A 57,050-nucleotide genomic window follows, 5' to 3' on the forward strand; every position below is an offset into this window, starting at 1 on the left:
CGTCTGTTTCACCGCCACCACCGCCTGCGGCATCAGCCAACGGGCCAAGTACCGCATCCAGAGGTGTGCCCGTGGGGCCGTCTGTTTCACCGCCACCACCGCCTGCGGCATCACCTAACATGCCCAGTGCATCAGCCAAAGGTTCAGTTACAGCCACAAGAGGCGTTCCTGCCAAAGCGTCCAAAACTGGATCCAGCACGGCATCCAGAGGCGTCCCTGTTGTACCGCCGGTGTCGCCACCGCCGTCGTCACCACCACCATCGCCATCATCGTCGTTGTCGTCCACAGTACCACCACCCGTGGAATTGGTCGGGCCCGAACCCTCATCATCACTGGAAGAGGCAAGCAAACCCAAACCAACCGCACCCGCGCCCACTGCTGCGGCGGTGCCCCCAAGTGAACCACCTGCCAGCAAGCCACCGCCAAACAAACCAAACATGCCACCTTCCGCACCAGCTTGTTCAACACCCTGCAATTCAACCATTTCGGCAAAATCGGGGTCGAGGTTTGCGATGGTCACGCCGTCGTCCGACAAGGCTTCGAAAACCAACGCGGTCTGACCATTTTTCAATGTGGTGTCCGCAATAACGCTTCCGGTTGGAGCAACCAGCAAATTGCCAATCGGCTCGCCGTAACTGTTGGACAAAATTATGGATGCACGCCCGGAATCGCTGGCCGTGATCACATCGCCAGCCATGATGGAATCGCCCGCTGCCAATGATCGGGTTTCGCCGTCACGCATAATGCTGACCGGGCCTTCCAACTCATTGACTGAACCAATTACCTGTGTGGACATGTCGCCTCCAAAATCTATAAGTGTTTGTGTTGTCGAATTTGTAAGTAATACTCTGACAACCCAAATGCGGATTCAAAACCTGTTTTATTTAAATCAGAATCAGTAAAACCCCAGCCAAAACGGCACCCCATACAGCTCCGATCAAGGGCATCATCCATTCATATCGGGAAAATACCGGGCGCAGGGCTTTCTCAAACTCCATGGCGGGCAGGCCAGACAACCGTTCCACAATCACTTCCTCAATTCTCAAGGCATCGTTGAGGTACACACGCGCTGCCATCAAATGTGCTTCCAGTTTGCTTGCGAAAATTTTTGCAGCATCGCGCTTGATGGCCACCCACTGCTCTGCGCCCAAAATGGTCACCAGCAAAGGCTTGATTCCACTGGACTCCAGGTCCATGACTCGCTGCACATGGTAATCAATCAATGATGACAAATTCTTTGCATTGGGCCCACGGCAAAGTGCCAGCACAATATTCTCGGTAGTCAACACTTCACGTGCGGCGGTTTGCGCAAACAATTCGGAAATGTGTTTTTGATCGCGGAAAAAGAAACCCGTGAACTTTCCCAAACGAATCGTGCCGTGATCTGGATGGAAAAACAGGCTTTCCAGCGCCAATTCATTGGCCAACGCCCCGAGCACCATACCCACCACGATCAGCCAATACCATTGAATGCCAAACAGTGAAATTCCTGCCAGCAATACACCCACCACAAACCCTGCAAACAGGGAAAAACGGATGAGGTAAGCCATGGGGTCTTTGCCTGCGCTCTTGAAAAGGTCAACGACCAAAAATGGTTTGCTGGTCACTACATCCAGCACGAGCGTTTTCAGGCTCAGGTAGTAAGCCGGCTTCTTTTGCAAATCCAGAATGATCTGCTTGGCCACTTCGGGCACGATGCCGCGAATTCTGAAAATAATCGAGTTCTGTAAAAAGCTCGGCAAACTCTCCCACAAGGTGGGCTTGTGCTTCAGCATCACCTCGCGGCATGCGAGGTCTGCGGTTTCTTGCATGGGCGGAGTCAGGCGATCCGACAAACCCTGCGCTGGAATGCGCTTGATCATTTCATCCAGGGGCAGTAGTTTGTGAGTCATCAAGCGCACCGCTATTTCAGCCATAACCGATTTTTGGTGTGGCACCAAACCCTGCCAGCCCAAGCCCTCAAGGCCCAACTGGTGTAAACCGAGTTTTCTGAACAAAGGAATACGCCAACCCTTGAATTCTTTTGGATTGAACATCAGCCAAAGTGCTGCGGCCTGGAAAAACCAGGCCAGAAAAAGTCCCGCTGCTGCCATGGCCAAGAAAACAGCCCAGACAGGAAGCCCCAAATGTAGGAAGGAGAAATCCAAAACGATCATCCTGAAGTAATTATTAAAATAATTGATCTAATTTCCACCCCCTAGCGGGCAGCCATAGATCGTTATACTGGCGAACGAGACAAGACAGATTAGAGAAAGCCGTCCAAAAAAATAGATCGACGACTATATATCTTTATACTTTACCAACAAAAAATAAGATTCTAAGGGGACGCCTTTCATGGATTGGGCAACTATTTACGCTGATGTTCAGCAGAACTACCTCTTTTACCTCTCAATCCCTGTAGTTGCCGCCATCCTTGGTTATGTCACCAAGATTGCCGCGGTCAAAATGATGTTCTATCCCATGAAGTTTGTGGGCATTCCTCCCTTCTTTGGCTGGCAAGGTATTGTGCCGCGCAATGCCCTTCGCATGGCTTCCATTGCAGTTGACACCATTACGACCAAGCTTGTGTCGGTCAATGAGGTGGTTTCCAAACTGGATTCAGAACGCCTGGGCAAAGAACTGGAAGGCCCTGCGATGGAGGTGATCGAGACCATCATTCGCGAAGTGATGTCTAAACATCAGCCCAGGCTTTGGGAAAGTTTGCCCAACTTTGCACAGAAGAAGCTGATTGATCGAGTGAAGAAAGATGTGCCGGGTGTAATCGCAAGCGTGATGGAAGACATCAAAGGCAACATCGATGAAATTCTGGATTTGAAGGCCTTGGTGATTCGTATCCTGATGAAGGACAAGCACCTGCTGAACCGGATTTTTCAAGAAGTGGGCCGTGAGGAATTCAAGTTCTTTGGCGTGTCAGGCCTTTACTTCGGTTTCATGATCGGTGTGGTGCAAATGGTTCTGTGGGTGCTGCTGAAAGAGCCATGGATTTTGCCTGTATTCGGTTTCCTGGTTGGCTTTATTTCAGACTGGATCGCACTGAATATTTTGTTCGAACCCAAGAAGCCCATTCCATTCGGCTCTTACACCATTCAGGGCCTGTTTCTCAAACGCCAGCAAAAAGTGGCTGCTGATTACGCAAAAATTATCGCTCGGGATATTCTGACGCCCCAAACCATTATCGGTGAAATGGTGGCAGGCCCGCTTTCTGAACGTGTTCAAAAAATGGTGGATGAGCGCGTACGCGAAATGGTGGACAGCAAAGCCAGCATTGTGAAGCCTTTCGTGGTGATGGCTGTGGGCGCAGAATCATTCCAGCGCATGAAGCAAGATACATCTGAAATGTTGATGGCCCGCCTGGCCGATGTGATCATGCATGCCGAAACTTATGTACAGACATCGCTCGATATCGAGAACGTGGTGGGCAAGAAAATGCAAGCCATGACACCGCTGGAGTTCGAGGGGCTGTTGCGCCCGGTGTTCAAGCAGGAAGAATGGATTTTGATTATGACTGGCGCCATTCTGGGCGGCTTGGTGGGCGAAGGCCAGCTGATGGTGATGATCAAGCTGGGCATTATTTAAACACAGCTTCAGCAGAAACAAAAAACCCGGCAACGCCGGGTTTTTTATTAATCTCACACTTCATTTATATCTGCACCCTGGCTTTGGCGAGGCCCGGGTTCTCTCGACCAGTTTCCGCAAACTCCACAAATTCCGACACGCAATTGGCAACCCACTCGGAATGGCTTTGCACAACCCAATGTTGGGCATCAATGTCGCGGCGCCACACATTGTGGGCATATGGATAACAAGACTCCACCAGTGCTGTGGTTACAAACTTGTCTTTGGTGGGCACCAGCAATTGCACAGGCACCTCGGTTTGGCGCAAACGCGGATTGCTGATTCGGGGCAGCATGTTGGCGCGATACAGGTTGATGCCATTCACCCCATCCTTTCGTTGTGTGGGGTTGGCGTCATGTTCCACGCCTTCCATTTTCTTCACAATGCCTGGCCAAGCTTTGTCCAAGCCTATTTTCCAGGCAGTCGGCGCTAAAAATGGCAGCTGAAAGGCATACACATACCAGGAATGCATTAATTGCCCCATCACATTGCCCAAGGCTTTTCGATTGTTGGCGGCAAAACTGTTGCGCATCCACATGCCGATGTGGTCCAGGCAGGGGCCTGAAATGCTGGTGTAGCTGGCAATGCGCGATTTGAGACGATGGTCAGTCACGCTTTCCCAAGTTTGAATCGAGCCCCAATCGTGTGCCACCAAATGAACCGGCTGAGTGGGACACACAGTCCGCATGACCGCCTGCAAGTCTTCAGAAAGTTTGCCCAAAGAGTAGTCCCACATCCAGCCGGGCTCGGTCGACTTGCCGCAGCCACGCACATCGTAAGTGACCACATGAAAGTGATGCTTCAAAATATCGACCACGGGATCCCACACGGTGCTAGAGTCAGGGTAGCCGTGCACCAGAATAATGGTGGGATTGTGGGGTTCGCCGTGGCTGCTTACTGCCAGCTCCACGTCGCCTGAATGTACAACCATCTGGCTCATCTGCCGCTGTTTTTCGTTTGTCTCTGTCATGGGTTTTGTGCCCTTATTGGATGTTGTTGTGGTGTACCTTCGACTCCACTTTATAACCCCCATTGAAGCCGTATTCTTTCCAACGGGTTAGAGTGGCAACTCCAAATAAGCAAATAACTAAAAAATAGAATGACTTACAGCGTTTTTTGATGCAGTGCGTTATTATTGGGCCGTTTGAAAAACTTACGAGAATTAAAGCCGCAACCATGTCAAACCTGATTCAAGAACAAGTCACTGAAGTCCATCACTGGAACGACACGCTCTTTAGCTTCAAAACCACGCGAAGCCCAGGGCTGCGTTTTCACAACGGCCACTTCGTGATGATTGGCCTGGAAGTTGAAGGCAAGCCGCTGCTACGCGCATACAGCATCGCCAGCGCAAATTACGAGGAGCATCTTGAGTTTTTCAGCATCAAGGTGCCCGATGGCAAACTGACATCCCGCTTGCAGCATTTGAAGGTGGGCGACTCCGTACTGGTGGGTAAAAAGCCCACAGGCACACTAATTCTTGATGACTTGAAACCCGGCAAAAACCTGTTCATGTTTGGTACCGGCACGGGACTGGCCCCTTTCATGAGCCTGATCAAAGATCCAGACGTTTATGAGCGCTTTGAAAAAGTGATTTTGGTTCACGGTGTGCGCTACGTGAACGAGTTGGCTTACAGCGAATTCATTACGGAAGAGTTGCCCAACAACGAATTTTTTGGCGACATGGTGCGAGAGAAGCTGATCTACTACCCCACCGTAACCCGTGAAGAGTTCAAGAACGTAGGGCGTATTACAACGCTGATGGAAAATGGCGAATTGTGTAAGGATGTTGGTCTGCCGCCCCTCAATCCTGAAACTGACCGTGCCATGATCTGCGGCAGCCCAAGCATGCTGGCAGACATTCGCGGTATTCTGGATGCCAAGGGGTTTGTGGTGTCACCCGGCGTGGGTGAACCCGGCGATTATGTGTTCGAGCGCGCATTCGTCGAAAAATAACTCAACCACATCCAAAAGAAAAACCGGCGTCAGGATCGATCCGAACGCCGGTTTTTTTATGCACAAAGTAAGTCAATCAACTTACTTGTCAGATGTTTTTTCAGCTTCCAGTTCTTCCAGCAAAGCCTTGGCCTGGCGCATGCTGTCCATGGCAGCCGGAAACCCGCAATACACGCTGGCATGAATAATCAACTCGCGCAGCTCATTGGGAGTTAGGCCATTGTTGATTGCTCCGCGCATGTGCAACTTCAATTCATTGGGACGATTCAGCGCAATCAACATCGACACAGTCGCAATGCTGCGAATTTTGGGCTCGAGCCCTTCACGGGGCCACACAGTGCCCCAGGCATAGGCGGTGACAATGTCTTGAAGCGGTGCCGCAAAATCATCGGGATTTGACACCGCCTTGGCTACATAATCGGCACCCAATACCTTGGTGCGCATTGCTTTGCCGGTGTCGTAATTGGCTAGTTTGTTACTTGCCATACTTCTCCCCCAGTTTTTCAATGAATCGATCGACCAGTCCGTCAAACATGGTTTTAATAAAACCAGGTGTGGCAGCTTTCAACAACATGGGTACCTTGATGTCCCGCAGCTGCCCGTTGATCTCAATTTCAATGTCGACTTGCTTGCCATTGGGCTTGAACTGAAACAAACCTGAAAGACTTGCATTGCCCACGCCTTCTTTGGCCTTGAAGCTCAAGCGTCCGTTGGCCTTGTCCACTTCATAAGTGGCTGCGTAGTGAACCGCATGCGACACGCCCATGGCGCCGATGGGCTTGAGTTTCCACTCAAAAGTATTTGGGCCAAGCTTGTTCAAACTTTCCAGTTTGGGGAAAATTGAAATCAACGGCTCAATTGCTTCGAGGTCGACCAATACGGCATCGTAATTCAAAGCCACAGTGGCTGTTTTATCCAGTGAAAGTTTGCTGTCCATGTCAAATTCTCCTCAGTTTTCAGGCCGCGCTCCTTGTGCTGGAGTACACTGCCGAAATAATAATTTGGTTAAATAATACTCATGAGTAACATACCAGCAGATCCGCTATTGCGGATAAAAAAGCTATCAGATTCACTCGAAAATAATGAATTTGAAAACACCAGCGCACTAATTTTCGCGTTCCGGCAAGAAAAAGACCTGTTACGCGATTTACCTGCGGTATTCGAAGGTGCCCTTGAAAGCATTCTAGAGCGCCTGGAAAGCACCGCCATGTTTGGCGGGGAAAGTTGCTCATTCAGTCAAAGTGACTTGCTGGCTGCACTCACCATTTGGCTGGAAAAAGCAAAGTCCTATCTCGAAAAGCAACTGGGCATTGTGTAATGCCAAGCCTTTTTCCAAGCGGTATTCAAGCTGTTTTCTGGGCAATCTCTTCAATCAATTTGTCCAGCTTCTCGAAAGAAACAGGTTTGGTCATGTGCAAATTCATACCGGCCTGTGTCGACATGGCAATGCTTTTGTCATCCGACAAGCCCGACAAGGCACAAATAAAGCTGTGTTTTGAGGCTGCGTTCTCGGATCCCCGGATCACTTTCGTGGCTTCATGCCCGTCGAGATCGGGCATGTCAATGTCCATCAACACCAAGTCAAAACACTGTTTCTCGCACAGTTCCACGGCCGGCAAACCACCTGTGGCTTGCACCACCTGATGCCCTCTTTTTCCAAGGTAGCGGTCCAGCAACTTGATGTTCATGGGATGATCATCTACCACCAGAATACTCAGCGCCCTTGAGGGCGACTCAACCGCCTTACTCGACTTGGCCTGGCCTTGGGCAGAGGCCAGCGGCAAATTCAAACTGACGGTAAACACCGAGCCCACACCTGGTTCAGAACTCACATCAATACGCCCACCCATCAGCTCGACAAGCCCCTTGCAAATCGCCAAGCCCAAGCCGGTGCCACCATATTGGCGGTTAATTTCACGGCTGGCTTGGCTAAATCGCTGAAACAGTTTTTGCAAGGCTGGCTGACTGATTCCTATACCGCTGTCAGCCACTTCAATGAAAACCTCTGTTCGCCCTTGCGTGGGTTGTGAGGTCATTAAACGCATTTTCACATAACCGGTGTCGGTGAACTTCAACGCATTGGAAACCAGGTTTTGAACCACCTGCCTCAGCCGGTTTGCATCGCCGTGCACAAAGCAAGGGCCCTCAGACTCATTCACCAAAGAAAACTCGATATTTTTCTTAAGGGCCAAATTGCGGTTGAGTGAATACACCTGGCGCACCATGGCATCCAGATCAAATGGCGAAGGATCTAGCTTCAATCCATTGGCCTGAATTCGCGAATACTCCAGCACATCACTCAAAATCAAATGCAGGCTGGTTGCAGAGCTGGAAATGTTGCGAACATCACCCCGCAACTCTGGGTCATCCAGCTGCTCCTCAAGCAACTTCGAAAAACCGATAATGGCGTTCAATGGTGTACGCAATTCATGGCTAATGGTCGCCAAAAATTCCGACTTGGCGCGATCGGCGCTCTCGGCCTGCTCTTTGGCCAGCACCAAATCGCTGACATCAAGGCAAACCGCATACATGCTGACTCCCGGCGCCTTTGCTTCGCGCTGCAGTGTCAACTGGAAATATTGTGGCTCTACCCCGCTACGCCGAGCGGTTGAAAAAACCAGCGACTCCCGATTTGGAAAAGCCTCTGGACGCGACAACACGGTACGTATCGCAGCGTGATACTTTGAATCTATGTGCTTGAGAACAAGAGTCCAATCGGCAATGAATTCAGCCCGGGTCAGCGAGAAAAAACGTTCAATCGAATTGTCGACATTCTCGACCCGCACGCGCCCTTGCTCGGTCACGCTGAACTCGACTACAAAACCGTTCAGGCAGTTCTCGACACTGAGCAGACGGCGTTTTTCTTCTTCAAAACCAGCCAGCAGCATATGCTGTTGCTGATTCAACCTGTGTACCGTGTTAACCAGAGTTTCGAAAAAATCTTTTCCCGCCAGGTAATCGGGCGCGGCGTCCTGACTGCCCAGGTTCAACAAACTTTCCTTGAGCTGAAAACTCATCCATGCGCGGGTCAGTACCCTGCCCGCGACATAGGAAACCACGACAACCACTAACAACAACAAAAGCTGCCCAAACCAGGCCAATTCACCCAACTGCGTCCAAAACACAATTGAGGCAAGAACACCCACGGCAAAGAGTAAACACAGCAAAGGATGATTGCGCCATGAATCGTCAATTGCCTTTGAGACTATCTTGCTCAGGGAAGCGGCGCTGGCAGAAGGTGCTTTCAAGAAAGTAGCCTTTAAAAATGACTCAGGCCGAGATGGTTCGGGACAAAAACTCCAGCGAGCGACCCCTGGCCAATGCTGCGGCCTTCTGCTGATACATTGGGCGCCCCCAACAATTAAAGCCATGGTCCACATTTGGATAGGTGTGAATTTCAACGTTGTGGTTGGATTCAAAGGCTGCTTTGATTTGAGACACAGCTTCCAGAGGTATAAAGCCGTCTTTCTCGGCAAAATGCATCAACATCGGAACTTTGACTTGGGGCGCACGATCAAGCGCGGTGTGAATTCCGCCACCGTAGTAGCAGATACTTGCGTCCACGGCACCCGGCGTAGAACCCACCAGATAAGACAACATACCACCCATGCAAAAACCCAGACTGGCCACTTTTCCACTCACTTCGGGACGAGCCTTCAGTGCCTCGGCAGCGGAACACAAATCTTGAACCGCTTTGGGAAAATCCATTCCCTGCATCAGCGCAAATCCTTTTTTAAAACCGGCATCATCATAAGCAATGTCAACACCCGGTTCCTGACGCCAAAACACATCGGGAGCAAGCACCACAAAACCGTCGCTGGCGTACTGGTCTGCTACCTCGCGAATATGCTGGTTCACACCAAAAATTTCCTGAATCAACACAATACCTGGACCCTTGCCTGTGGGAGGAAGGGACAAATAAGCGCCAAACTTGCCGCCGTCTTTGGCGTTGATCGAGATTCGTTGGGACTGCATAAAGTGCCTCTCTGTGTGGATAAAACAGTGTGTCTGGATTGTAACAGCCAGAGTTTGTTCGAGCGCGCCCCACAAGACTACAAAAAACCACAGAAATTAAAAAATACTGTACACAGTTACAGTGTTTATTGTACAGTTGTTTTCAGGGCGACAAAAAATGGTCAAAGGAGTAATCAAGATGAGTATCAAGCGATTCACTGTGTTTTTCGTTCTGTGGGTGTTGGGTTGCGCTTTTGTTCTCGAGCCTGCATTTATTGCACCCTTGTTTGAAACCAGCAGCACCCTTGAGCTGGCCTTTGCCGGCAACCCTGGACAACTGGGTGGCCTCGAATTAAACACAAACAGCAGCACTGCGGTAGAATCAATGGACCATTTCAGAGTACTTTGTTTGCTCTACTTCGGCTTGCCTGTTGCTGTTTATTTGGCGACACAGTGGAAGGAACTCTAATTCATCCTTGTTGAACCATGAAGTATGTCGTAGCTGGTGTGTTTAGTGTCATCGCAGGTGTTTTAATTCAGGGTTGTGCAGCGTCGAATCCATATTTCGATTCCAGCAAGCCCCACCACAGGCCAGATGGCTTTGTGAATTCCGATGGCACCATTGTTTCAAAACCAATGTCTGACCTGCTTCGTTGGTACCGCGAACGATTCGGAAAAGATTTGCCCCCTCCTCCAGGTAAATTCTTAGCCAGCTACGCTGATTTCCCCCAAAAGGCATTCGACAAAAGCCAGCTTTCCGAGTACTCGGAAACCACAGCCACCTGGCTTGGACATGCCACCGTCATGGTTCGCGCAAATGGTTTCACCATGCTGACCGATCCTCACTTTTCAGTTCGCGCCTTTCCGGTGCAATGGGCGGGTCCATCCCGCAAGGTTCAATCGCCAAGCCGTGTTGAAAACCTGCCGAAGATTGATGTGGTGGTGATAAGCCACAGCCATTACGACCACCTGGATCACAACACCGTGGTCAAACTGGCCAAGCAGCAGCCTGATGCCCTCTTTCTTGTACCGCTTGGTCTTGAGTCGCTTTTGAAAAGCTGGGGTATTGAAAAAGTCAGGGAAATGGACTGGTGGGAAACTCACACCATTGGAGAAAACCAGATTACCTTCGTGCCCGCGTATCACTGGTCTGCGCGCACGCTGACAGACAGGAATAAATCACTGTGGGGCGGCTGGACGATGAAAAACCCCAAGCTGAACTTCTATTTCTCTGGCGACACAGGCTACAGCAAAGACTTCGAAGAAATTGGAAAACGCTTGGGTCCATTTGACTTCAGCGCAATTGCGGTGGGCGCTTACGAACCTCGCTGGTTTATGAAAGCCCAGCACATTAACCCGGATGAGGCCGTGCAAATTCACAAAGATGTGCGGTCTGCCAAGTCCATGGGCATTCATTGGGGTACTTTTGAGCTGACCGATGAACCGCTTGATCAACCTATTGGCGATTTGAAACTTGCACTGGAAAAGCACAATGTGGCGCCCAGCAACTTTGAGCTGCTGGGGCATGGGGACACTATAAATTTACGCTGACAGTGGCAGATAGTTGTGAATGACTTAGATTGTCTGTCTAGGTCAAATCAATTTGTTGAACTGGGGCATGCAGTGTCGAACCAAGGTCATTGTGAGCAAATCATTCAGTTGCTCGTCAGTGGCTTTGTCCGACAAAAAGTGAAGCCCAGCAAAGGAAGCCCATGTTGCCTCGGATACTCTGAAGGGTGTGTCCTGAATAATCAGGATTTGTGTGCCTGCCGCATACATGTCAAGCAAAGTGTTTTGAATCAGAGCGCTTGACCGTTGAAAGCTGGCACGAACAACCACAACTCCCACATCTAGGTTCTCAGCAGCCAACGCAAGTTCTTTGCCAGTTTGACGGGGTAAGACCTCGTGTTGACCCCATACTTTTTGGGCGAACACACAAATTTTGTCCAACAACTGTTTGTTGGGTTCCAGTACCACCACACCGATTGAGTCTTGCGCTGTTGACATCCTGTTCGCCTTTTTGTCTAGGACAACTTTGATCATTTGATCACAAGCCGATGGGTAGAGCAATGCAAATTACTCTATATGCTCAATAAAGATAATCAATATGCAGTGCGATAACCATTAACGCACATTTAGAGCGCTCTAAGGCGCAAAGGTTCCTGCTGTTTTTGTTTCAAAACAGAGTTTCAGTTGACAATTCCGGACAAAGAAAACTGGCTTGATTCGAACTTAATTCAAATCCAAATAAGGTTTCAGCAACGCATGCAGGCGCAGTTCAGCTCGCAAGGTTTTCAGGGTAACCAGCACCCCACCGATACGGCGGTGCAAAAAAATGATCTCCTGAGGGGGTATCTTGAAATGCTTGGACATCATTTTCAAGGCTGCAGTTTGACCAACCCTGGCTGGCAAATCGGTGTCGCCAAATCGGTAAGCACCGCCAGGTGTATATAGCCGATCGGGCACCATGGGGTCAAATGGTTTGCGAAACGGCTCTACTATCAGTTCGGTCAAATCGCCAAACCCTTCCAGAAAAGACTGGGGGGTACTGGCATCCATCAATCCAATGTCCAGAACACCCCGGGCTACTTCTTGCCTGTCGGCTTGAAGAGATCCACGAACAATGCGCCCATAGCTGTCAACAAAGGACTTGTCGAACGGACGCGTTGCACCAAAATCCAGCGTTACGATCTGATCGTTCTCTGCATCGGGATCAATGCGAACCCGGTAATTTCCGAAATGAGGATCGGTCTGAACCAGATTCCATTCAAAAAACTCGGTGACAAACAGCTCGGCAAAGCTTTGAGCCAAAGCATTTCTGCGGCTTTGCGACAAGGCCTGAACTTCTTTGGAAGAAACGGAATACCCAGGCTCATAGCGTGTTGTCAGCACACGTTGGGCACAAAATTCGGGGTACACCTTGGGCACAATAAAACGTGGGTTATCAGCCAGCCTGTCGTAAAACGTCTCGGTGAATTCCCGCTCCTGGACATAATCGCATTCACGCACAAGCATATCGCGCAGTTCATTGAACACATCGGTCAAATCAAGCGCTTTTGGAGCCAGGCGAGTCGCGGAAATCAAGCGCGACAAGGTGCGTATGTCTGTGTCAATGGCGTTGGCCACACCCGGGTACTGAATCTTGACCACAACCTGCTCACCAGTGGCTTTGAGGGTAGCCAGGTGAGCCTGCCCCAAGGATGCAGCAGCAATTGGCTTTCGCTGAATGTCGAGCTTTGCAATTGTTCTTTCTCCCAGCGCGTCAATCAATTGCGGTTCAACAAACGACCAACTAACTGCGGGAGTGTTGTCTTGAAGTGTGGCCAAGACCTCCACAGCCTCTTCAGGCAAAAAATATTGCCCATACAGCGAGAGCATCTGCCCGGCCTTCATGACGCTGCCTTTCAAACGACCCAGTTCATCGGCCAGTTCTTTGGCTTGGGCGCGGTAAAAATTTCGATTGGCTTCGTCTTTGGATTCGCCACGGCGAAAGAAATTGCGCACCGTGTGGCCTGCAATTTTTGCACCGGCACCTACACCCATCCGTGTCAAGGCTACGTTGCGTTCAAAGGCGCCGGTTTTAATGCGGTCCATGGTGCTGCCATCGGCATCAGCCTTGGCATGGGCTTCTGCGTTGTCCGGTTTGTCCTGCTCAGCCATGCTGCGAAAGGTCCTTGCGAATACAAAGTAAGTTGGGCGACATTGTAGTGGTTGGTCGCCCTGTACTGATGAAAAAGCACTCTAAATTGCCAGTGCAGTTTCACACAAAGTTAGCGCATCAATTTACGCAGTGCAGCGGGCGTAAATTCGCCGGCTTTTACTGGCACGTTGAACTCTGTGGCAGGTTCTTCATTCTGGAATGCACTGAATACCGATTTGCGTGCATTCAAGTCATGTTGCACTTCCCCAGAGGTATACAAGCCGGGCGCATCGTAGGCCTGCATCAAATACAACATTTTGACGCGCCACAGTTCACCCTTGGTGTCGTACTGGTCCATCAAGGCTACATACCAGCTGTCTTCATCCACATACATGGTGCGCTTGGAGTAGATGTGTTCTGCGCCCTGCTTCAATGTGCCTTCAATCACCCACACCCTGTGCAGTTCAAACCGGGTCAACTCTGGCTTCAAAAAAGCATCGTTGATCATGTTGTCGTACTTCAGGCTTTTGTCGCTCAGTTTGTAATTGTTATAAGGAATGTACATCTCGCGCTTGCCCTGCAACTTCCACTCAAAACGCTCTGGCGAACCGTTGAATCCGTATATGTCGTCGACGGTGCGCAAAGCATCGGTGTTTCCGGCCGGGGCGGCATGCACCAGTTCAGGTGCGCGCAATACACGCCGCTGGCCTGAATTCACGATCCAGGCATTGCGGGCATCTTCTTTAAAATTGAGGGTATCGAGCACCAACAACGCTTCGCCTGATTGTGCGGAAGGCTTGGTAGATTCGCCGATCAGTGCAAACAACAGCGTGCTGCCTGCCTTGCCGATCGCTGGCGCCCACGCAATGGTTTGGCTGCTGGCAAATGTAATCGGCTTGCTGCCATTGCCTGCTACAAAGCCAGCTGTGTGAGACCTTAAAGTTTGTGCTGGGCGACGAAGCAAAGTGTTCCAGACCGCCTCAAGGCCGTTTTTTGGCTGAGGGAAAGGCACACTGGTGGATTGAATACCTTCAACGGCCAGGCCACCATGCGCCAACTTGGCTTTGCCAGCCTCCGTGCTGATGCTCGTCATCATCTCGGAGGAAAAAGCCGCAGTGCGATGCGTTTTATAAACAGGAATGCTGTAGTTCGGATAGCGTTTGATCAAGGCGATTTGCCCGGCAGGCAAAAATTTCTCATGCTGAGCCAAATTACTCTGGTTCACCACGAACAAGGGTTTTTCACCTGCAAATGGGTCAACGTAGCCCTTCTTGGGATCAAACCCTGCTGGCGCTTTGGTAAGCCCGCCAGTCCACTCAGGAATGGTACCGGCCGCATTGCCGGCTATTTCAGCGCCCAAGGCGTTCACTGAACCGGTTTGGGCGATGGCAACGGTGCCGCTCAGGGCAAACCACATTGCCGAGGCCACTACGCCTCGCAATAATTCAAATCGCATGTTGTCTCCTGCTGGTGGTTCTGCTTTTTCTTGTCAGTCTACTTTACCGCACTGGCGGGGCGTGCAAACAGGATGCGGCAAAAGTCTGCACCTTTGCCCGAACACGCGGGTATTTGCGCTGCAAAGTCGCTGGGCTTAAGCACTTGGCAAGCCATGCCCAGTTCCTCCATGGCCAATTGCAAATGACCTGCTGTTTCGAAATGCAGGTGCACTTTGCCCCGAACAAAAATACCAAGGCCTGCAACGAAAGCTTGTGCCAAAGGGTCTGAGTTTTGGGCCTGCAAATGAATGTCGGAAAGATAAGCCCCCTGCTGAAACTGCGCCAAAGTTGAAGAAATTCTGGTCCACAGGTTCAGTACGGAGTCTTTGTCAAAATAATTCAGCAGTCCTTCAGTCACCACCGCCAAGCCTTGGCTGGTATCCAACTGCATGGCCAAACCATCCAGGCTGTGTGCACCCTGTTCTGCAAAAGCATCGACAACTTTGATGTGGTGATTCGGGCAGGCCCTTAGGCGCGTGGCCAGCAATTTTTTCTTCTGAGCGACCATGCCCGGCAGGTCAGCTTCAATGTAGGTAATTTTGTCGCCGTAACGTTCAACAAAACGACTTCCGCGTGGCGACAAACCTGCTGCGATTTCAATAATTTGAGTGACTTTGCCTGACTCAATCAGTTCAGTCAGGTGGTGATCGATCAGATCGTGCCGGGCCAACAAAAAATCTTCGAGTGTTGGGCCACCGAAACTTCTGGACACAAACATGGAAGGAGCCAGCGCCAAGTGCAGCGCGCTGGCAGGCATGGATTTCAATTCAGGAATAGATCGACCTGTGGTTTGCCAAACCTGCCCCGTGTACAAGGCCGTGGGGCTTATGCGGGCCGCAGACAGCCACTGCGAGGCAAGTTTTTTAACCATGAGATCCTTTAAACAATCGAATGTTCAAGCAGGGTTTCCAGGGGAATTATTTCCAAGGCTGTTTGGTTAGTGCCTTCCAGGTAAACAGGTGGTGCAACATCGGCCTCATAGGCCTCCAGCCAACGGCTGGCACACACGCACCAGCGATCGCCAGGCTTTAAGCCCGCAAATCGATACTGGGGCATGGGGCTAATGAGATCGTTGCCCATGCGCAACTGGAACTCCAGAAACTCTTGAGTGACTTTGGCACATACCACATGGCGACCTAAATCGTTGGGCCCGGTGCTGCAACAACCATCCCGCATAAAGCCGGTGAGAGGCGCATAGGAGCAGGCGAGCAAGGGCCCACCGAGAACATTTTTATCTTGTTTCACAGTAACTTTGGACATGAATTATTTTGAACCGGGAACAGGCACAACGGCCATGGTGAGTCGGGAAATACAGCTGAGCTTTCCGCTGTCATCATGCAGCTCAATATTCCACACTTGAGAACTTTTGCCGGCATGCCACAGTTTGGCGGTACCTGTTACTTTGCCGCTTCTAACGCCGCGCAAATGGTTGGCGTTGACTTCTTGCCCTACGCAATAAAATTGACTGTTATCGACCAGCAAATTGGCGCCGATACTGCCCAGGGTTTCAGCCAACAGCACATTTGCTCCGCCGTGAACCAGACCAAAGGGCTGGAATGTGCGGGTGTCTGCGGGCATGGTGCCGCGAATGTAGTCGGGCCCTACTTCAGTAATTTCAATGCCCAAAGCCTCACAGGCCGTGTTCTTACACATGGCATTCATGTTTTCCAGATTTGGCGTGGAAAACCAGATGGAATGTTGATCATTTTGCATGGCTGCGATGTCTCTGTAAGTTTAATTTGTGTCCTATTTTAGGCATGCAATTTAAACTTTGGGACAAGCCTCGATGAGTTTGGCCACTGTATTAGACAAATTTAGGGCAGTTTCATCTTTTAGGCGTTGGCAATTGGCATACAAGTCAGCCAGGTTTGAGGAAAAACCAGCGCCCACATGGGCCAGTGCAATCACGTTGCCACTGGCGCAAGGTGCCAAAGCCGTTGCATGCCCATCGAAGGCGTCCAGCAAGCGCTGCTTGCTTTGGGTGGAATCTTTTTGGTTGCTTAAAAGATTGGCTACAAAATACGCCGACTCACTCAACAAGGCCTTGCAGTTCAGGTAAAACGCTGTGGAATTCAAGGGGCCCACTTTGGCCTTGCCATCGAAACCATCCACCATGATCAAGTCGAATTGCCGGGAATTGCGGCTTACTGCGTTGGCCATGTAGTCGGCGCCACAATTCACTTCGATCTGAAAGTTTGGGGAAAACGGCGGCAGCTTGAAATGCATTTGCGCAGCGGCAACCACGGCAGGCGATATTTCCACCACTGTAATTTTGCAAGCGGGCCTGTGCTTGTGTAAAAACTTGGGCAAAGCCCCCACTCCAAGGCCGATGAACAAGGCCGTACGTGGCCAGCTTGAATCGGGATTGAATAGCAATGGGGCCATCATTTCACGCGTGTATTCAAGCTCGAGCGCATAGGGCCTTGCAATGCGCATGGCCCCTTGCACCCAGTCACTGCCAAAATGAAGTTGGCGAACGCCCTTTTCTTCGCTGATCAATATGTCCATAGGGCGCAAGAATAACCGAATTATTCAAACAGGGCTTGCCCCATGAACAATCGGCTTCCTTCACTTAAGCCCTCGACAAGATTCCAGTGTGGTGGCACCAACAACACAATCGTAGAACCATGCTCAAACCACCCCAGTTCTTCTCCCTTGTGAATGGGTGCGTGAGTGCGAACACGTTGAGGCCCGCGGTCGGTTTGATTGAATACACGGCCAGTGCAATGCAAACGAATGCCCGCCACCAGAATTGCCGCCACCGGCACAATGGCGAATGGTTCACCTTGCGCGGTTTTACCGCTTAACACCGCACGTTCGTTTTTACAAAACAGTTTTTCTACCCGCTTCAGTGCCACCGGGTTCACGTTCCAGGTGTCGCCGTGAATGTAATCCACCTGCTCCACCACCCCATCAATTGGCGAATGCATTCGGTGGTACATGCTGGCTGTAATCCGGATGGTGAGGTATCGATGCCCATGAAACTTCATGGCCAGTACTGGGTCTACCAGCAATTCTTCGATGGCGTACGGAAAGCCTTTCACCTGAAGCAGGCTGCCGTCCTCCACCAGGCCATGGGCGCCCAGAATTCCATCGCAAGGGCTGGTGCCCAAGGCACTGGTAGCCACGGGCCGCATACCCGGCTTCAATGCACGGGTAAAACAATCGTGAATGGAATTGAATTGCTGCTTTTGCGCCTCGTGCAGGTTTAAATCGGCAAATTGGCGCCACAACCACAAGGCTGGCTGGGCAAACCACGGGTGTTTAATTTTGCTCACCTTGCCCATCAACCAGGAACTGAACAAACGAGGGATTCGATTGGTCAGCATGAAGTTGGCACTTTCCTGCAACTGAATGCGGGACGCCTGATGCGCAGAATGTGCCTGTGTGTTTTTTTGCAATTTAATCAGCCTGTCACCGAGATGGCGTACAACCTTACCTGTTGTATTTGACAGAAATGTGTATGAACCTTGACAGCTTGACTTTACTGATTGGCGCCAGCGCCAGTGCCTACCTTGTATTCAAAGCGCACCGCCGACTTCAATTGTCGCGTGCAAAACACCCCGGCTTAAGCGGCCATGTGCGAATGGCCAAGCGCGTATCGAGACTGATACCGCATTACAACCTGGAAGGTGATTCGTTTTTCAACTGTGACGGTGCCAATGATGCGCTCGTTGAGAAGCGCCGCAAAGGTTTCCAGAATTTGTCCCAAGACCTGTTGGGGCGCGCGCCACAGGGAAAACGTTTGCTGGAACAGGCGATCAGCAGCATTTCCGATGCACAGTTTACTCACAAATACCGCGTTCCCTTCCAATTCAGAAATATGGTCAACGAGAATTTGTTGCCTGCACTTTTTCTGAGCAAATCGGAGGGAGTTCATCTGTGGGACATCGATGGCAATGCGTACATCGACGTGACCGGTGCCTATGGCACCAACCTGCTTGGCTACGACACTTACAAAAATTTTATCCGCCAGGCGGCCATCGACATGGACCCATTGGGGCCAGTGCTTGGCCCCTATCACCCTGTGGTGCTGGACAACACGCGCAGAATTTTAGCCCTGGCCGGTCAGGATGAAATTTCATACCACATGAGCGGAACCGAAGCAGTGATGCAGGCCGTGCGCCTTGCGCAATACCACACCGGTCGCCAACGCATAGTACGCTTTGCGGGTGCCTACCATGGCTGGTGGGGCGATGTACAACCCGGCGTGGGCAACCCTGTAAGCGCAGATAGAACGTTGACGCTACAAGAAATGAGCCAACGCACACTGCATGTACTGGCCACCCGAAAAGACATTGCCTGCGTATTGGTAAACCCATTGCAGGCCTTACACCCCAACACAAATGCACCCGGTGATTCAGCCTTGATCAGCAGTGGCCGTAAAGCGGGATACGACAAAGAGGCTTATACCCAATGGTTAAAACAGCTTCGACAGGTGTGTACAGAGAATGGCATTGTGTTGATTCTTGATGAGGTTTTTTTGGGTTTCCGCCTGGCCAAAGGTGGCGCACAAGATTATTTTGGGGTGCGTGCCGACATGGTGACCTATGGCAAAACACTGGGCGGCGGATTGCCTGTGGGCGTTTTGTGCGGCAAAGCCCAGTTGATGAAGCGCTACCGCAACAACAAACCAGCAGACATCTGCTTTGCACGGGGTACATTCAATTCACACCCTTACGTGATGCAAACCATGAACCTGTTTCTAAGGCACATTGACGGTGTTGAAATAGAACGGATGTATCAAAACGTAGACACGACCTGGAACACACGACGTGCAGCTTTGAACAAACGGCTGACTGAGCTGGAGTTGCCGGTTGAAGTGCAAAACATGACTTCAATTTTCACCATTCTGTACAACACCCCATCGCGATTTAACTGGATGTTTCAGTTTTACCTGTTACAAGCTGGCGTGATGCTAAGCTGGGTGGGTTCGGGCCGAATGATTTTCAGCCACAACTACACGGATGCAGATTTCGATGTGTTCTGCGACCGCTTTATTCAAGCGGCCCGCTGCATGCAAGCCGATGGCTGGTGGGACACCAGCGAGGCTTGCAACAGCAACAAGAAAATTCAGCGACGTGTGCTCAGTGAAACCTGGCGTGCCTTGACATCGTCCATGGGATCAATCAACTGACCTTTGAGAAGATAGAAAGGCGATTTGTAATAAATCTTCACGTCATGGAATGGGTCGGTGATAATTTTCAAGGCCCAGACCAAACCTGTTTCAATGTCACGGATGAAGAACAGGTGAATGGTTCTGAACACCAAACCACCCAATCCTAGCCACAACCACGACTCACCTACACTGCGCACAAAGCTGGTCATGTCTGCACCAGTAGGCGGCAATCCAAACGTAGACGGGCTGAACCAGATCAACACTGGCAAGGCACCCCAAATGCTCAGCAAAATGACTTTGCGACGCAGGTTGTAACCCACCTTGATGTCTTCCTTGTGATCGTGCGTGGCATCGTTCACATAATCGTAGGTTTTGGGTTCGAAAAAGAAGTGCCCAATTTGACGGCTGGTCATGGCCACCAACCACGCCACGAGGGCTGCAGACACAGGGTCAATAAACAGCAACACATAGCCAAACAGGAATGACAGCGCGCTTATCAAATGCAGGCTTTGATTGATACGGCTGTGGTGATAGTAGCGGTGGTCGTCCCAGCGCTGTTCGTGCAAAGTCTCGAAGATTTTTTTCATTTAGGCGATACAAGGAAGTGTTGAAAAAGTACTAACTTCCCTTTATGCCAGTGTGATGTTGCGGTTTTGTGTCGGATCATTGCAATTGGCTGATTGGCTGGAGTATGTTCGCTAACGTCGGTGAGTGAGGAATCGGGCAATCCCGTCGAGTTGGCGAAATAACAGTCGTCGCCTACCGTCCCAACTCGCCACGCGCAATTACTTCCTTCATGATTTCCGACGTGCCCGCATAAATGGTTTGCACCCGCGCATCGGTGAAGAATCGTGAAATTGGATATTCCTCGGTGTAACCGTAGCCGCCAAACAGCTGCAAACACTCATGGGTTAATTTCACCTGCAACTCAGTCGACATCAATTTCAAGATGGATGCTTCTTCAGTCGTCATCGCACCCACTTTGAATCGTGCTTCACATTGCTTCAAATACGCTTTGGTCAATTCAAGTTGTGCCCGAAGCTCAGCCATTTTGAAACGCGTATTTTGAAACTGGGCAATGGTGCTGCCAAACGCCTTGCGTTGTTTCACATAATCTGCAGTAATGGCCATGGCACCTTCACAGGCACCCACAGCCTGTGAACCCAGGCCCAAGCGCTCGCGCGGCAGTTCTTGCATCAGGTAAATGAAGCCTTTGTTTTCTTCACCCAGCAAGGCATTCGCGGGCACACGCAGGTTGTCGAAGAACAACTCGGCTGTGTCGTTGGAATGCTGGCCCATTTTTTTGATGCCCTTGCCTTTCTTGAAACCTGGCAAACTGCTGTCCACCAAAAACAGGCTGATGCCTTTGGCACCTTTGGTGGTGTCGGTTTTGGCAGCCAATACAATCAGGCCACAATGCAAACCATTGGTGATGAAAGTTTTTGAACCATTGATCACCCATTCGTTCCCGTCGCGAACTGCGTTGGTGCGCATGCCCGCCAGGTCACTGCCCGCACCTGGCTCAGTCATACCGATTGAACCCACAATTTCACCGGTGACCATACGGGGCAACCACTGTGCTTTTTGCTCAGCAGTGCCCAGGTTGTTGATATAGGGCATCACGATGTTGGCGTGCACGTTCAACGCGGTGCTGAGCGAGTGCAAATTCAAACGGCAGGTTTCTTCCAGAATCATCAAGGCCACTTCGAACGGAGCTCCAGCAGCACCGAACTCTTCGGGCATGTCTGGCCCCAACATGCCGGCGGCACCCAGCATCAGCCAGGCTTCCTTGGGCATCCAGCTGTCTTTCTCCCACTGGTCATAATGCGGAATCACCTCTTTTTCTAGACAGCGCAGCAGCATGTCCCGAAACAAAGTGATGTCCTCATTCTCAGCCATTTTGAATTGGTCTACTGTGCCCATGATGATTCCTTTTTCAGATGCTTCTATTACTTCGCCTGCATGCGAATGCTGCCATCGATACGGATGGTTTCACCGTTCAGGTAATTGTTTTCGACAATGCTGACGCACAGGCGGCCGTATTCGGCAGGCGCACCAAAACGCTTGGGGTTTTGAACCATCGCAATCAAGGGCTGGCGGTATTCCTCAGAAACACCTTGCATCATCGGCGTGTCAAAAATGCCTGGGGCAATGGTCATGACCCGAATGCCATAGCGACCCAAATCGCGGGCCATGGGCAGGGTCATGCCAACCACACCACCTTTACTGGCTGAATAGGCAGCCTGACCTGTTTGACCATCAAATGCAGCAACCGAAGCTGTGTTGATGATCACGCCACGCTGACCATCTTCATCGGGAGCATTCTTTGCCATGGCTTCAGCAGCCAGGCTTGCAATGTTGAATGTACCAATCAGGTTGATATTGATGGTTTTCGCAAAAGCTTCAAGGGGAAGTGCTTTGCTGTCGCGGTCCAGCGTTTTGCCTGCAGTGCCTACACCTGCACAGTTGACTGCGATGTGAATGGCACCAAAGGCAGCCAAAGTGGCATCAATGCCCGCGCGAGCGGACGCTGCATCCGCTACGTTTACTTTCTGGAAAATCACTTTGCCGGGGTGCGCAGCTTGCGCGGCCTTGCCCGCCTCTTCGTTCATGTCGAACACCGCCACTTTGGCACCAGCAGCAACAAATTGCTCCACCGTTGCAAGGCCCAGACCAGAAGCACCACCCGTAACCACGGCTACCATATTATTCAGATTCATTCAAAAGTCTCCAAAACTGCTGTTTTTATGAAATAAATACTCGATTACGCACAAGGTTAACGCAGAAAAGACCATCAAGGTGGAGGATGAATTCGAACGAACGTTCGTTTTTAAAGCAAGGTCCAAATCCACAGCCCAATTCAGCGCCCTTTCTTCAAATTCACATTCAAATAGCGCCAAAAATCGGCGGCCACCGGTGAAGGCCTTTTGCCATTGGGCCGAACCGTGTACCAGTTGGCGTGAATGGGAAAGCTCTGCACATTCAACACTTGAAGACTACCTGCGGCCGTGCCTGCATTCAGGGCATGCTCGGAAAGCACTGCCAAACCCATGCCGCCTTGCACCGCCTGTTTAATGGCCTCATTGCTGCCCAGTTCCAGCCGCACAGTCGGCTCAAAACCCAAACTTTCAAAATGCGAATCACAAGCCAAGCGGGTCCCTGAACCCCTCTCCCGCAAAATAAATGGGTAGCGAGCCAGTTCGGTGTGCTTTATCCACTTGCGCTGGGTTAATGGATGGTCGGCGGGTGCAACCACCTGCAAGGAATTGGTCATGAAGGCCTTGGCCTCGACATCAAGATTCGCCGGAGGTTTGGACATGATGTAGAGGTCATCGAGGTTGTGCTCAAGGCGCTGAATAACACCATTGCGATTCAACACCTCCAGGGCAATTTCCACCTCTGGGTACTTTGCACAAAAGTCGCCCAGCAAGCGAGGCACGAAATACTCAGCCGTGCTCACCACAGCAACAGTCAGCCTGCCTCGCCGAAAGCCTTTGATGTCATCAATCCGCTGCTGAAATGCTTCCAGTTCAGCCAACATGGCACGCGCCGTAGTTTCAAGCTCAAGGCCAGCGGGGGTTAGGTAAACCGCCTTGCCGATGACCTCGTACAAAGGCAACCCCACTGATTCTGCCAGTTCCTTCATTTGCATTGAAACTGTGGGCTGAGTGACATGAAAATGCCTCGCAACCGCCGTAATGCTTCTGAGGCGGGCAAGCGCGGTGAACAGGTGAAGCTGCCGAAGAGTCAGGTTCATGATTTATACATCGCCAATTACATAACCTTTTAATGATGATATTTTCTTTTTTTCTGATTTTACATGATTGATCATTGTGAATAGCATGGGCGCACTTTCAATATTCCGCGCATCATGAACAACTTCACCGACCCCGCTATCCTGTTCTTCCTCTTGGGCATTTTCAGTGGACTGATCAAATCCAATCTTGAAATTCCTGCACAGGTCAGTCGATTCCTTTCACTTTACCTACTCATGGCCCTGGGCCTGAAAGGCGGCTTTGCCCTGCATGAATCGGGATTTAATACGCAAGTGCTTGGGGGTTTGGGAAGTGCTGTTGTACTGGCTGTTCTGGTGCCTTTGATCAGCTACCCGATTTTAAAACGTTGCGTATCCGCTTTTGATGCAGCCGCCATCGCGGCGACCTACGGCTCGGTCAGCGCGGTGACTTTCATTACTGCTGTGCAGTTCCTGGAAAAATCCGACATTGCCTATGGTGGGCACATGGCTGCCGCCATGGCATTGATGGAGTCCCCTGCCATTATTCTGGCGGTACTGTTTGCCAACATGGCACGCAAGCAGGGGCAAGGTTCTAATTCAAGCCCTGTGCCTGGAAAAGGCTTTGCTCACCTGCTGCAAGAATCGTTCACCGAAGGTGCACAGCTGTTGCTGCTCGGGGCCATGCTGATCGGTTACATGAGCGGGGCTGAGGGCAAACAAGCCATGCAACCCTTCACCGGCGACTTGTTCAAGGGCATGCTGGCTTTCTTCTTGCTCGACATGGGTTTGACCACCGCCAAACACCTTCCGAAACTGAAAACGGTATCGCGCTGGATGATTGCCTACGCAGTGGTCGCACCCATAGCACACGCCACCCTGGCTTGGGTTTTGGCCAAAGCCACAGGCGCCAGTGTGGGTGACACGGCCTTGCTCATGGTGCTGGCCGCCAGTGCTTCCTACATTGCCGTGCCCGCTGTGGTGCGTTATGCAATACCGGAAGCAAACCCGAGTCTGTATGTTGGGCTTTCCTTGGGCATTACATTTCCACTGAATATTTTGGTGGGTATACCTGTGTATGTTCAGCTGGCGGGTGTGTCACTGTAATCAACCCAACAACTCAATTCCATCCAGTTCCCGCGCACACACTTCCCGCATCACCGCCACAAAGTCGGCGGTGTAATGTTTGCCCGCGATGGCTTTGGGTAAAGCTGCGTACAAGGTTGACATCAAACCCTTTCTACCCAAAGGCACCTGGGCCACATAACCGCGGTCCACATAGCCTTTCACCGCCCAGGCTGGCAAGGCTGAAAGCCCGCGTTTGCTGGCCACCAATTGCAACAGCGCCACGGTCAGTTCACTGCTGCGGCGCTTTACCTGCACACCGGCGGGGCTTAGAAAGTGCTTGATCACGTCCAGCATGTCGTCGGGTACCGGGTAGGTCAGCAAGGTTTCACCAGCGAAATCAGTGGGCTTTAAATAAGCACGTTTGGCCAGCTTTGAATCCACTGGCACCAGGCCCACCATTTCGAACCGAAATAGCGGAAAGGAAACAATGCCCTCTTCCTCGCAAAGTTCGGAGACGATTGCAAGTTCCGCATCGCCCTTGTGCAGCAGGCCTACCGGGTCTGCATGAAAACCGGAAACAATGTCCAGTTCCACTTCTGGCCAGCGGTTGCGGTACACATCCATCGACGGCATTAACCAGTCAAAGCAGGTGTGGCACTCCACGGCCACACGCAGCGGGCCGCCTGCCCCCTGCTTCATTTGCAAAATATCGAGCTCAGCCTGGTCTACCTGCCCAAGCACCTGCCCGGCCAGCTGCAACAGGCGTTGCCCCACCACGCTGAAACGGCTTTGCCCACCCTGCTTGTATACCAGTTCTTCTCCTAGCCAGTCTTCCAGCGCCTTGACTTGATGCGACACCGCACTTTGGGTAATGCACAACACATCGGCCGCACGGCTAAGGCTGCCGGTTTGTTCAATGGCCTGTAGGGTACGCAGGTGGCGCAATTCCAGAATACTTTTTGACATGAATTCTATTCACTATTTTCGATAATATTATTCGTTTGAATAATACTCCGTTTATGCCGATCATGATGTTTTAATTGCCACACAAGAAGAAACACCATGATTAAAACGCACACCCTGGGTTTTCCCAGAATCGGTGAAAACCGTGAATTGAAATTTGCACTGGAAAGCCACTGGCGCGGCGAAACTTCTGAGGAAGAACTCCGCGGCACCGCGCATGAACTGCGATTAAAACACTGGCAGGCTCAAATTGATTCCGGACTTGATTTCATTACTGTGGGCGACTTTGCCTTCTATGATCAAATGGCCGACCACATTCAATTGCTGGGTTGCGAGCCTGCACGTTTCGAGTTCAAAGCAGAACAATCCAAGTTGCAACGCTACTTCACCATGGTTCGGGGAAAGTCGACCGAGAACCACGGCTGTACCCATGTTCACGAAACCTGGGCACTGGAAATGACCAAGTGGTTTGACACCAACTACCACTACATGGTGCCGGAATTCACATCAAACACAGTATTTAAAGCGCATACAGCGAGCCTTGTAGAACAAATTGAACAGGCGAAAACCTTGAACCATCCCATCAAGGTCAGTTTGATTGGTCCACTCACCTTTCTGTACCAGGGCAAAAGCAAACAAGCAAATTTCGGTCAATTCGACTTGCTCGAACAACTGCTGCCCGTGTACGGCCAAATTCTGGCCGAGCTTAAAACACATGGCATTGAATGGGTGCAACTGGATGAACCCATTCTGGGCCTGGACCTGCCTGGTAATTACCTGGCAGCTTTCGAACGCAGCTACTTGCAACTGAAAAGCAGCGGCGTAAAAATTTTGCTGGCCACTTATTTTTCAACAACGCAAGGGCATACCAGCCCTGTGTGCAAATTGCCGGTAGACGGCCTGCACATTGACTGCGTACGCGCTGAAGAAGACTTGCCTTTGGTATTGGACTGGCTGCCCAATTACAAAGTGTTGTCGCTTGGCTTGATCGATGGTCGCAACATCTGGAAAACTGACCTTCAGGCCGCGCTTCACCAAATCGCCAAAACATTTGAGGCGGGTAAAAATGAAGTGTGGCTAGCACCCAGCTGTTCGCTGTTGCATGTGCCTTACCGGTTCAGCAACGACACCACTGTGAACCCGCTTGTAAAACCTTGGCTGGCTGGTGCCATCGAGAAGCTCGAAGAACTGGAGCTACTGAAGCAAGCCGCAAAAATACAACTGCAAGGCAAAACACTGACAGGCGCATTGGCCACCTTGTGGAATGAACACCAGGCCACAGTGAAGCAACGCGCTCAAAGCCCCTTACTGAACAACCCGGAAGTGAAAGCACGCCTGGCCGCATTGGCTCCGACTGCCGACCAGCGTGCTAGCGAGTTTGCAATTCGCCAGCAATTGCAACGCAAGCGTTTTAGCCTGCCCGCCTACCCCACTACCACCATTGGCTCGTTTCCACAAACCAAAAACATTCGCAACTTGCGAGCGCGGTTCAAGAAAAACGAAATTGACGAAACCACTTACTGGCAACACATCAGTCAGGAAATTCGCCAAGCCATTGAGTTCCAGGAACGGATCGGCCTGGACGTGCTGGTACACGGCGAGGCAGAACGAAATGACATGGTTGAGTATTTTGGCGAACAACTGGAAGGCTTTACTTTCTCGGCCAATGGCTGGGTGCAAAGCTACGGCTCGCGTTGCGTAAAGCCGCCAATTCTGTTTGGTGATGTATCCCGCCCCAAAGCAATGACAGTGGATGTAGCCCGCTTTGCCCAAAGCCTGAGTGAAAAACCTGTAAAAGGCATGCTCACAGGCCCAGTCACCATTTTGCAGTGGAGCTTCGTGCGCAACGACCAGGCCCGCGCCACCACCGCTTTGCAAATTGCGTTGGCCATACGCGATGAAGTGGTCGAACTGGAAGCAGCAGGCATTGGCATGATTCAAATTGACGAACCCGCTTACCGCGAAGGTTTGCCACTGCGCAGAGCGCGTTGGGACGAATACTTGAACTGGGCCAGCAAGGCGTTCCGTATCTCCGCAAGTCCGGTGCAAGACGACACGCAAATTCACACGCACATGTGCTATTCAGAGTTCAACGACATTCTGCCGGCCATAGCGGCCATGGATGCCGATGTGATCACCATTGAAACCAGCCGTTCCGACATGGAATTGCTGCGCGGCTTTGGTGAATTCCATTACCCCAATGAAATTGGTCCAGGTGTATACGACATTCATTCGCCCCGCGTGCCCGGACAGGATGAAATTGTGCGCCTCATCCGCAAGGCAGCACAGGTTATTCCACCCGAAAACCTGTGGGTGAATCCCGATTGCGGCCTGAAAACCCGCGGCTGGGAAGAAACAGAAGCGGCATTGGCGGTTATGGTGAAGGCCACACAGTTATTGCGGGACGAACTGAAGGCTGAAAAAAGCCCTGAAAAAACTGCCGCATAATTGCTGAGCCGGGGTGTAAAACCCCTGTGGGCACGGGAAAATAGGACCAATAACACCTATTTTCCCGGAGACCCCACACCATGAACCACGACCCCATCGTGATCGTATCGGCCGCCCGTACCCCCATGGGCGGTTTTCAGGGCAGCATGTCAAGCTTCACAGCCAGTGAACTGGGCGCACACGCCATTCAGCAAGCTGTATTGCGCGCAGGCCACCCCACCCTTTCCGAGAAAGTTGATGAAGTCATCATGGGCTGTGTGTTGCCTGCAGGCCAAGGCCAGGCCCCTGCACGCCAAGCCGCGCTAACGGCCGGTTTACCCCTTAGTAGTGCCTGCACGACCATCAACAAAATGTGTGGTTCCGGAATGAAAGCCATCATGATGGCGCACGACAGCCTGTTGGCTGGCAGCGCCCAGGTAGCAGTGGCTGGCGGCATGGAAAGCATGAGCAATGCGCCTTACCTGCTGCCCAAAGCCCGCAGCGGCATGCGCATGGGCCACGGCCAGGTGATGGACCACATGTTTCTCGATGGCCTGGAGGACGCTTATGACAAAGGCCGGCTGATGGGCACTTTCGCCGAGGAATGCGCAGACCAGTACAGTTTTACCCGCCAGGCGCAAGACGAATTCGCAATCCGTTCGCTGGCCCGCGCCAAGCAGGCCACAGAGGATGGCAGCTTTCAATGGGAAATTGCACCAATCGAAGTGGCCAGCCGCAAAGGCACGGAATTCGTCAGCACCGATGAACAGCCCCTAAAAGCAGACCCAGCCAAGATACCCACGTTGAAGCCTGCCTTTCGACGTGACGGCGGAACAGTCACTGCTGCAAACAGTTCTTCCATTTCCGACGGCGCGGCCGCGGTGGTGATGATGAAACAAAGCCATGCGGAAAAGCTGGGAATCAAGCCCTTGGCGCGCATACTGGGACACAGCACCCATGCGCAAAAGCCAAGTTTGTTTACCACCGCGCCGGTTGGTGCGTTACAAGGGCTGTTTGAAAAAATCGGCCTGAACGCCGCAGAGGTTGATTTGTTTGAAATCAACGAAGCATTTGCTGTGGTGACCATGGCTGCAATGGCTGACTTGAACCTGCCTGCAGCCAAAGTGAATATTCACGGCGGCGCTTGTGCTTTGGGTCACCCCATTGGTGCCAGCGGCGCCCGAATTGTATGTACCTTGATCGGCGCATTGAAAAAAACAAATGGAAAAATCGGCGTTGCCAGTTTGTGCATTGGGGGTGGCGAAGCACGGCACTGGCGATCGAACTGATCTAAAAACATCGAGAGACAAAATGATGGAAAGTGTTGTTTACTTTTTACTGGCTGCGGCCCTGGCGGTGCCCCTGTTCAAGAAATTGGGCTTGGGCGCAATTTTGGGTTATCTGGCAGCTGGCGTAATCATTGGCCCCCAAGTGCTGGGGCTGATCGACGACCCGGAAAAGGTGCTGCACTTCTCTGAAATTGGCGTCATCTTGCTGCTGTTCGTCATTGGGCTGGAACTGGAGCCCGCCAAGCTTTGGGCCATGCGTGCGCAAGTCTTGTTGCTGGGTTCGGGCCAGTTGTTCATTACTGCGGGCATCATTTACGGGGTGCTGGCATTCCTGTTCGAGATGAACAGCAACGCGGCCTTGGTCATCGCCCTGGCTTTGGGCCTTTCCTCGACTGCGTTCGCCATTCAATTGATGGCCGACAAAGGCATCTTGGGCAATGAAGACGGCCGGCGTGGTTTTTCCATGTTGCTGTTTCAAGACCTCGCGGTTGTTCCCATTCTGTTTGCCGTGCAGGCCTTGGCCCCAATAGAGCCCGACACCGACCCCGGACAGTGGTGGCTTGCACCTGCTGCCATTCTCGGGTTGATTGTATTTGCGCGTTACCTCATCAACCCAGCCCTGCATTTTTTGTCCCGCTACGGCGGACGTGAAATCATGACTGTGGTGGCCTTGTTGATTGTATTGGGCGCTGCGGTGGTGATGGAACATGTCAACCTCTCCATGGGTTTGGGTGCTTTCATGGCCGGCATGATGTTGGCCAACTCCTCATTTCGGCATCAGCTTGAAGCCGACGTAGAGCCCTTTAAGGGCTTAAGCCTGGGTCTGTTTTTCATCTCGATTGGCATGACCTTGAATTTCGGTCTACTGGTTGATTCTCCACTCACTGTGATGTTCGGCACCTTGGGCCTAATGTCATTGAAAGCACTGGTCATCATCTGCCTGGTCATGCTGGCGGGCGTTCCTTTCCCGCGTGGCCTGATGCTGGGCTTGATGTTGTGTCAGGGCGGTGAATTCGGTTTCGTGATCATGGCGCAAGCCATGGATCTTCGTTTGCTGGGCGAAGGCACTGCAGGCATGGTCAATTTGATGATTGGTATTTCCATGGCGCTGACTGCGCCGGCGGTGTTGTGGTTTGAAAAATTCACCGACAAGCAAATTGCAAAAGCGCCCGAGAACATCGAAAAGTTTGACAGCAGCGAATCAGAAGCACTTATTCTCGGTTTCGGCCGGTTTGGGCAGGTTACTGGCCGTATTCTGGCAGCCAATCAAATTCACTTCACTGCACTGGACAAAAACGCCGAGCACATTGAGTTCGTCAAGAAATTCGGCAATCAGGTGTATTACGGCGATGCCTCGCGTGCCGAAGTTCTCGAAGCCGCGGGTATTTCAAAGGTTCGCACCGTGATTGTGGCGATTGATGATCCGAAGATGTCGCAAGCCATTGTGGAGTTCATTGTTCATCATTACCCGAAAATCACCATCATCGCCCGTGCACACAATCGAAACGATTACCTCGCATTGAAGGCAGCAGGTGCGCATTCGGTAATCCGTGAATTGTTCGCTGGTGCACTGGAAGCAGCCACCGAGGCACTTCATGCCCTGGGTTACAGCGACGGCCAGGCCATGCAGAAAGCAGAAACATTCAAGCAACACGATGAAAGCCTGTTGAACAAGCAAGCCAAAGTGCTGGGCGACAGCGAGAAAGTCATTGAAATAGGTCGACAGGGGCGCGAGGAACTGGAAGCCATATTCCAGCAAGATCAACGGGTAGCCAACAGAAGCTAAGATGGAAATTCTTCAATTTTTCAAAGACCTCGAACCCACGGTTGAACAGGTTTTCAATTTTCTCGAAGGCCGGCTTGGCAGGCTGATCCTGTCGATCGCAATTTTGACGTTGGCCGCGATGATCAACCGCTTCATGCACTGGCGGCTGCTTCGGGAAACCAATGGAGCCACACCGCAAACAGGCAATGTGCGGGCCACCTGGGTTCGGCGTAAAAACATTGTGTGGGTCACCGCCCTGTTGCTGGTACTTGCTTTGTGGTCAGGGCAAATTACTGGCTTCCTGATTTCCCTGGCGGCCATTGGTGGTGCGCTGTTGATTGTCAGCAAAGAATTCATTTTGTGCCTGTGGGGCGCTTTGGTTATTTCCCTGAACAAAAGCCTTCGTATTGGCAGCACGATTGAAGTGGGCCAATTCACGGGGCAGTTGGTGAATACAGGTTTTGTAACCTTCGAACTGGCTGAAATTGGTCCGTCGAAAAAACAGACTGGCCGCCTGCTGACATTGCCCAACAGTCTCGTGTTCACGCAAGCCATGAAAAACCTTTCAGTGTATGGCTCCTACGGCATTCACCTGATCGACTTCAACTTTGACAAGTTTGTAAAAATTCAGGTTGCGGAATCGCTTGCGCTCAAGCTGGCCAACGAGGCTGGAAAACACTGGATAGAAGAAGCCGAACGCCATTTTTCAGCAATTGAACGCGACAACTTTGTCGATTTACCCAAGGCCAGGCCTGAAGTGTTCTGGGCCAGCATCGACGAAAAATGCCTGCGCATGACACTGCGGTTTGCCTGCCCCCTGAACAAGCGGGGTCAACTTGAAAAGTCAATCGTGAAACGATTCTGGGTGGAGTATGGTGAATTGACCAACGTTCAGGCAGAGACCGATTCCAAAACAGATTGAACCAGACGTGCCCGGTTTTGATCGGGCATCAATTCCAGCGTGCTGTTCAAGTTCAGGAAACGCTCGCATTCTACTGCGGGGGATACCAGGTAACCCTGCACGTAATCAACGCCAAGTTCTTTGACTTCTCGCAGGGTATGTAAATCCTCCACCCACTCGGCCACACATTTGCAACCCAGATCGTGGGCCAAACCCACAATGGCAGTAATCACGGCATGGCTTTCCGTGCTGTGGCAAATGTTCTTCACAATCGATCCATCAATCTTGATGACATCTGCGTGCAGGTCCATTGCGTAACGGAAATTGCTGTACCCGGCACCAAAATCATCCAGCGCAATTCGCACGCCCAGACTGCGCACCTGTTCAATGAAATTCTGAACTGCCTGAAGATTGATCACAGAACCAACTTCTGTAATTTCGAGGCACAACTTTGAGGCGTGCTGCTGATGCACGCGAATCAACGCCAACGTGTCCTGAAGGAAAATTTCATCGTTCAAAGAACCGGGTGAGACATTGATACTCAACACGCTCAACTTGTTTAACTGCTGAGCGTGCTGAGCCAGAAAGTCGAGTGTGTGACTTAATACCCAATTGTCCAGAAACGCGGTGTGCCCCCCGCGCTCACAGGCCTCAATCAAAAACCCGGCCGATCCAAGCTTGCCGTTCTCATCCTTGATACGTAACAGGGCTTCCGCATACAAAGGTCCGTTGTGCTCATTCAAAGCCAGTATGGGTTGCCACGCCAGGGTTAAACCGGTGGGCAATTTTTGATCATCGAGCCTGCGAATGGTTCTGGATTGATCAAGCAAGCTGCGGGTCTGGTTCTGCTCAAAAACCACCCGTTCAACCTTGTTGTTGCGTTTGGCCTTGAACTTGGACTCACGCATGGACATTTCAACTGTTTCCATGACATCGAGCACGTTGTCAACCAGCCCCTGAAATACCAATGTAGCCAGCACAGAGGTTTGAATACTTCTGCCATCAAATTGAAACGGCACCGAATCCAGCCTGTACAAAAATGCATTGAAGGCTTCTTCTGCGCGCTCAGTGTCGTTCTGATGAATCATGATTGCGAATTGATCAATATGCAGCCGCGCAATCTCGCCATGGGCGTTCATGTGGCGATACAGCTCAGTGTGAAAGGCTCTCAGCAACTGGTCAGACACCGCAAGGCCATATGCGCTGATCAAACGCGAAAACTGTTGAATATCGACACAAAAGAAAGTGAAGCTGGCTGCACGCTTGTTCAGCTTGTTGTGAATGATGTTTTGTAGCCCACGTCGATTCAGGGCACCGGTCAATTCATCGTGTGTGGCCTGGTATTGCAAGGCCAACTCACGGTCTTTTCTGGCTGTAAAGTCTGCCACCACACCCACGAGTTCCCGGTGATCGCGACTAACCACCAGCTCATACCAACGTGTTCGCCCCTCACCCACCACTACAGGCAATTCACGCCGCGATGATTTGCCAGGTTGCTCCAGCAAATTAAACAGCGCAGCAAGGCGCTGCGGCTGAAGAAAGTCGAGCGTGGGCATGCCCTCCCGATTCAGGAACAAATCGGTGAACTGTTTGTTGAAGTGGATCAATTGACCGTGGCGCGTGCAAGTAAACATGGCTGATGGTGCAATGTCAAAAACACTCTCCAGGCGCTCGTGGGCCTGTTTTACTTCCTGTGCTGCCAACTGTTGTTGCCGTTGCGCTTTTCTTAAAAACTCGGCCAAGGCAACAGCAGTCATGAGGCTAGCCAGCACCGTGACCGAGGCACTGTTGAAATACTGCAGCAGAAAACGTTGATCAAACCAGGCTGACAACACTTCAGCCACTGCACCAGCCAAGGAAATCGACATCGCCGCGAGATAGTAAATTGCAACGCGGTCGCGTTTCTCCAGAAAATTCTGGATTACCACCCAAGCCACGGCCGAGGCCGCAACCAAGCTCATGGGCCAAAACAACTCCAGAAACGTGCGGTACGGAGAAAACAGCGCCAGGGCAGTGAGAATGACACTGGCGCATTGCAGGGCTCGCAACACACCCAGCCACGATTCTCGACGAATGTTTTCAAACAGGTGCCACACAATGAGCACTGTTGAGGTGAAGTACATGGCCAAGGCCAGCATGCGGGCCCGCATGAGCGGCTCAGATTTCAAATCAAAACCAAAAATTGAATGGTCCCAACCTTCAGACAACGCCACCAATCGAAGACTGGCAAACAGCCAGAACCCGTAACTCACAAACAGCACGCTGCGGGTCATGAACGCGGCAACTGCTACCATGCCGATCATGAGATAAAGAACACCCTCAAGAAAACTTTGGCGACGTTCGGAGACCAGAATGGTTTCATTGAAATTTGTAGCTGTTTGCAAACCAATTTCAAGACTGGCGGGCCCGATGAACTTGAACTGGCAAAGTACACCTTGCAGATTGACAGGGTTTGTCAGGTTTGCAGACACCACACGCCCCTGGTTTGTCTCCAGCTGAATTTCCTGCAAGGTGCCGTTGGGGTATGCAAGCCAGCAACTGGACTGCACCAAATGCCGTGATCTGAAAAAAATTTGTTCATACTGTTGTGCCATGGTTTGCGACACACTTGCATAGACCCAGTAAGGCGTTTCCTTCAAATGGGTGCGCAGCACAGTCTGCTCAGCCTGGTTTTTTAGTTGTTCTACTATATTGAACAAACTGCCCTGCACATCTTCTTCAGCAAGACTCGAGAATAACAGTGGCGCCTCAGGGGGGCTGTTCTCGCCAAGCACAGACAAGTTAACAAAAGACACCAGCAGAAAAAAACTCAACAACACCACCGACAGAAAGGGTACCCAAGGTGTTTTCTGAAATGAGTCTGCGACAGCAATAGGCATGGAAATCATCCGATGGAGCGCAATTGATTTTGCGTTTCCTGTTGCAAGGTACGCATCTGAATGTTTTGCAACAAATCAGGATGAGAGCTGGAGAAATAAACTGAATGCAGCGGATTTGCACCTAATAACCAGCGTGCCTCGATATGAAATACATCAAACCAGAGAACTCGGTGAGGAATCATGCCAATGTGCTTCATGGCCACAAACTCGTCAGGCTGAAGCACATCATCCAGATCAAACCGTCGGTACTGCCTGTCCACGGGGTAACGTACACAAAGAAAACATCGGTCCACCAAATTCGCCCTGCTGTACCAGTAGGCCGCCTTGATCAACATCAACCTCAATGCCAAACCATTCGAACGCGCAGGAATGGCCAGCCTGGATACCTCGGCAATACGCCCTGTTCTCAAGGCCTTGGGCAATGCATATGACTCCTCAAGGCGAAGCTGCTGCTGATTGGCAATTTGAACCCGCACAGTACCAATGCAACTTCCATCCAGCTTTGAAAAAGCCAGAAGCACTGCAAAGTCGGGGTGGTGATCATCCGCGTCAGGTACAGCCAGTTTTTCACCCAGCGAAGGCAAATGTTTTCCATAAGCGATTTGACGGGCTTTGGCAGCCAGCTCAAGCTCACGGTCGTTTTGTGCAATCGCAATCCAGAATGGCAACAATTGGGAGCTTGAATCGAACAAAAAGTTGACTGCTGAAAGACTGGCCATGGGGTTCTCCGGAGAATGGATTCAACTTAAATATTCCACATCCAATTTGCGTCCCCCCGATCGGGTTAAAGCTCCGGTCACTCCCTATCACCCTTAGGGCCTAGAAATAATCAGTATTCGGAATATCAATACAAGGTTTATTGAGTGTGAGAGAATCTGGCAAAACACAATAAATTCAGGAGATACAGCACAATGAAAAAGAAAGAATTCGACGTGATCGTGTTTGGGGCAAGCAGCTTTGTCGGTCAAATTTTGGTGCAGTACCTGTGGAAGCGCCATGGCTTGAATGGCGAGATCAAATGGGCGATTGCAGGGCGCGATGCCGACAAACTGGCAGTGTTGAAAAACCGTCTGGGTGAGCAGGCCCGAGAGCTTCCGACCATTTTGGCCAACGCCAGTAAAGAAACCGATCTACAGAATCTGTGTGCAAAAACCAAGGTTGTGGTTTCAACAGTGGGCCCTTACGCTTTATATGGTTCCGGTTTGGTGAAAGTGTGTGCTGAAACCGGCACCGACTACTGCGACCTCACCGGTGAAGTGCAGTGGATCGCACGGATGATTGAAGCCCATGAAGACACCGCCAAACAAAGCGGTGCCCGCATTGTGCATTGCTGCGGTTTTGATTCAATACCCTCTGATTTGGGTGTGCTGTTTTTACAGAAGGCCGCCAGCGTTCAATATGGTGAACCTTGCCAACAAATACGCATGCGGGTCAGGAAACTAAAGGGTGAATTTTCAGGTGGCACCGTGGCCAGTATGATCAACGTTACTCGCGAAGTTGCGGCGGACCGTTCACTGGCGAAGAAACTGGCCAACCCATACTTGATATCCCCTGCCCGCCTGGCTGCACGGCAGCCCAATGTCAGCTTCGCAGAATTTGATCCCGTGGCAAAAAGCTGGCTGGCACCTTTTGTTATGGCGGGTATTAATACGCGCGTGGTTCATCGAAGCAATGCGCTGCAGAATTATGGATACGGAAAAGAATTCAAGTACGACGAAGCGATGATGACCGGAAATGGATTCAAAGGCCGTATGACTGCGATGGGACTGGCCAGCGGCATGGCTGGGTTTTTGATCGGTGCAGCACTGCCGCCAACCCGTTGGGCGCTTGAAAAATTCGTGGTTCCCAAACCTGGCGAAGGCCCCAGTGAAACTTCGCAGCAACGCGGCTCTTATGACCTGCGCTTTTATGGCACCACCAGCAAGGGCAATACTTTGACAGCCAAAGTAACAGGCGATATGGACCCGGGTTATGGCTCAACCGGAAAAATGCTGGGCGAGGCTGCGGTATGCCTGGCCCTGGACATTCAAAACCACGCTGGCGGGTTCTGGACACCCGCCTCATTGATGGGCGAACAACTGATAAGCCGATTGCAACAGCATGCGGGCCTTACTTTCGAGCTGTTGCAGAATTAAACAACTTAACGCACTTCAAACCTGGCCAGCAAACGCCCAAGCTGGTCATACAACTCCATACGCTGACCCAGAATATTCCAGCTTCTGACCTGGGTCAGCGTGTCAATCAGTTCAGTATCTACATTACCCCCGCTTAAGCAGGCCATGCGTGTGGCAGCAACCAGGCTCAATTGAACCAAACGCCCGTCGAGTGCATACGTACCAAGCAACTGGTTACAACCCCCTGAGCCACTCAGCCGGTTGTTATCCACATGCAACATCAAACCCGGTGCACGGCCGGTTTCAGGCAACACCACTGGCTTTCCCTGCAGTTGTACCAGCGTCCAGAATTGATTTTCCAATTTGGCCGAGCGCAGGTGCTTGGGGCAATTGCCACTTGCAATGTTCTCAAAGCGCAGGGGGTGCAAACTTGGTGTAAGTTTATCCCCCTCCATCGATTGCGCAGGCTTGATATGACCATACACAGTCGCAAGCAGTGCCTGCCCGGGTTCTTCACGAAGTTGCAAATAAGCATTCTCAAGTTTTGCATTGTCACCCATGGCAACCACGGGCAAGTTAAGGCCACTTGCACATTCAATAAAACGGCCAGCATCGGCAAAATAGCGATAAAGCCCCGTGAGCGGAGACAACTTCAAGTCTGGTACATCCGCAGTTGAGGTGCGATTCAAGCTGTAATTCAAGGTCGAAAAAATGGTGCGCGCTTCAAGATCCAGCATTTCAATTTCGTCAGCTGACTTCACCCGAAAATAACGCAGCTCGGAATTTTGCCCCTGCGTCACCAAAATGTTTCCGTAATGCGACATCACCCAACGTCCCAAATCGCTGGCTTGATTGGGCAAGGGTTGCCCCACATAAAATTGGCGGGAGAAAAAAGTACCGTCGGCCTGCAAGGTAATGTTTGTCTGAATACCTTCGCAACTGGCACAAGGCAAGGTGCCTGAAAATGTGGCGGGTAACTGGGGTAAGGGCACAGGGACAGCAGCAGTTGCGTTAACCGGGCCTGAGTGCCAGAAAACAAAAGCCATCAATACACACGCCCAGAGTTTCTCGAACATGGGAATTTGCTCCTGCGATGTTGTTGATTCTTGATTATTACATCCAAACATTTGCACTCAAAGTACAAGCTTCATCTCATGGGGATTTTGATACATGCAATCTGGAACACGTCTTTGTTGGTCGCTCCTTGTTTTTCTGCCGTTTGTAGTTGCATGCACGGGCGAAGAGCCCACTGCCCTGCCAACAACTCGCACCAATGCATCATCACAGGAACAAAACAGCCCTTGCTTTAACAATGCTTGTGCCAGTTTGCAGGAATTGCTGACCGTTCCGGATGCAGAGAACATGATTTTCTCGGCTGAAGGCAGGCTGTTTGTGTCCGGCGGGCAATCCGTGATTGAGGTGGTGAAAAATGGTGATGACTTCTCGGCCGAGACCGTTTCCAGCGGGGTGTGCAACTTCACGGGTTTGGCGATTGCCAGGAATACCCTTTACGCCAATTGTGGCGACGGCACTTTGTGGGCAGGCAGCTTGAACAAATCCCCAATGACGATTTCACCGGTATTTGACTATGACAGCATGGGGTTGGCCAATGGACTAACCAGCAGTGCAGACGGCCAAACACTGTATGCAGTGGATGGACCGATTGCTACCAATGCCCTGCCCACTCCAAAAATTGTGAAACTGAAAGTTGCTGCCAACAACCCGCTGCAAGTGGAGAATCAAACGACATGGCTAGACCTGGCAGGTCGTTTTCCAAATGGCATTCAACGCCGGGGAAATCTGCTGTACTTTACTGATTCTGAAATACCAAACCTGGGCCGCTTGAATGTAGTGCCAATTCAACAGGATGGATCTGCCGGAATGCCATTGGTGCTGGCCACGCTGGAAAGCCTGCCTGACGACTTTTCAATTCTTCCCGATGGTTTCGCCGTTACCTACTTTTTAACGGGACAGGTCATTAAACTCAACTTTCTCGGCGAGCAAGTGGATGCCTTCAACCCACTGACCTTTTCAACCGGCACTTCGCAGGTCATGCAAGGCCGGCCACCACTGTTCTCCGGCACTGACTTGCTGGTGACTGAAAAAGGAATTCTGGGCGAACAAAGTAGCCCAATAGGTAATAAATTGACTGTGGTGCGCAAGACAAGTACCAACTAAACACCGAGCAAACCTAGAACTGCAAAAAGCACTTGTATTGATAATAATTATCATTTACGATGAATTCTCATTTGTATCAATCGGGAGTTCTTCATGCAGCAGGAAAACTGTACAGCTCAACTGGGTCAATGGCTGGCAGGCAGCGAAAACGGCTCAGTCTATTACTGTCAAGAAACCGGGGTGGTGTCTCTCTGCCTTCACTACATGACCATGCGCTTTGAAGCCACCGCCTTTCGGGATTTGCTGGGCATGATGGGCTTTGCACAAGCCGAAATTCAACGAATCAAACAAGCTTTGGAGCAACCCACCCTGCAAGGCCACAACCGGCAGCATGCAGGTGGCGCGCTTCACTGATTCATGAAGGAATTGCCCCATGAAAGCCGCAGTGTGCATGAATAAATCGATGGATACCTTGCTGATTGAAAACGACGCCTTGTGCAGGCAACTGGCCAAACTGCAAGCACGCGCCAGTGAATTGATTCAAAAGCGATCGGCAGAAGTGGAGCAATTGACCACCGTGGTGGAGTACTTGAGTGCAGAACTTCACGACCGTGAAGCGATGATTTTGTTTTTGCGGGCCAAGCTTCAGGAGTTCAGGAAAATCGCTGAACTCCAGTAAGCAGCCCCTGATTAATTGGTTTGGAGGTAACCAAAATCAAATTTGTGCATGTCGTCATCCACACGTACCGTCACTGTGATGTCTTGCGCACTGCTGGCCGATAACTTTCGGGCCACAATAATTTCACCTTGTGTTTGCTCACCCGGGCGCACCACCTTCGGTTTCAAACTGTACTTTTGAATTCGGTCAAAGTCGGCAAAGGCTTGCTGCACATCAAGTCTGTCATTGAAATCGGTTTGAAACAGAAAACCGCTTCCGTGAAAACCCCTGTGAAAAGGTGAGTGATAAAACGGGCTGTAAAAAATTGGGGCCCTGAAACCGTAGAAAGAAAGTCGGTTTTGCACATCCTGAATTTGTGCCTCGTAACTGACCACAGTGGCCGGCTCGCCATTGAAAGTCACCGTGACGTTTTCCGTCGAAAACTCAACTGGAAACTTGCCGTTGTTCACAAAAGTTACGTTAAAACGAGGGTTATCAAATTGACGCATCGAGTTGTACACCGAGCCCACCTGCACCATGTGTTTTTTGCTCGAACTCAAAGACTCAAAACCCTGGTTTTGAACTGGCACCTGGTTCTCGGCCACCACTGGCCGAACGCTGTACATGGAGGCACATGCGCTCAAGAGCAATGCAGACCCCACCACCACACCTGTTGACACGCTGAACATACGCATTTGAATCACCTTTCTGCTACTTAAGTTGCTGCTAAAAACTGACGGACCACTCGATGTTATTTTATCCATATTGCATAGACCTTGACAGGTTTTCTTGGTTCACGGTTTGTTCGCTGGCACAGTTTCTGCATTGCAACATTCATACACACAGTTTTCGCCTCCAAAGCTGGAAATCGAGACTGTCTGGGAGAGTTAAGCGCACCTTTTAGGTGCAACTGACTTTCATATGCAGCAAAAACGGGCAAAGGCGCTCACCCACCAAGTCAATCCACAGATTGATTCGATGGGTGGGCGCTTTTTATTTTGAATTCCAAAAAGAGCCATTCGTCATGAACGACCACGCCAAACTGAATCTGTTCTCTTTTGCCGGGAAAATGAAAATCCTGCACATGAGCTGGATTGCATTTTTCATTACTTTTTTCGTGTGGTTCAACCACGCACCCATGCTCGGCGCCATTGCTGAATCGCTGAGTTTGAGCAAAGAACAGGTTAAAACACTGTTGATTTTGAATGTGGCGCTGACCATTCCTGCACGCATCTTGATTGGCATGTTGACCGACAAATTCGGCCCCCGCCTGGTTTACGCGGTGCTTCTGTTTGTGTCGTCCATTCCCTGCTTCATGTTTGCGCTTTCAACTGACTTTGCACAGGCCGCCATTTCCCGATTTCTATTGGGCTTTATCGGTGCCGGGTTCGTGATCGGTATTCGCATGGTCAGTGAATGGTTTCCAGCCCACCAGCTGGGTACGGCCGAAGGTATTTATGGCGGTTGGGGTAACTTTGGGTCGGCAGGTGCAGCCATGGTGCTGCCCACACTGGCCTTGTTGCTGGGCGGGCCTGACGGCTGGCGCTATGCAATTGCAATTACTGGCGTAATTTGCCTCTTGTTCAGCTTTGTGTGGTACTTCAATGTGAGCGACACCCCAAAGGGCTCTACCTACTTCAAACCCAAGAAAAGCGGTGGCATGGAAGTAACCAGTGTCAGCGATTTCTACTTCATGCTGCTGATGAAACTGCCCATGTATGCAGCATTGGCTTTGTTAACCTGGAAATTGTCTCCAGAAGGTGTCAGCATGCTCAGCAGTACTGCAGCCAACACCATTTATGGCGTTCTGCTGTTGATTCTTGTGTACGACTGCTACGGTGCATACAAAGTAAACAGCGATATTTTCATAACCCCGGTGCCTGAATTGCACCGCTACAAATTCAAACAAGTGGCTGTGTTGAACGTACTCTATTTCGCCACATTTGGTTCTGAATTGGCTGTGGTGTCGATGTTGCCATTGTTCTACTCAGAAACCTTTTCGCTCAGCCCTGTGTACGCGGGCCTTGTGGCCTCCATGTACGCCTTCATGAACCTGATGTCACGCCCTGGCGGTGGCTGGATCAGCGACAAATTTGGACGAAAACGTACGCTGTTGATTCTCACAGCAGGATTGGCCGTCGGCTATGCGCTTATGGGCTTAACCAACTCCAGCTGGCCATTGTGGTTGGCCGTGATTACTACCATGGCCTGTTCATTTTTCGTGCAGGCTGGCGAAGGGGCTGTGTTCGCCGCAGTGCCCTTGATCAAACGCCGCTTGACCGGCCAAATTGCGGGCATGACAGGTGCATACGGCAATGTAGGTGCAGTGGTTTATCTGACGGTGTTGTCGTTTGTCAGCTATCAGGCATTCTTCTTCGTGATTGCCTTAACTGCTGTGGTGGGTTTCATTACACTGCTGTTCATGGAAGAACCGCAAGGACACATGGCCGAGGTGAAAGAAGACGGTACAGTTGAACTGATTCGCGTGGGATAAATAGACAAAGACAAGCAAAGGCACCATGAGCAGCACACTGCAAGTCCGGTTTGGTGGTTATTCCATCGCAGGCCCAAAGCCTGTGAATCAGGATGCATTTGCTGCCTGGTGTGGGCAAGCTGAATCGAACTTGCTCAAAGGTGCTGCGGCGGCCATTGCCGATGGCGTGAGCAGTTGCGCCGATTCCCATGTGGCCAGCCAAACAGCTGTGACCAGTTTTCTGGATGACTATTCTTCCACGCCTTACACCTGGAGTGTTCACAAATCGGCACGGCAAATCATTTCTGGCCTGAACGCCTGGATTTACCAACAAAACACCAACCGCGCCAGCCACAATGACAGCCTGTTGACCACTTTCAGCGCCGTGGTGTTGAAATCCAATACCCTGCACTGTTTTCATGTGGGCGATTCACGGGTATATCACGTGCGCGGCGATGCCATTGAACGCCTGACCCAAGACCACGTGCGCACAGAACGCGGGCAGGAATATTTGTCGCGTGCACTGGGCGCCGACCGCCACCTGGAACTGGACTACAGCACGCATGAATTGCAGGTGGGTGACCTGGTATTGCTGAGCACCGACGGCGTTCACGGCGTTTTGAAGCGCCCTGAGCTGCTGGCCCTGATTGCACAGCACGGCACAGGCCACCTGGAGCAACTCGCCAGGCACATGGTACAGGCCGCGCTAAATGCAGGCAGCGATGACAACCTGACCGTGTTGCTGATGGCGGTCGATGCCCTGCCCCATGAAACGCTGGATGAGGTGCACCGCAAGTTGACACAATTGCCCATACCGCCTGTGCTTCAGGTGGGCAACAAAATAGATGGCTATGAAGTACTTGAAATTATTTTCAGCGGAACCCGCAGCCACATGTACCGAGTGCGCGACATGGAAACCGGTGAACAATTCACATTGAAAACACCCTCACTGAATTTCTCCGAGGACGCGATGTATTTAAGTGGCTTTGTTCGCGAAGAATGGGTGGGGCAAAGCATCCAACATGTGAATGTGATGCGCACCCATGTGCCCAAACGCCCGAAGCAGTTTTTGTATTATCTGGGTGAATACATTGAAGGCATCAACCTGCGGGAATGGATGTATGACAACCCCAAACCCGGCATGGATGCGGTGCGACGCATTGTGAAGCAGGTGGTGGCCGGGCTGCGTGCGTTTCAGCGTGCCGACATGGTGCACCAGGACATCAAACCCGAGAACATCATGATCGACTCGAACGGCTGCGTGAAAATTCTCGACTTCGGCACCGTACTGATCGCAGGTGCCGATGAACTGATTTCACCACTGGACAAATCGGTACCGCAAGGCAGCGTGAATTATGTGGCCCCAGAGTACTTGATGGGTGAAGTAGGTACTTTCAAATCCGATTTGTTTTCACTGGCCGTGGTGGTGTATGAAATGCTGACAGGTAGCTTGCCGTTTGCAGAAAAAGCGGTGAAGCAGGTTGAACTGAAAAGCTACAGCGATTTGCGCTACATTCCAGCCAACCACCCGCGCCGTGATTTGCCGCTGTGGGTAGAGGCCTGCTTGCGCAAAGCGCTTCAACCCAACCCACGGTATCGCTACGATGCGCTCAGTGAATTTTTGCAAGACCTGACCGTGCCTAACACCAAGCTGGAAGCCAGTGTGGCCAAGCAACCCCTGATTGAAAAAAACCCGGTGTTGCTGTGGCAAGTGCTGGCGGCAATTTTGCTGGTGATGAATTTGATGCAGCTGTTGATCAACTAATTGGCCAACTCATTCGCCAACCAAGTCGTCAACTAATTTGCCAACTAACGCGCTAATACCTGGGCGGGCATGGGTGCCAAAGGCGCTGCCCGTGAACTGTTGCTGGGTTGAACAGGCATGCCGTGCAAGGTGATCGAATCAACCTGGTTTTTGAATCGCGGCGTGGGCAAGCGTGCGGGCTCATCATTTGCAAAACTCACCATTTGCACACCCAGCACATCGGGTGCATTGTCTTGCAACTTGTTCTGCCACCAGCATTCAAACACTGCCTTGTCTTGTTCCAGTTGCACAATGCCGTAGCCGTGCTCTACCCATTCCATGAATTGCACATGCTTGTTGCCCAGCATGGTGGCAGTTTCAATGGCACGGCTTGCTGCCACATGCACGGCAAACGGACTTCCCGGCAAGGCATTGGCCACCAACTCATCGGCTCCACCCCTTCCCATTGAAGAAGGTGCAAACTCTACCGCAGCTGACGCTGCGCGCAAATTCACACCCGGCAAATTGGCTGTGGCTGCCCGCTGAAAGCCTGCTGAAATATTTTCTGGAGATGTCCCCTGCCTCAAAGTGGGCACAGGTGGTGCCACCTGATACTGGTTCAACATCGCGGTTTGCTCGTCTTCCACCACATCAGAAATCCAGTTACCGTGCATGTCGCCAGAGACAAACACGGTGCCGTTTACTGAAGGAACATCGGCTGTGCCGCGCAATTGCGAAATCAACAAATTTCGCTCGGTGTTGTAATCGTTCCAGCGCACAGGCAATGGCACAACCGGCGAGCCCACCACATTGGGTACCACCCAGGGCGCTATCCAGGTTTGGTTGTTCAACACTTTCCACACCACGCCCTCGGCTTCATCTTTGCGAAGTTGTGAAAGTAGCCAGTCAAATTGTTTTTTTCCAAACAAGGTGGGCGTACCTTCCGGCAAATGCGATGCATCGGCTTGCAAACCATAGCCGGGCAGATAACTTTGCGTGTCCAGCGCTCGAATGCTGGCCAGCGGGCCGTAATTCAAACTGCGGTACACCAGCAAGGGGTCCACAGGTGCGGGGTATTCCGTGTCAGGGTAAAAAATGAATTCACCGCTGCCATCGGCTTTCACAGGGCGCGAAGGCGTCCATTCCCAAAAAGCGCGTGTGGTGTCAAGTAAGGTACAAGTGGACTCGACACCCTCGGGCAAAGTGGTGGGCAATTCATTGCCAAACCCAGGGTCGATGTCGTGGTTGTCCCAGGTAATGAACCAGGGGTGTTGCTGGTGCGCGGCCATCAAGTTGGGGTCTGAACGAAACAGTGCGTAACGCCTTCTGCACTCGTCGATGTTTAGCCAGTCACGATAATCCACATAGGTGGTGTCCTCGATGTTTTTTCGAGCCCGAACCTGTTCGTCTTCATCGACAAAATCGTAAATATAATCGCCACAGTGAATCACCAAATCCAGGTCCTCACGTTGCGCAATAGCACCATATCCGCTCCAGGTACTTGACCAGTAACTGGAACATGACACCACTGCCAGGCGGATGGCTGAAACCATGTCAGCCGGCGCAGTGCGCGTGCGCCCCACAATGCTGCTGTGCGGACCGGTTTTAAACTGATAGTAATAAGTGGTGGCGGGCTGCAATCCCTGAGCGTCTACTTTCAATGTGTAATCGTGTTCTGCCACCACACGCTGTGTGCCACGGCGCACTACATTTTGCATATCGGCTGTGGTGCTCACCAGCCAGCGCACCTGCACACCTTGTGCCGGGTATTCGGGCAAGGTAATTCGGGTCCACAAAATAACGCGGTCCGCCAAAGGGTCGCCACTGGCCACACCATGTGCAAATGGCATGGCCAGCACCATGGGAAAGTCAAAACTTGCGGGTTCAAACCCCGGTTGTGGCAAGGCTTCTTCGAATTCATTGCTTGAAACTGGCGAATCAGTGCCTGGATCAGAGGGCCCAACAGGCCAGGCAGGATTGGTACCCACCAATAAATCATCACCACCTCCGCAACCCACCAACGTACTGGCCGCCATCACTTTCAACACATCACGCCGCTTCATTCCATCACCTTCACTTTGTTCTTGTAGCTTGTACTGCCCAAAGCTTGGAAAGGATTGAAAACACAAAAGAGCAGGCTTACTAGATGACCCGTCTTGATTTTGAAATGTGTCAAAAGCATGGCTGTTCACACTGAGTGTTTTACCCAAACCACTGGATCTGAGTTCGCAGTATCAAAAGAAATCGTCAGTACCAGCGCAGAAAGGCTTAGTCATGCATCAAACCACTGTCCCATCCTTCAAACGCCGCACTCTTTTGCGCGCCATGTTTCTTGGTGCTGGGGCCACCGCCTTGCCCCTGCTCAGCGCATGTGGTTCTGATTCAGAAGCATCCACATCGAATGCCACCCCCACCGGCCCCAATGAAAATGTAAATCCGCCCGTGGTCAACCCCCCCAGCCTTGGGCCTTTGGCCATGGAGCTGCCCTTGCAAGTCGGGCCGCTTGCTGGCATTGGCGAATTGGTGGCCACAGGCGTGGACAATATTTTTGCGCCAGCTGGTTTCACCGTGCGCCCAGTGGCAAGGCATTTAAGCAACCCGGTGTTGGGTATCCCCGATTTACTGGGCCTGACTGGCTACAACTGGCATATGTTTCCCGATGGTGGCGCAGTCTTCCCGACCGAAGATGGCGGTTGGGTGTATGTCTCGAACAGCGAAACCGAGGCACCACAGGGTGGCGTGGGTGCGCTGAGGTTCAATGCGCAAGGTGAAGTTCAATCGGCCTATCGAATTTTGACCGGAACGGCCCGCAATTGCGCAGGCGGGGCCACACCTTGGGGAACCTGGCTTAGCTGTGAAGAAACCCAAACCGGCGTGACCTGGGAATGTGACCCGCTGGGAAGCACTGCAACTGCGCGAGCGTTACCAGCGCTGGGTGTATTCAATCATGAAGCAGTTGCGGTGGACATGACGACCAAAACCTTGTTCCTGACTGAGGACGCGGGTGATGGCCGTTTGTACCGCTTTGTCTCTGAAGGCGATTTGCGCCCAGCAGTCAACGGGCAAATGGGTTTGAACATGGAGCAAGGCAAATTGCAGGTTCTGGAAATTGTGGGTTTCGAGGCTGGCGCCTATCAGGAAGACATTGCTGTGGCCCAACGCGTTCACCGCGTGAAGTGGGTGGATGTTCTTGAGCCTGAAAACCCCCAGGCCCAAGTGCGCACACGCACCACAGCAGCCGGTCTTCCGGTTCCGGGCACTGTGTTCAGGGGTGGTGAAGGCATCTGGATTCAAGAGTTTCCGCAGGGTCAAGCGCCTGCGGTCAGTGGAGTGGCCAAGCCGATGCGTGCTGTGGTGTTCTTTGCCTGCAAGGGCGACAACCGTGTATACGCACTGGACATTGACAATGATTTGATTGAAGTGGTTTTCGACAACAGTCAATTGTCTGAAGGTGCAGGTTTTGACGATGTGGACAATTTGGTAGTGAGCCCGGCAGGCGATGTCATTGTGGCGGAAGACGGCGATGCGATGCGTTTGATGGTGATGATTCCCAACAAGCCCGCAAAAATTCTGCTTCAAATTACTGGCGGTGGCAGTGAACTGGCAGGACCCGCCTTCTCCCCGGATGGTTCACGGCTTTACTTCAGCAACCAGCGTGGCCCCAACCTGCCAGCCTTGCCCGGCCTGCCCAACTTACCGGGCACCGGTGCCACCTACGAGCTGTTGATACCGGAAGAATTCCGCACTGCGGTTCATTCCGCTGTGTCGCCCACCTGACATAAATTGAAGGAACACTCAAAAATATGGGGTTGGCTTGCAAGGACAGTGTAAGCCAAGCCCCGAATGATGCAAAAAATACTGCGTACAAAGATTATCCGGTTTTGCGTTGTAGAAATTTCTTTGTAATTATTCGAAGTATGCTTTGCTAATCATGTATCAATACTAAAAATAGAAGGTCCAACTTGACCAAACCTGTCCGCAAGTCCAAAGGCAAAGAAGTCTCTCCAATTAGCGAAGGCGCAAAACTGGTTGACCAGTATTTCGATCATGTGGGCGAAGCATTTCTTCGCCACGCCCCCGAGATAGACCCAGAAAAACTGAAAGACTGGCGTCCCAAGCTGTTTAGCTTTACTCGACTGAACCCTTGGTACGGCGGCTTGGTGGGTGTTCATCGCAAGCGTATCGGCGTGGGAAAAGACAAACTGGTTTGGCTTGAAATAGGCCAGGAAAACAGCCCGGCTTTGTTGCTGATGCACGGCTTTGCCGCAGCGAAAGAACACTGGTTGCCCTTGCTCCCTTTTTTCGCAGGACAATTTCGCATTTTGATCCCCGATCTTCCCGGTTGGGGTGAAAGCGGCTTCAACCCGGATCGCAACTATGGTCTTGAGGACCAAACTGAACGCCTTCATGATTGGCTGACCGAAATTGGCGTTCACAAGGTGAACGTGGTGGGCAACTCCATGGGGGGCGCTTGGCAGGCCTGTTAGCCGCCCGCTTTCCTGAAATGGTCACCAGCCTGGTGTTGATGGATGCATTGGGCCTGCCCGGCACCGAGGAGACCGACTTCATTCGTGAGGTGCTACGCGGAAAAAACCGACTGGTTCCACGTGCCCCCATGGATGTAATCAAGCTGACTGACTGGTGTTTCACAACCGGGCACTGGCTGCGTCTGCCGCGTTTTTCTCCGCAACAGAATTGATTCACCGCCGAGACGTGAATAGCTTCCTGTTTCAAGAAATGTTGAGCCGCCGCCCCGACTACACCAAAGCAACTTTTGAAGACATTTCAGCACCCACACTGGTGATGTGGGGCAAACAAGATGATGTTCTGCACATCAGTTGCGCTTACGAGTTCGAGCGCCTGATCAAGCGGGCTGAAATGTGCCTGTTCGACGGAGTGGGTCACTTGCCGATGATCGAGACGCCCTACCCCTGCGCGCAAGCCATCAAGGAATTTGTGCTCAGGAACCTTTGATTGGATATGTCCCTTTGAATTGCCAGCTGTAAATTGCCTTCTTTGTAGCATTTTGCTACAATCAAGGCGTTGCACAGGGAATCAATCAAGGAAACACGCCATGGCCAAAGCCTCTTCACCCATACGAATTCAGTCTGACTTGATGAGCAATGCTGCCGTGTTGGGCAAGCTCCACCACCGCAGCGCGGCTGAACAAATCGAATATTGGGCCAGCATTGGGCAAAAAGTTGAAAGCCTGCTAGACCCGGAGAGTTTGCTACAAATCAAAGCCGGGCTGTTGCGTGTAAAACTGGAACAAGTGAATGCACCGCCTGTAAGTGCCGACTGGGTATTTGGCAATTTGGACATGAAACGCACCACCGGTGAGTTGAAAGAAGAGGTAAGCCAAAACAAAGTACGCTACCAGGCCAGTGCTACTCACCCAGGCCTGCTTGAACAAATTGGCCCGAAAGGTGCACTCAAAATTGGTCAATTTGAAAATGGCCAATTCAAGCCCGTCAAACTGGCATGAAGCAACTGTGGCTGCTGGTAGGTGGCAACGGGGCTGGCAAATCGACTTTCTACCGCACACAGTTAAAACCCTTGGGCATGCCGTTTGTCAATGCCGACGACATTGCCCGAGATGTATTTCCCCAAGCACCCGAGGAACACAGCTACGAAGCTGCAAAAATTGCAGAAAACCTGCGCAACAGTTTGCTTGAACAAGGCAAGAACTTTTGCTTTGAAACCGTGTTTTCGCATCCATCCAAAATTGACTTTGTGGCCAAAGCCAAAGCACTGGGCTACCAGGTGGTGATGGTGTTTGTTCATCTTGAACAAAGCAGTTTGAACAAAGCCCGCGTACACCAACGCATTGAAACTGGCGGGCATGCGGTGCCTGAAGAAAAAATCGAAACGCGAATTCCGAGAACTGTCGACAATGTGTTGAACGCCCTGCCCCTGTGCGACGATGTGTGGGTGCTCGACAACTCCAGCGTACAAGAACCTTATAAGAAAGTACTTCGAATTCAGGGTGGGAACATGCAGGCATTCATTCACCCATTGCCCGATTGGGCCAGCCGCTTCAAAACCCACTGAACGAATGGCAATTCAATGGGTCCTACACCGACAAGTTCAATTTTTTTGGGTGGCAAGAACTCGTGATAAAACCAGCAATTCGAACCAGAACCTGTCTGCTTTTGGCTTGCATCACTTTGTTGGCTGCATGCAGCGCGATCAAGCTGGGTTACAACAACTCGGCCAGTTTTGCGCACACTTACCTCACCAACAAAGTCGATTTTGATTCCGAACAATCTGCGTTTCTGAAAACAAGTCTGAATGAGATTGTGGAGTGGCATCGCAACGCTGAGCTCCCCGTGCTGGCCAGCGAACTGCAAACCGCCCGACAAGCCCTTGCTGCGCCCAATGGCGTAGTAATGCCTGTGATTGCAAACCAGGTGCAGGCACTGAACCTTGCCATTCGGGCGTCGCTTCGACGCACTGCCAATGAAGCAGCACCTGTGATTGCGAAAAACATGCTGGGCTTGTGGCCCAATCAAGTTCAAGATATCCAAGAAGCGCTCGACAAATCCAACAAAGAGTACCGGGACGAACGGTTGATGCAAAGCGCTGATCAGCGCGTGCGCGAATCAGCTGAACGGATGGCCGAGCGGTTCGAGCGCTGGCTGGGCACATTGAACCCGATTCAAATCAAACAAATTGAAGCTTGGGCCAGAGCCGAAACCCACAGGGCTGAGTCTCGTTATGAAAAACGGCTTGAGCGCCAGCAACAATTCATGGTTTTGGTGAACAAAGCCGCCAACCGTCAAATTGACCAAGCCACATTAAGCCAGGAAATCGCCCGCCTGCTCAACGCCTGGCAAAGCCCAAGCAGTGCCGCTGAAAAACAGGAAAGCGAACAACGGCAAAAAGCAACCATTGCATTGATTGTTGATGTTCTCAATTCAGCCTCCGCCGAACAGCGCAACAATGCAGCAGACCGTGCTGCGGGTTGGGCGAAAGATTTCCAGGTTCTGGCCCGCAACAATTAACTCATCTTTGAATCCATAGGTACTTTACTGAAGTAAAAGTTTATCGTGCTCAATCACTCATGGACTTTTATTGTGCCTTGTACAACTCAAAGAAAATTGATCGCATTAAGCTTTAGCGCACTGCTGGTTGCCTGCGGTAGCGAAGACTCGGCACTTTCCAACAACCCGGGAACAAACACACCTGTCAACCCGCAAGAAACAGCGCAGTGCAACGAGCAATCATGGTTTGCAGGCGTTACCGAGATTTGCAACGGGGTGTTGGTTTACCGTGACTATGTGTACGACGATTACGGCGCGGACACAGGCCTGCTGTCACCCAGCCCTGCCTTGCTGAACCTGGCAAGCCGTGGCGGGCAGTTGGGCAACCCTTTGGCCAACACGCCCGGATTGCTATCGCCCACGGCGGGCGATTCACGCTATCCGGCAGGCGCAGAAAGTACTGCCGACCTGGTTGAGCTCCGCCTGAGCAAACAAGGCAACACCTACACAGCCACATTCGAACTCAATGCCCTTTATGACGCGGGACAAACCATCGCAGCCATTGCGATTGACACAGACAACAACCCAGACACGGGTTCAGAGACGCTGTTGGGCTTGACGGTACAAGGCGCCGATACAGTGGTTCAATTCAACAACGGCAATGTCGACACAAACATCATTTCCGGCACATTCTCCTCACCCACCAGCAACACATTCAAAATATGGGCGGTGACCGCTCAAAGCAGTGGCGAAGTCATGAATGTGGCCTTCCGTGGCCCCAATGAAGAAGCAGGTGCAGAAGGTACTGTTCCCTCGCAAGCACTACCTGGCAAGGGCAACTGGTGGGAAGACAAACAAGCTGCAGCGCTGGGTGCGGGCGATATCAGCCAGTTCTTCGCAATCGTTGACATCCGGAAGATGAATTCCGGCACCACGGAAACTGCAAAGGTTGATGCTGGTTTCAAACAACGGGTTTACACCTCGAAATACACTGCCCCCAACTCGACTGGTGAAGGCATGGTACTTCAGGCCGAAGCGAGCAGCCCTGAAAACGACAGCATGTTTTGCGGCCAGTACTTCCACTTTGTGGGCAAGTATCAACCTATGGCGTTTACATTCCAGAAAATGGTAATTTTGACGACCAACGCAGCTTGCAAATGATACTGCATGGTTGTGAAGCCAACCACGCAAGTCAGATCAACCAGCCTGGCATGCAGGCGCAGTTTGGTGACGCGCTGGACCGTGTGTTGATTTCGCCCCTTGGGCGTGGCCCTTATGGCTTTTATTCCGGTTTGTCTGAACGTGATGTGCTCGATGTACTGGACGATGCACTGAATACCTTCAACATTGATGAAGACCGGATACTGGTGGGCGGTTACTCCATGGGTGGATATGGCTCCACTCGCCTGGCTGCACTGTACCCAGACCGCTTTGCTGGCTTAAGCAACTGGGTGGGCTTTACCGGCAGCATTTTAAACACCCCGCTGATTGGCGATGTGCTGATTCAAGGTGAACAAGCCCTGACCAGCGCCCTGCCCTTTGCCTTGCCAGTGAGCAGCACCTTTGGCGGCATAGGCAACATCAGCAATTACCTGGGCAATTTGCGCCACATTCCCGGTACGCATTCATACGGCGCACTCGATGAACTGGTTCAAGTGAATACCGGCCTGGACTGGGCATTGAAACTGAGCCAAACCGACGGCGTGCTGTACGAGTTTTATATGCACCTGGTGGCCGAGCACCTCACCTTGATCGCGCTGGATGAATGGACCAAGGAAGCCGAGTTCACCCGCAACCTGAAACGGGTCAAAAACCCAGGTCGAATCACCTTCAAAACCAATGAAGCATTCGCATATCCTGAATATGACATCAAGCATGACAAAGCCTATTGGTTAAGCAACATCAAAGGCCGCTCGGAAGGCGACGTTGCCATGGATATTGAAAGCTTTGCTTGCCCACGCAGTACCAACAACTTTGAAAACGGGCAAACAGCAGGCAATGGCCCAGTGCCATTTATTCAAACCTTCCGCAGGCTGATGGGTGAACCTGTTCAGGCCGCCAGCGAGAACCGTTTCACGGCAACGCTGAGCAACGTGGCGTCAATGCGAATTGACACCACGGCAAGCTGCCTGCAAAACGGTGCCGCATACACGGTGGTGTCAGACGGCCCCGTGGTGCTGAACTTCAGCAATGGCAAGGTATTGAACCTGCCGGCAGGCACAAGCACTGGAAACCTTTGAACAATCACCTGGCAAGAAGGTCTTGCACCTTCTTGCTGCTGTAGAAACGTTGAAGGTTGCGGCGCAGGAAACTTTCTGCAAGGCCTTCCTTGATCAAAAGGGCAGCCAAGTCAGGAATGTAATTGTCCAGCTCATCAGTAATCATCTCGTGGCTGATACCAATGTCATCCAGCAGGTCTTGCAAAGACTGTTCACCGTACTTTTCAAAGAAAAAGTCCACACCCAAATCAATGCATGATTTCAAATACTCGGTGTTGCGGAATTCAAGCCAGAATTCATAACCCAGCACCATGAATTCTTGCAGGTCTTGCTCAGTCAGGTAATCGCGATAGGCTGTCAGCGGCCATTCGCGCACCACATCCCAAAAGGCCAAGGCACTGTTCATGGCAGTTTCGCGATATTGCTCGTTGTCCAGCGTTTCATCCACCATCTCAAGCGAACCCTTCACACCACTTTCCATCAGGTTACGCACCCGATCTTCAAGCCCTTCTGACAAATCGGGGGCCTTGGTACTCAACCACTCACGCACCTTGCGCGTGCTGCTGGCCACAGTGGAAAATTTCATCAGGTTGTTTTGCTCAAAAACATAGCCTTTGAGCACGGTAAAAATTACATCCGACAAAAAATGTCGAAACGGTGTGCTGTTTCGAATATTGGTTACTGCGTGGTCAAGCACACCATTTTGCTCAAAAATTTTCTCAATGAATTCTGTCGCGATTGAATCGGATACCACCTCACCAATTTTCGTGGTTCGGCTGGCTGGGAATTCAAAAATGCGATTGGCAATTTCACCAAACAGTTCGGGAATGGCACCACCAATTTCCATTTCCACTGCATAACGCCGGGCTGTGGCCTTTACTTTGCTTTCATCCACGGCATCGCACAACCGAATGTGCTCAAGCCTGGCAAGCACATGGTTCAACTCATCGGCCAGCAAAGCTTGAAACTTTTTGCCTTTCAGGTTTTGTAACCAGAAAGTCACCTCGGCCTCTAGCAATTGCGACGCCAAATCTTTGGGCTGGTCAGCGCTGGTTTTCGCCATGTTCGTTCCGATGTGTAGTAGTGTTGAGTGATTCTAACCTGCTGTATCGAGGTTCCCGTGTTAAAAAAACTGATTGTTTTGCTGTTTGTTAGTGCAAGTGCTCCAGCCATGGCCCACCTCACCTGGATTGACGTTGGTGAACAAAGCCTCGGATTGTCAACTGGACACAATTTCCCAGCCAAGGAGATTACAGTCAAGGGTGAATATGTAGACTCTGTAAGATGTGTTGATGGCAAAGGCGAGGTGTTTGGCTTGCCATTCAATGACAACAGTATTCGCTACATGTACAAAGAGCGCCCCGCCAACTGCCTCGCCATTCTGAAAACCAGCCAGATCGAGCTTTCACCTCGGCAGGGCGCGCAACATTTTGATGAGAACAAAGTGGACAAAGCCTTGGTGAACAAGGTGTTGAAAAGCGACAAATTCAACGAAGAATATTTTAAAGCTGCACAAATCAAACCCATTGAAAAAGACAGTGATTTGTACAACCCGGAACTTGCCCAATTCATAACGCTGCCGGGCGACGCTTCCACAATTTATGTTTACAAGAACGGCAAGCCCTTGGTGCAGCTTCCCGTCGGCCTGGAGTATCCCGAAACGCCAGTAACCCTGTGGTCGAGAACCGATGCAAGCGGCAAAGTCACTTTGCTGTTACAACCCAAAAGCAAAGCGCTGCTTCGAGCCTTGATCACCGAAGAAAAAGGCAGTGCTTACAAAAGCCAGTTTTTGTCGGTCATCCTTGAGCCTCGTTGAAACGAAACGCACTCAGAACTGTAAATTGGCTGTTAGCCGAACATGCCGTGGCAGGGATGGATGAAAAGTTTTTCCAAACGCCGGGCTCCCTGCGAGAAAATAATCCTGCGCATACTGGATATCGCTATTGTCCCGGTCGAACAAATTGAATATGGACAAATTCAAACTGAGATCTTTGTTCACCTTGAAGTTGAAGAACAGATCCGAATTGATCACTGAGTCCGATTCAATGCTCCGGTCTTCCACCAAAGGCGCGCTGCCCACATATTTCAACTTGTAACCCACTTTGAAATTACCCCAGGTTTGACCCAACGACACCGCCGCAGACTCCTCTATCGCGTTGGGAATACCATTGTCTTGCACACCGACAAAACGAGCATCCACAAGAGTCACGAAGCCATCAATTTCAAAGCCGGTTTTGTTGAAATAACTTGCAATCAATTCAAGCCCGTTCCGCTTGGTCGCCCCCCTGGGTTCGGTGGTACCCGCATCACCGACAAAAACCAGTTCAGAATCACTCTCTAACTGGAACAAGGTCGCGGAGGCACTCAAATTTCTTGAGGTATTGGTAGTTTTCACACCCACCTCTGAGCCACGGGTATTGACGATATAGTCCACAGGGTTTGCTGTGAACAAACCGCGGGGATCATTGCTGTGAAAACCCCGACCAATGGACAAAAACAACTCGGTGTCATGTTCAAATGGAGTAATGCTTGCGCTGAACTTTGGGCTGAATTGCTGATCATTTCGAGAACCACTTCGCGTCACATTGGGTGTTGTCAGGTCTTCATCGTCATCAAACTGACCGTTTAAATCAACATCGAACTGGTCATATCGCAAGCCGCCAGTCAGTTTGAGCCAAGACACTGGAAGCAGTTGCTGCGAGACAAAAATACCCAAATTACTTTGCTCAAAAGAATCTTCGCTTCGAGTGGCCAATCGCTCTCGGGCAATTGTGTCGTAGAGCCCCGCCGGGTTCACATCATCTACCCGATAGTCAAACCCGACCGCCAATTGGGAACGCATGAACGACAAATTTTCAAACAGGGTGTGTGTCACTCCACCACCAAAGGTCACCCTGCTGTCGAACTGGTTAAACTGGTCAGAAATCACTCCCGGGCGGCCAAGCGCCGTGTTGTCCCTAAGCCCATAAGTGAAATCGCTGAAAAGATTCAGTTTGTAATCCGCCAGGTAAGCCCGTAGCTGCGTGATCGATTGATCCCAAGCCAGGGTGAAATTGCCTGAAACAGCATGCCGTTGCGTGAATCCACCCGCGGTTGGATCAAGGCTTCCAAATCGACCCACCAAACCCTGATTAACCGCATCAACTGGAATGTGATCGGTCGACGTCCATTGTGATTCATAGCCTGAGTATTGCAGCTCGAAGCGTTTGCTTGAATCAATTCGATGACTTAATTTCAACAGCGCATTGTATTTGTATTGATTCTCTGCGACCTCCCAGGGACCATCGTTGTCAGTCAACTCAAAGGCATACAGTAGTTTGGTTTGATCTTCATTGAAAGACACTGAATTGGCCAACAAACCACGCCGATAACCAAATTCACCCACCGACAATGAAGCCAATCCCCTTTTTAGCTCGCTCACATAATCGATGTTCAAAGATCCCGCAGAGCTGAAATCACCGTCTTGCGCAAAATAAGGGCCCTTGCGGTACTCCACGCGAGACAACAACTCGGGAATGATCATGTTTGAATCTGCGTACCCCTGCCCGTGCGCGTGACCCGGCAGGTTCAAGGGCGCACCCAAAAAGTTAATCGACAAGTCTGTGCCGTGATCAAGACTGAAGCCTCGCAAAAAGTATTGATTGGCTTTGCCACCACCAGAGTGCTGGGTCACATTCAAACCGGGTACAGCCTCCAGCACATCCGAGGATCTTGCCGGATTCTGGTTGGCCAATCGCCGTGCACCGAGTATGCCTTGGGAACTGGTGATTCCGCCCAAAGTATGAATAGCCTCGATACTTTCCGTCACCGACACTTCATCAAGCTCTTGGGAATCAAAATGAATGCCGTGGGCACTGGAAATACGCGGCATCAGGGCCAAACCACACAACCCAAAGACAATCAATTTCATGTAGAAATCCATCCAAAAAAAATCCCGCA

52 protein-coding genes and 2 pseudogenes are annotated in these 57,050 nt (G+C 51.4%); 27 read left to right on the forward strand and 27 right to left on the reverse strand.

Annotated features, from left to right (window positions below):
* Together BSZ31_RS13570 and BSZ31_RS13575 are read right to left on the reverse strand one after the other, a co-directional pair.
* A pseudogene (locus BSZ31_RS13570) lies at positions 1-796 on the reverse strand (hypothetical protein); the annotation flags it as partial.
* Between the two features lie 88 nt (positions 797-884).
* Complete coding sequence (locus BSZ31_RS13575) at positions 885-2,099, reverse strand: DUF445 domain-containing protein (RefSeq protein ID WP_146106700.1); 1,215 nt, start codon at positions 2,097-2,099, stop codon at positions 885-887.
* Positions 2,100-2,334: 235 nt separating this feature from the next.
* Here BSZ31_RS13575 and BSZ31_RS13580 point away from each other — a divergent pair, with 235 nt between their 5' ends.
* Positions 2,335-3,576: a DUF445 domain-containing protein gene (locus BSZ31_RS13580; RefSeq protein WP_008250836.1), complete on the forward strand. Its 1,242-nt coding sequence runs from the start codon at positions 2,335-2,337 to the stop codon at positions 3,574-3,576.
* A gap of 64 nt (positions 3,577-3,640) precedes the next feature.
* Here BSZ31_RS13580 and BSZ31_RS13585 read toward each other — a convergent pair whose 3' ends face one another.
* Positions 3,641-4,585, reverse strand: a complete 945-nt coding sequence (locus BSZ31_RS13585) for an alpha/beta fold hydrolase (RefSeq protein WP_168426990.1) — start codon at positions 4,583-4,585, stop codon at positions 3,641-3,643.
* Between the two features lie 206 nt (positions 4,586-4,791).
* Here BSZ31_RS13585 and BSZ31_RS13590 point away from each other — a divergent pair, with 206 nt between their 5' ends.
* Positions 4,792-5,568, forward strand: coding sequence for a ferredoxin--NADP reductase (locus BSZ31_RS13590; RefSeq protein WP_008250838.1), 777 nt, complete (start codon positions 4,792-4,794; stop codon positions 5,566-5,568).
* Between the two features lie 81 nt (positions 5,569-5,649).
* Here the strand turns inward: BSZ31_RS13590 and BSZ31_RS13595 are convergent, their stop codons facing one another.
* Both BSZ31_RS13595 and BSZ31_RS13600 read right to left on the reverse strand, forming a co-directional pair.
* A complete protein-coding gene (locus tag BSZ31_RS13595) occupies positions 5,650-6,054 on the reverse strand; it encodes a carboxymuconolactone decarboxylase family protein (protein WP_105029190.1) in 405 nt (134 codons plus the stop codon).
* Positions 6,044-6,505, reverse strand: coding sequence for a hypothetical protein (locus tag BSZ31_RS13600; RefSeq protein WP_105029191.1), 462 nt, complete (start codon positions 6,503-6,505; stop codon positions 6,044-6,046). The genes BSZ31_RS13595 and BSZ31_RS13600 overlap by 11 nt, the downstream gene beginning before the upstream one ends.
* An 81-nt stretch (positions 6,506-6,586) precedes the next feature.
* Between BSZ31_RS13600 and BSZ31_RS13605 the strand changes: the two genes are divergently transcribed.
* A complete protein-coding gene (locus BSZ31_RS13605; protein WP_008250842.1) occupies positions 6,587-6,886 on the forward strand; it encodes a hypothetical protein in 300 nt (99 codons plus the stop codon).
* 25 nt (positions 6,887-6,911) lie between these two features.
* Here the strand turns inward: BSZ31_RS13605 and BSZ31_RS13610 are convergent, their stop codons facing one another.
* Together BSZ31_RS13610 and BSZ31_RS13615 are read right to left on the reverse strand one after the other, a co-directional pair.
* On the reverse strand, positions 6,912-8,816 hold the full coding sequence (locus BSZ31_RS13610; protein ID WP_168426991.1) for a hybrid sensor histidine kinase/response regulator: 1,905 nt from the start codon (positions 8,814-8,816) through the stop codon (positions 6,912-6,914).
* Between the two features lie 22 nt (positions 8,817-8,838).
* Positions 8,839-9,543 (reverse strand): dienelactone hydrolase family protein, encoded by a 705-nt coding sequence (locus tag BSZ31_RS13615; protein ID WP_105029193.1) that lies wholly within the window; start codon positions 9,541-9,543, stop codon positions 8,839-8,841.
* A 178-nt stretch (positions 9,544-9,721) separates the two neighbouring features.
* Here BSZ31_RS13615 and BSZ31_RS13620 point away from each other — a divergent pair, with 178 nt between their 5' ends.
* Both BSZ31_RS13620 and BSZ31_RS13625 read left to right on the forward strand, forming a co-directional pair.
* Positions 9,722-9,991, forward strand: a complete 270-nt coding sequence (locus tag BSZ31_RS13620; RefSeq protein ID WP_146106701.1) for a hypothetical protein — start codon at positions 9,722-9,724, stop codon at positions 9,989-9,991.
* Positions 9,992-10,008: 17 nt separating this feature from the next.
* Complete coding sequence (locus BSZ31_RS13625; RefSeq protein WP_105029195.1) at positions 10,009-11,073, forward strand: MBL fold metallo-hydrolase; 1,065 nt, start codon at positions 10,009-10,011, stop codon at positions 11,071-11,073.
* 42 nt (positions 11,074-11,115) lie between these two features.
* Here the strand turns inward: BSZ31_RS13625 and BSZ31_RS13630 are convergent, their stop codons facing one another.
* From BSZ31_RS13630 to asd, 8 genes are all read right to left on the reverse strand, one after another.
* The gene (locus tag BSZ31_RS13630; RefSeq protein WP_146106702.1) at positions 11,116-11,529 is read right to left on the reverse strand and encodes a hypothetical protein; all 414 of its coding nucleotides are present in this window, start codon (positions 11,527-11,529) and stop codon (positions 11,116-11,118) included.
* 225 nt (positions 11,530-11,754) lie between these two features.
* Positions 11,755-13,182, reverse strand: a complete 1,428-nt coding sequence (locus BSZ31_RS13635; protein ID WP_105029197.1) for an AarF/ABC1/UbiB kinase family protein — start codon at positions 13,180-13,182, stop codon at positions 11,755-11,757.
* A gap of 110 nt (positions 13,183-13,292) precedes the next feature.
* The gene (locus BSZ31_RS13640; RefSeq protein ID WP_105029198.1) at positions 13,293-14,618 is read right to left on the reverse strand and encodes a DUF1329 domain-containing protein; all 1,326 of its coding nucleotides are present in this window, start codon (positions 14,616-14,618) and stop codon (positions 13,293-13,295) included.
* Between the two features lie 38 nt (positions 14,619-14,656).
* Positions 14,657-15,529, reverse strand: coding sequence for a class I SAM-dependent methyltransferase (locus tag BSZ31_RS13645; RefSeq protein WP_105029199.1), 873 nt, complete (start codon positions 15,527-15,529; stop codon positions 14,657-14,659).
* An 8-nt stretch (positions 15,530-15,537) separates the two neighbouring features.
* On the reverse strand, positions 15,538-15,918 hold the full coding sequence (locus BSZ31_RS13650) for a DUF2237 family protein (protein ID WP_105029200.1): 381 nt from the start codon (positions 15,916-15,918) through the stop codon (positions 15,538-15,540).
* Positions 15,919-15,921: 3 nt separating this feature from the next.
* Positions 15,922-16,371: a hotdog fold thioesterase gene (locus tag BSZ31_RS13655; RefSeq protein WP_105029201.1), complete on the reverse strand. Its 450-nt coding sequence runs from the start codon at positions 16,369-16,371 to the stop codon at positions 15,922-15,924.
* Between the two features lie 51 nt (positions 16,372-16,422).
* Positions 16,423-17,166, reverse strand: coding sequence for a spermidine synthase (locus BSZ31_RS13660; RefSeq protein ID WP_105029202.1), 744 nt, complete (start codon positions 17,164-17,166; stop codon positions 16,423-16,425).
* Positions 17,167-17,186: 20 nt separating this feature from the next.
* Positions 17,187-18,059 (reverse strand): archaetidylserine decarboxylase, encoded by an 873-nt coding sequence (gene asd / locus BSZ31_RS13665; RefSeq protein WP_240605719.1) that lies wholly within the window; start codon positions 18,057-18,059, stop codon positions 17,187-17,189.
* A gap of 62 nt (positions 18,060-18,121) precedes the next feature.
* Here asd and BSZ31_RS13670 point away from each other — a divergent pair, with 62 nt between their 5' ends.
* A complete protein-coding gene (locus tag BSZ31_RS13670) occupies positions 18,122-19,795 on the forward strand; it encodes an aminotransferase class III-fold pyridoxal phosphate-dependent enzyme (protein WP_105029204.1) in 1,674 nt (557 codons plus the stop codon).
* Here the strand turns inward: BSZ31_RS13670 and BSZ31_RS13675 are convergent.
* The 4 genes from BSZ31_RS13675 to BSZ31_RS13690 all read right to left on the reverse strand — a co-directional run bounded on the left by BSZ31_RS13675 (position 19,732) and on the right by BSZ31_RS13690 (position 23,534).
* Complete coding sequence (locus BSZ31_RS13675; protein ID WP_105029205.1) at positions 19,732-20,364, reverse strand: Mpo1-like protein; 633 nt, start codon at positions 20,362-20,364, stop codon at positions 19,732-19,734. The two genes, BSZ31_RS13670 and BSZ31_RS13675, sit on opposite strands and share 64 nt — an antisense overlap.
* Positions 20,365-20,536: 172 nt before the next feature.
* Positions 20,537-21,700 carry an acyl-CoA dehydrogenase family protein gene (locus BSZ31_RS13680; RefSeq protein ID WP_105029206.1) on the reverse strand — a complete coding sequence of 388 codons (1,164 nt, stop codon included), beginning with the start codon at positions 21,698-21,700 and terminating at the stop codon, positions 20,537-20,539.
* 26 nt (positions 21,701-21,726) lie between these two features.
* Positions 21,727-22,497 carry an SDR family NAD(P)-dependent oxidoreductase gene (locus tag BSZ31_RS13685; protein ID WP_105029207.1) on the reverse strand — a complete coding sequence of 257 codons (771 nt, stop codon included), beginning with the start codon at positions 22,495-22,497 and terminating at the stop codon, positions 21,727-21,729.
* Positions 22,498-22,637: 140 nt separating this feature from the next.
* Complete coding sequence (locus BSZ31_RS13690; RefSeq protein WP_105029208.1) at positions 22,638-23,534, reverse strand: LysR family transcriptional regulator; 897 nt, start codon at positions 23,532-23,534, stop codon at positions 22,638-22,640.
* Positions 23,535-23,648: 114 nt separating this feature from the next.
* On the opposite strand from BSZ31_RS13690, the gene BSZ31_RS13695 reads away from it, so the two are divergent.
* Positions 23,649-24,617, forward strand: a complete 969-nt coding sequence (locus BSZ31_RS13695) for a sodium-dependent bicarbonate transport family permease (protein WP_105029209.1) — start codon at positions 23,649-23,651, stop codon at positions 24,615-24,617.
* Here the strand turns inward: BSZ31_RS13695 and BSZ31_RS13700 are convergent, their stop codons facing one another.
* On the reverse strand, positions 24,618-25,544 hold the full coding sequence (locus BSZ31_RS13700) for a LysR family transcriptional regulator (RefSeq protein ID WP_105029210.1): 927 nt from the start codon (positions 25,542-25,544) through the stop codon (positions 24,618-24,620).
* 96 nt (positions 25,545-25,640) lie between these two features.
* Here BSZ31_RS13700 and metE point away from each other — a divergent pair, with 96 nt between their 5' ends.
* The 4 genes and pseudogenes from metE to BSZ31_RS13720 all read left to right on the forward strand — a co-directional run bounded on the left by metE (position 25,641) and on the right by BSZ31_RS13720 (position 31,944).
* On the forward strand, positions 25,641-27,989 hold the full coding sequence (gene metE, locus BSZ31_RS13705; RefSeq protein ID WP_105029211.1) for a 5-methyltetrahydropteroyltriglutamate--homocysteine S-methyltransferase: 2,349 nt from the start codon (positions 25,641-25,643) through the stop codon (positions 27,987-27,989).
* An 80-nt stretch (positions 27,990-28,069) separates the two neighbouring features.
* A pseudogene (locus BSZ31_RS13710) lies at positions 28,070-29,262 on the forward strand (acetyl-CoA C-acetyltransferase).
* A 20-nt stretch (positions 29,263-29,282) separates the two neighbouring features.
* Positions 29,283-31,043 (forward strand): monovalent cation:proton antiporter-2 (CPA2) family protein, encoded by a 1,761-nt coding sequence (locus tag BSZ31_RS13715; protein ID WP_105029886.1) that lies wholly within the window; start codon positions 29,283-29,285, stop codon positions 31,041-31,043.
* Between the two features lies 1 nt (position 31,044).
* Entirely contained in the window at positions 31,045-31,944 is a 900-nt protein-coding gene (locus BSZ31_RS13720) for a mechanosensitive ion channel domain-containing protein (RefSeq protein WP_105029212.1), read from the forward strand.
* On the opposite strand, the gene BSZ31_RS13725 is transcribed toward BSZ31_RS13720, so the two are convergent.
* Positions 31,914-34,802 (reverse strand): EAL domain-containing protein, encoded by a 2,889-nt coding sequence (locus BSZ31_RS13725; protein ID WP_168426993.1) that lies wholly within the window; start codon positions 34,800-34,802, stop codon positions 31,914-31,916. The genes BSZ31_RS13720 and BSZ31_RS13725 overlap by 31 nt on opposite strands.
* A gap of 5 nt (positions 34,803-34,807) precedes the next feature.
* Positions 34,808-35,521 carry a hypothetical protein gene (locus BSZ31_RS13730; protein ID WP_105029214.1) on the reverse strand — a complete coding sequence of 238 codons (714 nt, stop codon included), beginning with the start codon at positions 35,519-35,521 and terminating at the stop codon, positions 34,808-34,810.
* Between the two features lie 192 nt (positions 35,522-35,713).
* Here BSZ31_RS13730 and BSZ31_RS13735 point away from each other — a divergent pair, with 192 nt between their 5' ends.
* On the forward strand, positions 35,714-36,937 hold the full coding sequence (locus tag BSZ31_RS13735) for a trans-acting enoyl reductase family protein (RefSeq protein WP_105029215.1): 1,224 nt from the start codon (positions 35,714-35,716) through the stop codon (positions 36,935-36,937).
* A gap of 5 nt (positions 36,938-36,942) precedes the next feature.
* On the opposite strand, the gene BSZ31_RS13740 is transcribed toward BSZ31_RS13735, so the two are convergent.
* Complete coding sequence (locus BSZ31_RS13740) at positions 36,943-37,992, reverse strand: META domain-containing protein (protein WP_168426994.1); 1,050 nt, start codon at positions 37,990-37,992, stop codon at positions 36,943-36,945.
* 94 nt (positions 37,993-38,086) lie between these two features.
* Between BSZ31_RS13740 and BSZ31_RS13745 the strand changes: the two genes are divergently transcribed.
* From BSZ31_RS13745 to BSZ31_RS13755, 3 genes are all read left to right on the forward strand, one after another.
* Positions 38,087-39,094, forward strand: a complete 1,008-nt coding sequence (locus BSZ31_RS13745) for a hypothetical protein (RefSeq protein ID WP_105029217.1) — start codon at positions 38,087-38,089, stop codon at positions 39,092-39,094.
* A gap of 93 nt (positions 39,095-39,187) precedes the next feature.
* The gene (locus BSZ31_RS13750; RefSeq protein ID WP_105029218.1) at positions 39,188-39,448 is read left to right on the forward strand and encodes a hypothetical protein; all 261 of its coding nucleotides are present in this window, start codon (positions 39,188-39,190) and stop codon (positions 39,446-39,448) included.
* A 19-nt stretch (positions 39,449-39,467) separates the two neighbouring features.
* The gene (locus BSZ31_RS13755) at positions 39,468-39,713 is read left to right on the forward strand and encodes a hypothetical protein (RefSeq protein WP_105029219.1); all 246 of its coding nucleotides are present in this window, start codon (positions 39,468-39,470) and stop codon (positions 39,711-39,713) included.
* A gap of 11 nt (positions 39,714-39,724) precedes the next feature.
* On the opposite strand, the gene BSZ31_RS13760 is transcribed toward BSZ31_RS13755, so the two are convergent.
* The gene (locus BSZ31_RS13760; protein ID WP_105029220.1) at positions 39,725-40,387 is read right to left on the reverse strand and encodes a hypothetical protein; all 663 of its coding nucleotides are present in this window, start codon (positions 40,385-40,387) and stop codon (positions 39,725-39,727) included.
* A 329-nt stretch (positions 40,388-40,716) separates the two neighbouring features.
* Here BSZ31_RS13760 and BSZ31_RS13765 point away from each other — a divergent pair, with 329 nt between their 5' ends.
* Together BSZ31_RS13765 and BSZ31_RS13770 are read left to right on the forward strand one after the other, a co-directional pair.
* Positions 40,717-42,186 carry a NarK family nitrate/nitrite MFS transporter gene (locus BSZ31_RS13765; RefSeq protein ID WP_105029887.1) on the forward strand — a complete coding sequence of 490 codons (1,470 nt, stop codon included), beginning with the start codon at positions 40,717-40,719 and terminating at the stop codon, positions 42,184-42,186.
* A gap of 25 nt (positions 42,187-42,211) precedes the next feature.
* Positions 42,212-43,930 (forward strand): bifunctional protein-serine/threonine kinase/phosphatase, encoded by a 1,719-nt coding sequence (locus tag BSZ31_RS13770; protein WP_105029221.1) that lies wholly within the window; start codon positions 42,212-42,214, stop codon positions 43,928-43,930.
* A gap of 44 nt (positions 43,931-43,974) precedes the next feature.
* Here BSZ31_RS13770 and BSZ31_RS13775 read toward each other — a convergent pair whose 3' ends face one another.
* A complete protein-coding gene (locus BSZ31_RS13775) occupies positions 43,975-45,972 on the reverse strand; it encodes an alkaline phosphatase (RefSeq protein WP_240605721.1) in 1,998 nt (665 codons plus the stop codon).
* A 211-nt stretch (positions 45,973-46,183) separates the two neighbouring features.
* Here BSZ31_RS13775 and BSZ31_RS13780 point away from each other — a divergent pair, with 211 nt between their 5' ends.
* From BSZ31_RS13780 to BSZ31_RS13820, 9 genes are all read left to right on the forward strand, one after another.
* Positions 46,184-47,686: an alkaline phosphatase PhoX gene (locus tag BSZ31_RS13780; protein ID WP_105029888.1), complete on the forward strand. Its 1,503-nt coding sequence runs from the start codon at positions 46,184-46,186 to the stop codon at positions 47,684-47,686.
* 185 nt (positions 47,687-47,871) lie between these two features.
* Positions 47,872-48,396: an alpha/beta fold hydrolase gene (locus BSZ31_RS13785; protein ID WP_105029223.1), complete on the forward strand. Its 525-nt coding sequence runs from the start codon at positions 47,872-47,874 to the stop codon at positions 48,394-48,396.
* A complete protein-coding gene (locus tag BSZ31_RS13790) occupies positions 48,381-48,608 on the forward strand; it encodes a hypothetical protein (RefSeq protein WP_146106703.1) in 228 nt (75 codons plus the stop codon). Before BSZ31_RS13785 ends, BSZ31_RS13790 begins: the two co-directional genes overlap by 16 nt.
* Positions 48,551-48,883 carry an alpha/beta fold hydrolase gene (locus BSZ31_RS13795; protein ID WP_146106704.1) on the forward strand — a complete coding sequence of 111 codons (333 nt, stop codon included), beginning with the start codon at positions 48,551-48,553 and terminating at the stop codon, positions 48,881-48,883. Before BSZ31_RS13790 ends, BSZ31_RS13795 begins: the two co-directional genes overlap by 58 nt.
* Before the next feature lie 100 nt (positions 48,884-48,983).
* Entirely contained in the window at positions 48,984-49,394 is a 411-nt protein-coding gene (locus tag BSZ31_RS13800) for a hypothetical protein (protein WP_105029226.1), read from the forward strand.
* Positions 49,391-49,960: an AAA family ATPase gene (locus tag BSZ31_RS13805; RefSeq protein WP_105029227.1), complete on the forward strand. Its 570-nt coding sequence runs from the start codon at positions 49,391-49,393 to the stop codon at positions 49,958-49,960. Before BSZ31_RS13800 ends, BSZ31_RS13805 begins: the two co-directional genes overlap by 4 nt.
* A gap of 62 nt (positions 49,961-50,022) precedes the next feature.
* Positions 50,023-50,913 (forward strand): DUF6279 family lipoprotein, encoded by an 891-nt coding sequence (locus tag BSZ31_RS13810; protein WP_146106705.1) that lies wholly within the window; start codon positions 50,023-50,025, stop codon positions 50,911-50,913.
* A gap of 72 nt (positions 50,914-50,985) precedes the next feature.
* Positions 50,986-52,053, forward strand: coding sequence for a hypothetical protein (locus tag BSZ31_RS13815; protein ID WP_146106706.1), 1,068 nt, complete (start codon positions 50,986-50,988; stop codon positions 52,051-52,053).
* Positions 52,050-53,132 (forward strand): prolyl oligopeptidase family serine peptidase, encoded by a 1,083-nt coding sequence (locus tag BSZ31_RS13820; RefSeq protein WP_105029230.1) that lies wholly within the window; start codon positions 52,050-52,052, stop codon positions 53,130-53,132. The genes BSZ31_RS13815 and BSZ31_RS13820 overlap by 4 nt, the downstream gene beginning before the upstream one ends.
* Positions 53,133-53,136: 4 nt before the next feature.
* Here the strand turns inward: BSZ31_RS13820 and BSZ31_RS13825 are convergent, their stop codons facing one another.
* Complete coding sequence (locus tag BSZ31_RS13825) at positions 53,137-54,174, reverse strand: hypothetical protein (protein ID WP_105029231.1); 1,038 nt, start codon at positions 54,172-54,174, stop codon at positions 53,137-53,139.
* A 57-nt stretch (positions 54,175-54,231) separates the two neighbouring features.
* On the opposite strand from BSZ31_RS13825, the gene BSZ31_RS13830 reads away from it, so the two are divergent.
* Positions 54,232-54,927 (forward strand): hypothetical protein, encoded by a 696-nt coding sequence (locus tag BSZ31_RS13830; protein ID WP_105029232.1) that lies wholly within the window; start codon positions 54,232-54,234, stop codon positions 54,925-54,927.
* 12 nt (positions 54,928-54,939) lie between these two features.
* Here the strand turns inward: BSZ31_RS13830 and BSZ31_RS13835 are convergent, their stop codons facing one another.
* Entirely contained in the window at positions 54,940-57,021 is a 2,082-nt protein-coding gene (locus tag BSZ31_RS13835; RefSeq protein WP_168426995.1) for a TonB-dependent receptor, read from the reverse strand.
* Positions 57,022-57,050 lie beyond the last annotated feature (29 nt).

It is taken from the genome of Limnobacter sp. SAORIC-690 (assembly GCF_002954425.1).
GTDB classification, from domain to species: domain Bacteria; phylum Pseudomonadota; class Gammaproteobacteria; order Burkholderiales; family Burkholderiaceae_B; genus Limnobacter; species Limnobacter profundi.

What these genes read in the sequence shown, in the direction of transcription:
- BSZ31_RS13605 (WP_008250842.1), top strand. Translation starts at nt 6,587, where the DNA reads ATGAGTAACATACCAGCAGATCCGCTATTGCGGATAAAAAAGCTATCA.
- BSZ31_RS13645 (WP_105029199.1), bottom strand. Translation starts at nt 15,529, where the DNA reads ATGGTTAAAAAACTTGCCTCGCAGTGGCTGTCTGCGGCCCGCATAAGC.
- BSZ31_RS13700 (WP_105029210.1), bottom strand. Translation starts at nt 25,544, where the DNA reads ATGTCAAAAAGTATTCTGGAATTGCGCCACCTGCGTACCCTACAGGCC.
- BSZ31_RS13690 (WP_105029208.1), bottom strand. Translation starts at nt 23,534, where the DNA reads ATGAACCTGACTCTTCGGCAGCTTCACCTGTTCACCGCGCTTGCCCGC.
- BSZ31_RS13715 (WP_105029886.1), top strand. Translation starts at nt 29,283, where the DNA reads ATGGAAAGTGTTGTTTACTTTTTACTGGCTGCGGCCCTGGCGGTGCCC.
- BSZ31_RS13685 (WP_105029207.1), bottom strand. Translation starts at nt 22,497, where the DNA reads ATGAATCTGAATAATATGGTAGCCGTGGTTACGGGTGGTGCTTCTGGT.
- BSZ31_RS13740 (WP_168426994.1), bottom strand. Translation starts at nt 37,992, where the DNA reads ATGTTCGAGAAACTCTGGGCGTGTGTATTGATGGCTTTTGTTTTCTGG.
- BSZ31_RS13805 (WP_105029227.1), top strand. Translation starts at nt 49,391, where the DNA reads ATGAAGCAACTGTGGCTGCTGGTAGGTGGCAACGGGGCTGGCAAATCG.
- BSZ31_RS13670 (WP_105029204.1), top strand. Translation starts at nt 18,122, where the DNA reads ATGAACCTTGACAGCTTGACTTTACTGATTGGCGCCAGCGCCAGTGCC.
- BSZ31_RS13640 (WP_105029198.1), bottom strand. Translation starts at nt 14,618, where the DNA reads ATGCGATTTGAATTATTGCGAGGCGTAGTGGCCTCGGCAATGTGGTTT.
- BSZ31_RS13635 (WP_105029197.1), bottom strand. Translation starts at nt 13,182, where the DNA reads ATGGCTGAGCAGGACAAACCGGACAACGCAGAAGCCCATGCCAAGGCT.
- BSZ31_RS13775 (WP_240605721.1), bottom strand. Translation starts at nt 45,972, where the DNA reads ATGAAGCGGCGTGATGTGTTGAAAGTGATGGCGGCCAGTACGTTGGTG.
- BSZ31_RS13680 (WP_105029206.1), bottom strand. Translation starts at nt 21,700, where the DNA reads ATGGGCACAGTAGACCAATTCAAAATGGCTGAGAATGAGGACATCACT.
- BSZ31_RS13600 (WP_105029191.1), bottom strand. Translation starts at nt 6,505, where the DNA reads ATGGACAGCAAACTTTCACTGGATAAAACAGCCACTGTGGCTTTGAAT.
- BSZ31_RS13745 (WP_105029217.1), top strand. Translation starts at nt 38,087, where the DNA reads ATGCAATCTGGAACACGTCTTTGTTGGTCGCTCCTTGTTTTTCTGCCG.
- BSZ31_RS13820 (WP_105029230.1), top strand. Translation starts at nt 52,050, where the DNA reads ATGATACTGCATGGTTGTGAAGCCAACCACGCAAGTCAGATCAACCAG.
- BSZ31_RS13650 (WP_105029200.1), bottom strand. Translation starts at nt 15,918, where the DNA reads ATGTCCAAAGTTACTGTGAAACAAGATAAAAATGTTCTCGGTGGGCCC.
- BSZ31_RS13615 (WP_105029193.1), bottom strand. Translation starts at nt 9,543, where the DNA reads ATGCAGTCCCAACGAATCTCGATCAACGCCAAAGACGGCGGCAAGTTT.
- BSZ31_RS13620 (WP_146106701.1), top strand. Translation starts at nt 9,722, where the DNA reads ATGAGTATCAAGCGATTCACTGTGTTTTTCGTTCTGTGGGTGTTGGGT.
- BSZ31_RS13760 (WP_105029220.1), bottom strand. Translation starts at nt 40,387, where the DNA reads ATGCGTATGTTCAGCGTGTCAACAGGTGTGGTGGTGGGGTCTGCATTG.
- BSZ31_RS13595 (WP_105029190.1), bottom strand. Translation starts at nt 6,054, where the DNA reads ATGGCAAGTAACAAACTAGCCAATTACGACACCGGCAAAGCAATGCGC.
- BSZ31_RS13735 (WP_105029215.1), top strand. Translation starts at nt 35,714, where the DNA reads ATGAAAAAGAAAGAATTCGACGTGATCGTGTTTGGGGCAAGCAGCTTT.
- BSZ31_RS13655 (WP_105029201.1), bottom strand. Translation starts at nt 16,371, where the DNA reads ATGCAAAATGATCAACATTCCATCTGGTTTTCCACGCCAAATCTGGAA.
- BSZ31_RS13770 (WP_105029221.1), top strand. Translation starts at nt 42,212, where the DNA reads ATGAGCAGCACACTGCAAGTCCGGTTTGGTGGTTATTCCATCGCAGGC.
- BSZ31_RS13750 (WP_105029218.1), top strand. Translation starts at nt 39,188, where the DNA reads ATGCAGCAGGAAAACTGTACAGCTCAACTGGGTCAATGGCTGGCAGGC.
- BSZ31_RS13675 (WP_105029205.1), bottom strand. Translation starts at nt 20,364, where the DNA reads ATGAAAAAAATCTTCGAGACTTTGCACGAACAGCGCTGGGACGACCAC.
- BSZ31_RS13725 (WP_168426993.1), bottom strand. Translation starts at nt 34,802, where the DNA reads ATGCCTATTGCTGTCGCAGACTCATTTCAGAAAACACCTTGGGTACCC.
- BSZ31_RS13660 (WP_105029202.1), bottom strand. Translation starts at nt 17,166, where the DNA reads ATGGACATATTGATCAGCGAAGAAAAGGGCGTTCGCCAACTTCATTTT.
- BSZ31_RS13585 (WP_168426990.1), bottom strand. Translation starts at nt 4,585, where the DNA reads ATGACAGAGACAAACGAAAAACAGCGGCAGATGAGCCAGATGGTTGTA.
- BSZ31_RS13695 (WP_105029209.1), top strand. Translation starts at nt 23,649, where the DNA reads ATGAACAACTTCACCGACCCCGCTATCCTGTTCTTCCTCTTGGGCATT.
- BSZ31_RS13765 (WP_105029887.1), top strand. Translation starts at nt 40,717, where the DNA reads ATGAACGACCACGCCAAACTGAATCTGTTCTCTTTTGCCGGGAAAATG.
- BSZ31_RS13835 (WP_168426995.1), bottom strand. Translation starts at nt 57,021, where the DNA reads ATGAAATTGATTGTCTTTGGGTTGTGTGGTTTGGCCCTGATGCCGCGT.
- BSZ31_RS13780 (WP_105029888.1), top strand. Translation starts at nt 46,184, where the DNA reads ATGCATCAAACCACTGTCCCATCCTTCAAACGCCGCACTCTTTTGCGC.
- BSZ31_RS13800 (WP_105029226.1), top strand. Translation starts at nt 48,984, where the DNA reads ATGGCCAAAGCCTCTTCACCCATACGAATTCAGTCTGACTTGATGAGC.
- BSZ31_RS13755 (WP_105029219.1), top strand. Translation starts at nt 39,468, where the DNA reads ATGAAAGCCGCAGTGTGCATGAATAAATCGATGGATACCTTGCTGATT.
- BSZ31_RS13825 (WP_105029231.1), bottom strand. Translation starts at nt 54,174, where the DNA reads ATGGCGAAAACCAGCGCTGACCAGCCCAAAGATTTGGCGTCGCAATTG.
- metE (WP_105029211.1), top strand. Translation starts at nt 25,641, where the DNA reads ATGATTAAAACGCACACCCTGGGTTTTCCCAGAATCGGTGAAAACCGT.
- BSZ31_RS13580 (WP_008250836.1), top strand. Translation starts at nt 2,335, where the DNA reads ATGGATTGGGCAACTATTTACGCTGATGTTCAGCAGAACTACCTCTTT.
- BSZ31_RS13730 (WP_105029214.1), bottom strand. Translation starts at nt 35,521, where the DNA reads ATGGCCAGTCTTTCAGCAGTCAACTTTTTGTTCGATTCAAGCTCCCAA.
- BSZ31_RS13625 (WP_105029195.1), top strand. Translation starts at nt 10,009, where the DNA reads ATGAAGTATGTCGTAGCTGGTGTGTTTAGTGTCATCGCAGGTGTTTTA.
- BSZ31_RS13720 (WP_105029212.1), top strand. Translation starts at nt 31,045, where the DNA reads ATGGAAATTCTTCAATTTTTCAAAGACCTCGAACCCACGGTTGAACAG.
- BSZ31_RS13630 (WP_146106702.1), bottom strand. Translation starts at nt 11,529, where the DNA reads ATGTCAACAGCGCAAGACTCAATCGGTGTGGTGGTACTGGAACCCAAC.
- BSZ31_RS13590 (WP_008250838.1), top strand. Translation starts at nt 4,792, where the DNA reads ATGTCAAACCTGATTCAAGAACAAGTCACTGAAGTCCATCACTGGAAC.